This is a genomic window from Streptomyces sp. JL2001, assembly GCF_050917515.1.
GTDB lineage: Bacteria > Actinomycetota > Actinomycetes > Streptomycetales > Streptomycetaceae > Streptomyces.
Genome location: NZ_CP169421.1, coordinates 7,608,326 through 7,664,164 on the forward strand (window position 1 = coordinate 7,608,326; position 55,839 = coordinate 7,664,164).

55 protein-coding genes and 1 pseudogene (2 of these 56 only partly in view) are annotated in these 55,839 nt (G+C 70.2%); 33 read left to right on the plus strand and 23 right to left on the minus strand.

Annotated features, from left to right (window positions below):
• On the minus strand, positions 1-761 hold the 5' portion of the coding sequence (locus ACE1OA_RS34160) for an ROK family protein (RefSeq protein ID WP_432753943.1). 550 nt of this gene lie to the left of the window's left edge; the window shows 761 of its 1,311 coding nt (coding positions 1-761); it begins with the start codon at positions 759-761; the stop codon falls past the left edge of the window.
• A gap of 183 nt (positions 762-944) precedes the next feature.
• Between ACE1OA_RS34160 and ACE1OA_RS34165 the strand changes: the two genes are divergently transcribed.
• From ACE1OA_RS34165 to ACE1OA_RS34180, 4 genes are all read left to right on the plus strand, one after another.
• On the plus strand, positions 945-2,258 hold the full coding sequence (locus ACE1OA_RS34165) for an extracellular solute-binding protein (protein WP_356607794.1): 1,314 nt from the start codon (positions 945-947) through the stop codon (positions 2,256-2,258).
• An 11-nt stretch (positions 2,259-2,269) separates the two neighbouring features.
• Positions 2,270-3,262: a carbohydrate ABC transporter permease gene (locus ACE1OA_RS34170; protein WP_432753944.1), complete on the plus strand. Its 993-nt coding sequence runs from the start codon at positions 2,270-2,272 to the stop codon at positions 3,260-3,262.
• Between the two features lie 73 nt (positions 3,263-3,335).
• On the plus strand, positions 3,336-4,175 hold the full coding sequence (locus ACE1OA_RS34175; RefSeq protein WP_356777953.1) for a carbohydrate ABC transporter permease: 840 nt from the start codon (positions 3,336-3,338) through the stop codon (positions 4,173-4,175).
• A gap of 35 nt (positions 4,176-4,210) precedes the next feature.
• A complete protein-coding gene (locus tag ACE1OA_RS34180; protein ID WP_432753945.1) occupies positions 4,211-5,602 on the plus strand; it encodes a GH1 family beta-glucosidase in 1,392 nt (463 codons plus the stop codon).
• Positions 5,603-5,788: 186 nt separating this feature from the next.
• Here ACE1OA_RS34180 and ACE1OA_RS34185 read toward each other — a convergent pair whose 3' ends face one another.
• On the minus strand, positions 5,789-6,298 hold the full coding sequence (locus ACE1OA_RS34185) for a LysE family translocator (RefSeq protein ID WP_432754127.1): 510 nt from the start codon (positions 6,296-6,298) through the stop codon (positions 5,789-5,791).
• Between ACE1OA_RS34185 and ACE1OA_RS34190 the strand changes: the two genes are divergently transcribed.
• A complete protein-coding gene (locus ACE1OA_RS34190; protein WP_386540689.1) occupies positions 6,227-6,646 on the plus strand; it encodes an Lrp/AsnC family transcriptional regulator in 420 nt (139 codons plus the stop codon). The genes ACE1OA_RS34185 and ACE1OA_RS34190 overlap by 72 nt on opposite strands.
• 156 nt (positions 6,647-6,802) lie before the next feature.
• On the opposite strand, the gene ACE1OA_RS34195 is transcribed toward ACE1OA_RS34190, so the two are convergent.
• The gene (locus ACE1OA_RS34195; protein ID WP_386540654.1) at positions 6,803-7,615 is read right to left on the minus strand and encodes a hypothetical protein; all 813 of its coding nucleotides are present in this window, start codon (positions 7,613-7,615) and stop codon (positions 6,803-6,805) included.
• A gap of 516 nt (positions 7,616-8,131) precedes the next feature.
• Positions 8,132-8,836 (minus strand): hypothetical protein, encoded by a 705-nt coding sequence (locus tag ACE1OA_RS34200; protein WP_432753946.1) that lies wholly within the window; start codon positions 8,834-8,836, stop codon positions 8,132-8,134.
• A 252-nt stretch (positions 8,837-9,088) separates the two neighbouring features.
• Between ACE1OA_RS34200 and ACE1OA_RS34205 the strand changes: the two genes are divergently transcribed.
• Entirely contained in the window at positions 9,089-9,406 is a 318-nt protein-coding gene (locus ACE1OA_RS34205; protein WP_432753947.1) for a WhiB family transcriptional regulator, read from the plus strand.
• 292 nt (positions 9,407-9,698) lie between these two features.
• On the opposite strand, the gene ACE1OA_RS34210 is transcribed toward ACE1OA_RS34205, so the two are convergent.
• Entirely contained in the window at positions 9,699-11,825 is a 2,127-nt protein-coding gene (locus ACE1OA_RS34210; protein ID WP_432753948.1) for an FG-GAP repeat domain-containing protein, read from the minus strand.
• A 228-nt stretch (positions 11,826-12,053) separates the two neighbouring features.
• On the opposite strand from ACE1OA_RS34210, the gene ACE1OA_RS34215 reads away from it, so the two are divergent.
• Positions 12,054-12,623 (plus strand): DUF6434 domain-containing protein, encoded by a 570-nt coding sequence (locus ACE1OA_RS34215; protein WP_432753949.1) that lies wholly within the window; start codon positions 12,054-12,056, stop codon positions 12,621-12,623.
• Positions 12,624-12,707: 84 nt separating this feature from the next.
• Here the strand turns inward: ACE1OA_RS34215 and ACE1OA_RS34220 are convergent, their stop codons facing one another.
• Positions 12,708-12,986 carry a hypothetical protein gene (locus ACE1OA_RS34220; protein ID WP_356605921.1) on the minus strand — a complete coding sequence of 93 codons (279 nt, stop codon included), beginning with the start codon at positions 12,984-12,986 and terminating at the stop codon, positions 12,708-12,710.
• 194 nt (positions 12,987-13,180) lie between these two features.
• On the minus strand, positions 13,181-14,056 hold the full coding sequence (locus tag ACE1OA_RS34225) for a LysR family transcriptional regulator (protein ID WP_432753950.1): 876 nt from the start codon (positions 14,054-14,056) through the stop codon (positions 13,181-13,183).
• Between the two features lie 143 nt (positions 14,057-14,199).
• Here ACE1OA_RS34225 and ACE1OA_RS34230 point away from each other — a divergent pair, with 143 nt between their 5' ends.
• The 5 genes from ACE1OA_RS34230 to ACE1OA_RS34250 all read left to right on the plus strand — a co-directional run bounded on the left by ACE1OA_RS34230 (position 14,200) and on the right by ACE1OA_RS34250 (position 18,420).
• The gene (locus tag ACE1OA_RS34230) at positions 14,200-14,562 is read left to right on the plus strand and encodes a DoxX family protein (protein WP_356605925.1); all 363 of its coding nucleotides are present in this window, start codon (positions 14,200-14,202) and stop codon (positions 14,560-14,562) included.
• A 246-nt stretch (positions 14,563-14,808) separates the two neighbouring features.
• On the plus strand, positions 14,809-15,996 hold the full coding sequence (locus tag ACE1OA_RS34235; RefSeq protein WP_432753951.1) for a right-handed parallel beta-helix repeat-containing protein: 1,188 nt from the start codon (positions 14,809-14,811) through the stop codon (positions 15,994-15,996).
• A 346-nt stretch (positions 15,997-16,342) separates the two neighbouring features.
• Positions 16,343-16,870, plus strand: a complete 528-nt coding sequence (locus ACE1OA_RS34240) for a SigE family RNA polymerase sigma factor (protein WP_384873394.1) — start codon at positions 16,343-16,345, stop codon at positions 16,868-16,870.
• Complete coding sequence (locus tag ACE1OA_RS34245; protein WP_432753952.1) at positions 16,867-17,727, plus strand: hypothetical protein; 861 nt, start codon at positions 16,867-16,869, stop codon at positions 17,725-17,727. The genes ACE1OA_RS34240 and ACE1OA_RS34245 overlap by 4 nt, the downstream gene beginning before the upstream one ends.
• Positions 17,728-17,838: 111 nt before the next feature.
• Positions 17,839-18,420, plus strand: coding sequence for a dihydrofolate reductase family protein (locus tag ACE1OA_RS34250; RefSeq protein ID WP_356605932.1), 582 nt, complete (start codon positions 17,839-17,841; stop codon positions 18,418-18,420).
• Positions 18,421-18,596: 176 nt separating this feature from the next.
• Here the strand turns inward: ACE1OA_RS34250 and ACE1OA_RS34255 are convergent, their stop codons facing one another.
• Both ACE1OA_RS34255 and ACE1OA_RS34260 read right to left on the minus strand, forming a co-directional pair.
• Positions 18,597-19,994, minus strand: a complete 1,398-nt coding sequence (locus ACE1OA_RS34255) for a DUF5685 family protein (protein ID WP_432753953.1) — start codon at positions 19,992-19,994, stop codon at positions 18,597-18,599.
• A gap of 297 nt (positions 19,995-20,291) precedes the next feature.
• On the minus strand, positions 20,292-21,791 hold the full coding sequence (locus tag ACE1OA_RS34260; RefSeq protein WP_386540635.1) for a DHA2 family efflux MFS transporter permease subunit: 1,500 nt from the start codon (positions 21,789-21,791) through the stop codon (positions 20,292-20,294).
• A 420-nt stretch (positions 21,792-22,211) separates the two neighbouring features.
• Between ACE1OA_RS34260 and ACE1OA_RS34265 the strand changes: the two genes are divergently transcribed.
• Positions 22,212-22,649, plus strand: a complete 438-nt coding sequence (locus ACE1OA_RS34265) for a pyridoxamine 5'-phosphate oxidase family protein (RefSeq protein ID WP_432753954.1) — start codon at positions 22,212-22,214, stop codon at positions 22,647-22,649.
• 180 nt (positions 22,650-22,829) lie between these two features.
• Here ACE1OA_RS34265 and ACE1OA_RS34270 read toward each other — a convergent pair whose 3' ends face one another.
• On the minus strand, positions 22,830-23,366 hold the full coding sequence (locus ACE1OA_RS34270) for an allene oxide cyclase barrel-like domain-containing protein (RefSeq protein ID WP_432753955.1): 537 nt from the start codon (positions 23,364-23,366) through the stop codon (positions 22,830-22,832).
• A 421-nt stretch (positions 23,367-23,787) separates the two neighbouring features.
• On the opposite strand from ACE1OA_RS34270, the gene ACE1OA_RS34275 reads away from it, so the two are divergent.
• The 10 genes from ACE1OA_RS34275 to ACE1OA_RS34320 all read left to right on the plus strand — a co-directional run bounded on the left by ACE1OA_RS34275 (position 23,788) and on the right by ACE1OA_RS34320 (position 33,241).
• Positions 23,788-24,306, plus strand: coding sequence for a hypothetical protein (locus tag ACE1OA_RS34275; RefSeq protein ID WP_432753956.1), 519 nt, complete (start codon positions 23,788-23,790; stop codon positions 24,304-24,306).
• A gap of 252 nt (positions 24,307-24,558) precedes the next feature.
• The gene (locus ACE1OA_RS34280; RefSeq protein WP_432753957.1) at positions 24,559-25,305 is read left to right on the plus strand and encodes an SAM-dependent methyltransferase; all 747 of its coding nucleotides are present in this window, start codon (positions 24,559-24,561) and stop codon (positions 25,303-25,305) included.
• 362 nt (positions 25,306-25,667) lie between these two features.
• Positions 25,668-25,994 carry a PadR family transcriptional regulator gene (locus tag ACE1OA_RS34285; RefSeq protein WP_356777903.1) on the plus strand — a complete coding sequence of 109 codons (327 nt, stop codon included), beginning with the start codon at positions 25,668-25,670 and terminating at the stop codon, positions 25,992-25,994.
• Positions 25,991-26,347, plus strand: coding sequence for a DUF1048 domain-containing protein (locus tag ACE1OA_RS34290; RefSeq protein ID WP_432753958.1), 357 nt, complete (start codon positions 25,991-25,993; stop codon positions 26,345-26,347). Before ACE1OA_RS34285 ends, ACE1OA_RS34290 begins: the two co-directional genes overlap by 4 nt.
• Before the next feature lies 1 nt (position 26,348).
• Entirely contained in the window at positions 26,349-26,696 is a 348-nt protein-coding gene (locus ACE1OA_RS34295; RefSeq protein ID WP_432753959.1) for a DUF1048 domain-containing protein, read from the plus strand.
• 9 nt (positions 26,697-26,705) lie between these two features.
• Positions 26,706-27,308: a TetR/AcrR family transcriptional regulator gene (locus tag ACE1OA_RS34300; RefSeq protein ID WP_432753960.1), complete on the plus strand. Its 603-nt coding sequence runs from the start codon at positions 26,706-26,708 to the stop codon at positions 27,306-27,308.
• Positions 27,309-27,424: 116 nt separating this feature from the next.
• Complete coding sequence (locus ACE1OA_RS34305) at positions 27,425-28,348, plus strand: TauD/TfdA dioxygenase family protein (RefSeq protein ID WP_432753961.1); 924 nt, start codon at positions 27,425-27,427, stop codon at positions 28,346-28,348.
• A gap of 51 nt (positions 28,349-28,399) precedes the next feature.
• Positions 28,400-29,755, plus strand: coding sequence for an MFS transporter (locus ACE1OA_RS34310; protein ID WP_432753962.1), 1,356 nt, complete (start codon positions 28,400-28,402; stop codon positions 29,753-29,755).
• A gap of 117 nt (positions 29,756-29,872) precedes the next feature.
• Positions 29,873-31,582: an aldehyde dehydrogenase family protein gene (locus tag ACE1OA_RS34315; protein ID WP_432753963.1), complete on the plus strand. Its 1,710-nt coding sequence runs from the start codon at positions 29,873-29,875 to the stop codon at positions 31,580-31,582.
• A gap of 81 nt (positions 31,583-31,663) precedes the next feature.
• On the plus strand, positions 31,664-33,241 hold the full coding sequence (locus ACE1OA_RS34320) for a long-chain-fatty-acid--CoA ligase (protein WP_432753964.1): 1,578 nt from the start codon (positions 31,664-31,666) through the stop codon (positions 33,239-33,241).
• A gap of 208 nt (positions 33,242-33,449) precedes the next feature.
• Here the strand turns inward: ACE1OA_RS34320 and ACE1OA_RS34325 are convergent, their stop codons facing one another.
• Entirely contained in the window at positions 33,450-35,582 is a 2,133-nt protein-coding gene (locus tag ACE1OA_RS34325; RefSeq protein ID WP_432753965.1) for a SpoIIE family protein phosphatase, read from the minus strand.
• Between the two features lie 540 nt (positions 35,583-36,122).
• Between ACE1OA_RS34325 and ACE1OA_RS34330 the strand changes: the two genes are divergently transcribed.
• Positions 36,123-36,575, plus strand: a complete 453-nt coding sequence (locus ACE1OA_RS34330; protein WP_356605964.1) for a phospholipase — start codon at positions 36,123-36,125, stop codon at positions 36,573-36,575.
• Between the two features lie 232 nt (positions 36,576-36,807).
• Positions 36,808-38,154 (plus strand): NADP-specific glutamate dehydrogenase, encoded by a 1,347-nt coding sequence (gene gdhA / locus ACE1OA_RS34335; protein ID WP_384873443.1) that lies wholly within the window; start codon positions 36,808-36,810, stop codon positions 38,152-38,154.
• 333 nt (positions 38,155-38,487) lie between these two features.
• On the opposite strand, the gene ACE1OA_RS34340 is transcribed toward gdhA, so the two are convergent.
• Positions 38,488-38,832: a helix-turn-helix transcriptional regulator gene (locus ACE1OA_RS34340; RefSeq protein ID WP_432753966.1), complete on the minus strand. Its 345-nt coding sequence runs from the start codon at positions 38,830-38,832 to the stop codon at positions 38,488-38,490.
• A 122-nt stretch (positions 38,833-38,954) separates the two neighbouring features.
• Between ACE1OA_RS34340 and ACE1OA_RS34345 the strand changes: the two genes are divergently transcribed.
• Entirely contained in the window at positions 38,955-39,317 is a 363-nt protein-coding gene (locus ACE1OA_RS34345) for an STAS domain-containing protein (protein WP_356605970.1), read from the plus strand.
• A gap of 214 nt (positions 39,318-39,531) precedes the next feature.
• Positions 39,532-40,266, plus strand: a complete 735-nt coding sequence (locus tag ACE1OA_RS34350) for an SMI1/KNR4 family protein (protein WP_432753967.1) — start codon at positions 39,532-39,534, stop codon at positions 40,264-40,266.
• A 4-nt stretch (positions 40,267-40,270) separates the two neighbouring features.
• Here ACE1OA_RS34350 and ACE1OA_RS34355 read toward each other — a convergent pair.
• The 4 genes and pseudogenes from ACE1OA_RS34355 to ACE1OA_RS34370 form a co-directional block, all read right to left on the minus strand.
• Positions 40,271-40,614 (minus strand): annotated as a pseudogene (locus ACE1OA_RS34355) (helix-turn-helix domain-containing protein); the annotation flags it as partial.
• 113 nt (positions 40,615-40,727) lie between these two features.
• Entirely contained in the window at positions 40,728-41,132 is a 405-nt protein-coding gene (locus ACE1OA_RS34360; protein WP_356605971.1) for a hypothetical protein, read from the minus strand.
• 661 nt (positions 41,133-41,793) lie between these two features.
• On the minus strand, positions 41,794-42,192 hold the full coding sequence (locus tag ACE1OA_RS34365; protein ID WP_432753968.1) for a hypothetical protein: 399 nt from the start codon (positions 42,190-42,192) through the stop codon (positions 41,794-41,796).
• 217 nt (positions 42,193-42,409) lie between these two features.
• On the minus strand, positions 42,410-42,844 hold the full coding sequence (locus ACE1OA_RS34370) for an organic hydroperoxide resistance protein (RefSeq protein ID WP_432753969.1): 435 nt from the start codon (positions 42,842-42,844) through the stop codon (positions 42,410-42,412).
• 108 nt (positions 42,845-42,952) lie between these two features.
• Here ACE1OA_RS34370 and ACE1OA_RS34375 point away from each other — a divergent pair, with 108 nt between their 5' ends.
• Genes ACE1OA_RS34375 through ACE1OA_RS34385 form a run of 3 tightly spaced genes read left to right on the plus strand, consistent with a single transcriptional unit; the run spans position 42,953 to position 45,295 of the window.
• Positions 42,953-43,897: an LLM class flavin-dependent oxidoreductase gene (locus ACE1OA_RS34375; RefSeq protein ID WP_384873460.1), complete on the plus strand. Its 945-nt coding sequence runs from the start codon at positions 42,953-42,955 to the stop codon at positions 43,895-43,897.
• Positions 43,894-44,616, plus strand: coding sequence for an esterase/lipase family protein (locus ACE1OA_RS34380; protein ID WP_384873462.1), 723 nt, complete (start codon positions 43,894-43,896; stop codon positions 44,614-44,616). Before ACE1OA_RS34375 ends, ACE1OA_RS34380 begins: the two co-directional genes overlap by 4 nt.
• Positions 44,617-44,620: 4 nt before the next feature.
• Positions 44,621-45,295: a winged helix-turn-helix transcriptional regulator gene (locus ACE1OA_RS34385; protein ID WP_384873465.1), complete on the plus strand. Its 675-nt coding sequence runs from the start codon at positions 44,621-44,623 to the stop codon at positions 45,293-45,295.
• Between the two features lie 431 nt (positions 45,296-45,726).
• Here ACE1OA_RS34385 and ACE1OA_RS34390 read toward each other — a convergent pair whose 3' ends face one another.
• Entirely contained in the window at positions 45,727-46,731 is a 1,005-nt protein-coding gene (locus ACE1OA_RS34390) for a hypothetical protein (protein ID WP_432753970.1), read from the minus strand.
• 558 nt (positions 46,732-47,289) lie between these two features.
• Here ACE1OA_RS34390 and ACE1OA_RS34395 point away from each other — a divergent pair.
• Positions 47,290-47,832, plus strand: coding sequence for a DsbA family protein (locus ACE1OA_RS34395; protein ID WP_432753971.1), 543 nt, complete (start codon positions 47,290-47,292; stop codon positions 47,830-47,832).
• A gap of 128 nt (positions 47,833-47,960) precedes the next feature.
• Here the strand turns inward: ACE1OA_RS34395 and ACE1OA_RS34400 are convergent, their stop codons facing one another.
• The 6 genes from ACE1OA_RS34400 to ACE1OA_RS34425 form a co-directional block, all read right to left on the minus strand.
• Positions 47,961-48,410, minus strand: a complete 450-nt coding sequence (locus ACE1OA_RS34400; protein ID WP_386540601.1) for a hypothetical protein — start codon at positions 48,408-48,410, stop codon at positions 47,961-47,963.
• A 607-nt stretch (positions 48,411-49,017) separates the two neighbouring features.
• Positions 49,018-50,181, minus strand: coding sequence for a hypothetical protein (locus tag ACE1OA_RS34405; protein ID WP_432753972.1), 1,164 nt, complete (start codon positions 50,179-50,181; stop codon positions 49,018-49,020).
• A gap of 735 nt (positions 50,182-50,916) precedes the next feature.
• Positions 50,917-51,444 (minus strand): transglycosylase SLT domain-containing protein, encoded by a 528-nt coding sequence (locus ACE1OA_RS34410; protein ID WP_384873483.1) that lies wholly within the window; start codon positions 51,442-51,444, stop codon positions 50,917-50,919.
• A 540-nt stretch (positions 51,445-51,984) separates the two neighbouring features.
• Positions 51,985-53,574: a phytoene desaturase family protein gene (locus ACE1OA_RS34415; protein WP_432753973.1), complete on the minus strand. Its 1,590-nt coding sequence runs from the start codon at positions 53,572-53,574 to the stop codon at positions 51,985-51,987.
• Complete coding sequence (locus ACE1OA_RS34420; RefSeq protein ID WP_356605997.1) at positions 53,567-54,019, minus strand: SRPBCC family protein; 453 nt, start codon at positions 54,017-54,019, stop codon at positions 53,567-53,569. Before ACE1OA_RS34420 ends, ACE1OA_RS34415 begins: the two co-directional genes overlap by 8 nt.
• A gap of 117 nt (positions 54,020-54,136) precedes the next feature.
• Entirely contained in the window at positions 54,137-54,439 is a 303-nt protein-coding gene (locus tag ACE1OA_RS34425) for a hypothetical protein (protein WP_432753974.1), read from the minus strand.
• 373 nt (positions 54,440-54,812) lie between these two features.
• On the opposite strand from ACE1OA_RS34425, the gene ACE1OA_RS34430 reads away from it, so the two are divergent.
• Together ACE1OA_RS34430 and ACE1OA_RS34435 are read left to right on the plus strand one after the other, a co-directional pair.
• Positions 54,813-55,373: a hypothetical protein gene (locus ACE1OA_RS34430; protein WP_432753975.1), complete on the plus strand. Its 561-nt coding sequence runs from the start codon at positions 54,813-54,815 to the stop codon at positions 55,371-55,373.
• Positions 55,374-55,466: 93 nt separating this feature from the next.
• A protein-coding gene (locus ACE1OA_RS34435; RefSeq protein ID WP_432753976.1) for a hypothetical protein crosses the window boundary here: on the plus strand, positions 55,467-55,839 show its 5' portion. Its footprint extends 218 nt past the window's final position; the window shows 373 of its 591 coding nt (coding positions 1-373); its start codon is at positions 55,467-55,469; its stop codon lies beyond the right edge, outside the window.

Genomic DNA, 55,839 nt, shown 5'->3' on the forward strand with positions numbered 1-55,839 from the left:
TGTCCCCACTCGACGGCCCGGGCGGATCGCAGGTCGTCGCTGACGACGCACGCGCCGACTCCGGAGCCGAAGAGCACCACGACGGCGCTGCTCGCGCCGCGTCCGGCGCCGAACCACATCTCGGCCTGGCCGAGGGTCTTGGCGCCGTTGTCGATGAAGTACGGCACCGACTGCGGCAGCGGCACGGACGCGCGCAGCAACCGTTCCAGCGGCACGGCGTCCCAGCAGATCGTCTGTCCGTGCACCACCGCGCCGTCCTCCGGTGTCCGGGCGACGATGCCGGGGACTCCCACGCCCACGCCGAGCAGCTGCTCGGGCTCGACCCCCGCCTGCCGGACGACCTCCTCGATGCCGTCACGTACGTGCGCGACCACGACGGCGACGTCGTAACGGCTCTCTCTCAGCGGCCCGTTCACGGTGAGCGGCTTCTCCGTGCGCGCGAGCTCGGTGAGGGCCAGATCGAAGAGCTCGACCCGGACCCGCGTCTCACCGATGTCGACGCCGATCATGCAGGCGCTGTCCTGGCGGATGCGCAGGAGCGTGCGGGGCCGGCCGCCGGCGGAGTCCACGCTGCCGGCCTCCTCCACCAGGCCGTCCGCGACCAGTTCCGCAACCACGTTGCTGACAGACCCCGAGCTGAGGCCCGTGACCGGCCCGAGCGAGAAGCGACTCAGAGGCCCGTCGAAATACAACCGTTGCAAAACCGCCGTGCGGTTCTCCCTCCGCAGGTCACGCACGGTACGACCGCTGCGCACTCTCACCGGACACCCTCTTCCCTCGGCCCTACGCGCAACATACAGCTGCGGCACCCCTTGACGCGACCTTCTCCCGAGGTTTAACTCACATCCTAAATTAAGCCGAGAGCCCGGTGGTTGCCTCATGCGGGACGCAGCTTCCCCACCCCTCTCGGCTTCCGCCATCCCCTGATAAGGACTCGTGGACCCATGCGCAGAATCAGAGCCGCGGCTGTCGGTGCCGTCACCCTCTCCCTCGTCCTCACGGCGGCTGCCTGCGGCGGTTCCACGGGTGGATCGGGGTCCGACAAGCAGCCCAAGACCCTCACCTACTGGGCCTCCAACCAGGGCGCCAGCATCGAGGTCGACAAGAAGGTCCTGCAGCCCGAGCTCGACCGGTTCGAGAAGCAGACGGGCATCAAGGTGAAGCTGGAGGTCGTGCCCTGGGCGGACCTGCTCAACCGGATCCTCACCGCGGCCACCTCCGGCCAGGGCCCCGACGTCCTCAACATCGGCAACACCTGGAGCGCCTCCCTGCAGTCCACCGGCGCGCTGCTGCCGTGGGACGCGAAGAACTTCGAGGCCATCGGCGGCAAGGACCGCTTCGTCGAGTCGGCCCTCGGCTCCACCGGCGTCCAGGCGCAGGACCCGGCCGCCGTCCCGCTCTACTCCATGGCGTACGCGCTCTACTACAACAAGAAGATGTTCAAGGACGCCGGCATCGAGAAGCCGCCGGCCACCTGGGACGAACTGATCGCCACCGGCCAGAAGCTGACGAAGGACGGCAAGGCCGCCATCGGCGTCGAGGGCGCCAACCTCTCGAACAACATCCACCAGGTCTTCGTCCTCGGCAAGCAGCACGGAGCCGACTTCTTCACCGCCGACGGCAAGGCCGACTTCACCTCCGACAGCGCGGTGGCCGCCGTCAAGCAGTACGTCGACCTCATGGCCACCCACAAGATCGTCGCCCCCGGCAACGCCGAGTACGCCCAGAACCAGTCCCTCAGCGACTTCGCCAAGGACAAGACCGCGATGGTCCTGTGGCAGACCGCGTCCGCCACGTTCAAGGCGCAGGGCATGAACGACGACGAGTGGGGAGTGGCCCCCGCTCCGGTCCCGTCGGGCGAGCCCGGCGCGGGCAAGCAGACCAACTCCATGGTCGCCGGCATCAACCTGGCCGTCTTCAAGAACACCAAGAACCTCGACGGCGCGATGAAGTTCGTGAAGTTCATGACCAGCGACGAAGAGCAGAAGACCCTCAACAAGGCCTACGGCTCCATACCCCCGGTCAAGACCGCCCAGCAGGACCCCGCGTTCAGCGACCCGGCCCTGGCAGTCCTCCGGGACACCCTCGCCACCAGCGCCTCCGCCCTGCCGCAGGTCCCGGAGGAGTCGCAGTTCGAGACGGTCGTCGGCACCGCGGTCAAGGAACTGTTCGCCGACGCCGCCGCCGGCCGCGCGGTCACCACGGAGTCCGTGAAGGCCAAGCTCGAAAAGGCCCAGCAGCAGATGCCCAAGAAGTAGGCCACCCCACCATGACCGAAACCGCCGTCGCTCACCCGACCGAGCCGGCGGTGCGCAAGGCCGCACCCGGAGAGGCGCGCCCCCCGCGCCGCTCCGGGCGTCGCCGCGTCGCACTGCCCTACCTGCTGCTCCTGCCCGCCCTGATCCTCGAACTCCTCGTCCACCTCGTGCCGATGCTCATGGGCATCACCATGAGCTTCCGGGAACTGACCCAGTTCTACATCCGGAACTGGAGCGAGGCTCCCTGGTCGGGTCTCGACAACTACACCGTCGCGATCGACTTCGACGCCCCCGTCGGCCAGGCGCTCCTCACGTCCTTCCTGACCACGTGCCTGTTCACCGTGCTGTCCGTGGGGTTGTGCTGGCTCCTCGGCACGGCCGCCGCGGTCTTCCTCCAGGAGAACTTCCGGGGCCGCGGCTTCCTGCGGACCCTTTTCCTGGTCCCGTACGCGCTGCCCGTCTACGCCGCCGTCATCACCTGGGCCTTCATGTTCCAGCGGGACAACGGCCTCATCAACCACGTCCTCCACGACCAGCTCGGCATCGGCGACACTCCCGCCTTCTGGCTCATCGGGGACAACAGCTTCTGGGCCCTGCTGATCGTCTCGGTGTGGAAGGGCTGGCCCTTCGCCTTCCTCACCGTCATGGCCGGCCTGCAGAACATCCCCCGGGACATGTACGAGGCGGCCGCGCTCGACGGGGCAGGCGTGTGGAAGCAGATCCGGCACATCACCCTGCCGTCGCTGCGCTCCATCAACCAGGTTCTCGTGCTCGTCCTGTTCCTGTGGACGTTCAACGACTTCAACACGCCGTTCGTGCTCTTCGGCAAGGCGGCGCCCGAGGCCGCCGACCTGGTCTCGGTCCACATCTACCAGTCGTCCTTCCAGACGTGGAACTTCGGCACCGGCTCGGCCATGTCCGTGCTGCTGCTGCTCTTCCTCCTCGTCGTCACGGGCGTCTACCTCCTGCTCACCAGCCGCGGAAGGAAGGCCACCGATGCCTGAGCACGCACGCGGGCACCGGACCGCCCGGTCCCCGATGACCGCACCCCGGTCCCCGAAGGCCGCGCGCTCCCCGATGGCGGCGCCCCGCTCGTTCCTCTGGACGCGGCGGATCTTCCTCACCCTGCTCACCGCGTTCGTGGTGCTGCCGGTGTACGTGATGATCTCCAGTTCCCTGAAACCCCTCGAGGACGTGTCGGGGAAGTTCGAGTGGATCCCCTCCGGGCTCACGCTCCGCCCGTACGTCGACATCTGGGAGACCGTCCCGCTCGCCGACTACTTCGTGAACTCGATCGTCGTCGCGGGCGCGGCCACGGTGTTCTCGGTGATGGTCGCGATCTTCGCCGCGTACGCCGTCAGCCGCTACTCCTTCCGCGGCAAGCGGGTCTTCACGGTGACGGTCCTCTCCACCCAGATGTTCCCCGGCATCCTCTTCCTGCTGCCGCTCTTCCTCATCTACGTCAACATCGGCAACGCCACCGGCATCGCCCTCTTCGGCTCCCGCGAGGGCCTGATCCTCACCTATCTGACCTTCTCGCTGCCGTTCTCCATCTGGATGCTGACCGGTTACTTCGACTCCATCCCGCGCGAGTTGGACGAGGCCGCCAAGGTCGACGGCTGCGGGCCGATCAGCGCGCTGTTCCGCGTCATCGTCCCGGCCGCGTCGCCCGGCATCATCGCCGTCGCCGTCTACGCCTTCATGACCGCCTGGGGCGAGGTCCTCTTCGCCTCCGTCATGACCGACGAGACCACCCGCACCCTCGCCGTCGGCCTCCAGGGGTACGCCACCCAGAACGACGTCTACTGGAACCAGGTGATGGCCGCCTCCCTGGTGGTGAGCGTCCCCGTCGTCGTCGGCTTCCTGCTCCTCCAGCGCTACCTCGTCGCCGGCCTCACCGCGGGTGCGGTCAAGTGACGTCCCTCCGCACACCGATCACGAAGAGGTTCCCTGTGTCCGAATCCACCGACTCCGCCACCCCGCTCGACCTGGAGGCCTTCCCTCCGGACTTCACCTGGGGCACGGCGACCTCCGCCTACCAGATCGAGGGCGCCGTGGCCGAGGACGGCCGGGCCCCGTCCATCTGGGACACCTTCTCGCGCGTCCCCGGCGCCATCGACAACGGCGACCACGGCGACACCGCCTGCGACCACTACCACCACTGGCCCGAGGACATCGCCCTGATGAAGGGCTTCGGCACCGACGCCTACCGGCTGTCCATCGCCTGGCCGCGCGTCCTCCCCGGCGGCGACGGCCCCGTCAACGCCGCGGGGCTCGACTTCTACGACCGTCTGATCGACGCCCTCCTCGACGCCGGGATCCACCCCTCCGTCACCCTGTACCACTGGGACCTCCCGCAGGCCCTCCAGGACCGGGTCCGGGACAGCCACGGCGGCTGGACCGAGCGCGCCACCGCCGAACACCTCGCCGCGTACGCCTCCGTCGTCGCCGAACGCCTCGGCGACCGGGTCACCCAGTGGGCCACCCTCAACGAGCCGCTCTGCTCGGGCTGGATCGGCCATCTCGAAGGCCGGATGGCCCCCGGCCTGAGCGACCTCACGGCCGCCGTCCGCGCCTCGTACCACCTCCTCCTCGGCCACGGCCTCGCCACCCAGGCCATCCGTGCCGCCGCCCCCGGGGCCCAGGTCGGCCTGGTCACCAACCACTCCACCGTCGAGGCGGCCTCCACCCGGCCCGAGGACGTCGCCGCCGCCGCCCGCGCGGACGGCCACACCAACCGCTGGTGGCTCGACCCGGTCCACGGCCGCGGGTTCCCCGCCGACATGCGCGAGCTGTACGGGGTGGAACTCCCCGAGAAGCCGGGCGACCTGGAGACCATCGCCGCACCGCTCGACTGGCACGGCCTCAACTACTACTTCCCGGTCACCGTCGCCGACGACCCGTCGGGCCCGGTCCCGTACGCCCGCGAGGTACGCCTCCCCGACGTGCCCCGCACCGGCATGGACTGGCAGATCGACGCGGGCGGCCTGGAGTCCTTCCTGCTGCGGCTCACCGAGGACTACGGCGTGCGGAAGCTCTACGTCACCGAGAACGGCTCGGCCTTCCCCGACACCGTCGGCCCCGACGGCGCCGTCCACGACCCGGAGCGCACCCACTACCTGGAGCAGCACCTCGCGGCCTGCGCCCGCGCCGTGCGCAAGGGCGCCCCGCTCGCCGGCTACTACGCCTGGTCCCTGCTCGACAACTTCGAGTGGGCCTACGGCTACGACAAGCGCTTCGGCCTCGTCCACGTCGACTACGCGACGCAGCAGCGGACCGTGAAGACGAGCGGACGCCGGTACGCGGACATCATCCGCGCCCACCGGGAGACGACCGCCGGCTGACCGGAACGCGTCATGAGTTCCCGGAACCCGCCCCGGCAACCTCCCGGGGCGGGTTCCGGGACCGGCGGGCACGGCACTGTCCCGGAGTCCGTGAGGAAGGCCCTTCGCGACAAGCGAGGCAGACGGCGACGTTGCCGAGCCGGCCACCGAGGTTCATCGCGGCAGGCGCGAGTTCGTCGGGAGTCCTCAGCCGGCCAGGCGTTCCACCAGCAGGAGGGCGCCGATGGCGATCATCATGACACCGCTGATACGGGTGACGACCCGGGCGGCCGAAGGCCGGGTGCCCAGCACCGTGCGGGCCAGCACCCCGACGGCCAGGTAGACGACGGCGCACGCGGTCAGGTGCATCGTTCTGAGCAGACCGGTCTGCGCGGCGACCGGCCAGCCCGTGGCCGAGTCGATGAACTGCGGGAACAACGAGAAGTAGAGCAGCAGTGCCTTCGGGTTCAGTCCGCTGATCCCGATTCCCTTGAGCATCGCCTGCAAGCGGGAGGTGTCCGCGCTCTCTCCGGTCGCCGCCGGAACGGTCGGCTGCCGGAGGACGCCCCAGCCGAGCCACAGCAGGTAGCCGGCCCCCGCCACGGTCAGTGCGGTGAGCGCGGCCGGGGAACTCGTCTTACCGAGCTGCAGGTCGACGGCCGCCTGACGATCACCGAGCTGGCTGCTCGCGTGCAGCTCAGCGTCTCGCCCTGCCACCGCCGGCTGCGCGACCTCGAACGCGAGGGTGCTATCCGCGGCTACCGCGCCGTCGTCGACCCGGCTGCCGTCGGCCTGACGTTCGAGGCCCTCGTCTTCGCCACTCTGCGCTGGGAGAGCCCCGAGACCGTCACCGCCTTCGAAGAGGCCGTGGCCGCTGTCCCGCACGTGCTGCAGGCTCAGCGCCCGTTCGGCGAGCCCGACTACCTCCTCCGGGGCGAGACTGCCGACCTGGCCGCGTTCCAGCAGCTCTATGACCAGCAACTCGCCCGGCTCCCGGGCGTCCAGCGCCTGACATCCACCCTTGTCATGAAGAACGTCGTCCAGGACCGACCGCTGCCCGAATAGCCGCCTCCCGACGACAACGGGGGAGATGGCGTCTCGGGACGCCGGGAGCCCGGCAAGATCGACAAGATGCTCCCTGGTGACCTGAGTCGGAGATCCGCCGGGGGAGCCTCGGGACCAGGGCGGGTCCAAGCGACCCTCGACCCGAGGCCCTGTGGATCAGCCCTTCAGCCGGCACTCTGCCAGCCCGTCGAGGCCCGTCGGAGGTGCGCCGCCCTCCCGGCTGATCGCGATCTCGATGCGATCGATCACCGCCTTCCGCTTGTTGCCGAGCGGACCGAGGATGGCGTTGTCGACGAAGTTCGGGCCGCCCTCGCCCTGGGAACGGGCCAGCCGGTCGTTGGCGGCACCGATCTCCCGTGCGAGCGCCGCGAGTTCACGGTCGACCTGGCCTCTCGCCCCGACCGGGATGTCGCTCGGCAACCTGCTCGCCACGTCCGGGCAGTCGACGGTGGAAGCAGCTCCCGCCCCGGGCTCACCCTGGGACTCCTCCTGGCCTCCGCTCTCGGTGTCGCTCTCGGTGTCGCCCCGCCCGGCACCGCGCCCGAGCCCGCAGGGCGCGAACCTCTCCAGCCCCTCGGGCTTCTCGGCGACCCGACCGATGGCCGTCTCGATACGGTCCAGGGCAGCCGTTCGCTTGTCCTCCAGCGGCCCGAGGATCGCGTTCCGCACGAAGTTCGGGCCGCCCTCGCCCTGGGACCGCGCCAAGCGGGAGTTGGCTTCCGTGAGCTGTTCGTCCAGCAGCTCCAGATTCCTGGTGACCTCGTCCTGCGCCGCGGCCGGTATCTCCGGCAGCCCTTCGACGGACGGGCAGACGATGCTCTGCGCACCGGCGGCACGGGTCTGGTCGCCGCTCTGCCCGGCGAAGGCGCCGGCCGCGGCGAGGGTGCCGGCGATCACGCCGGCGCCGACCACGCCCACTCCGGCGATTCGGTACGCGCGGTACTTTCCCCTGGCTCGTTTGCGTGTCATGACGTCCTCTGTCTCCTGCGGCGGCCGTCGGACCCCTCCTCGGAGATGCCGCCGACCCCCGCCGCGGGTGCCGGCGCCCCCGGTACCCCTGCCAGCAGGTCTCCCAGGCATACGGAGCGGGAACGATGAACGTTCAATCTCGCTGCCCCGCTGTTTCGGCAACGGATACCCGCGCCTCCCTGCCGGGCGCCCACGCGCGGGGCGTGGTCCCGTCCGAGCGGGCCGAGGAGCGGAAGGCCCGGCTCGGGCGGCTGACCGGCCGGGGGCGCCGCCCGGCTCATCGGGCTTCTGGTGCCGACCCCCTGCGGCCTCCCTCTCTCAAACTCCGGCCAGGGCCGGCTAGGGCGTGTTGCGAAAGTACCGACGTCCGCCCGAAGGGCGGGCCTCGCGGCGTCTGGTGCGTGCGATCGCAAGGCGGAGGGTCGCCCTCGTACTGGGCGTACTCGGACGATCCCGACAACGCGGCGAGCGTGCGTGCCAGGCGTCGCGAGGCAGGCGGGACTTTCGCAACACGCCCTAGACCGGCTGGGCGTCCTTCGCTTCGGTGGCGGGAGCCGTCGAGGCCGCGGGCCAGGTGTAGAGGACCACGCCCTGGCGGTTGTCCTTCTCGAGCCTGTCCTGTGCGACGAGCTTCGTCAGAGCGTTGCGGACCACCTGCTCCGACGTCACACGCCGGGGGTGCGCCGTCTCCAGTTCGGCACGGATCTCGGCGACCTTCTTGGGTTCGCCGGGCTGCTGGGAGAGGAGCCCGGCGAGCAGTTCGCCGAGGGTGGGGCCCTGCGACTTGATGGTCTTCTTGGCCACCGCCTCGGCAGGTTCCGGCTTCTTCGCGGGCGCGGTCTTCCGTGCTCCGGTCTTCTTCGCCGGAGCGGGCTTTGCCGCCGCCTTGCTCGCGGTGCGCTTCGACGCGGTGGTCTTCTTCGCCGGGGGCGCACTGCTCGCGGTCCTCTCCGTCCGTGGCTGCGGCACGGCCGCTTCCTCTCGCGGGTCAGGGGCCGGGACGGCGACGCCCGCCGGCTGGTCGGCGGCCGGTGATGACACCTGGACACCCTCCGATGAAGGCAGGGACTCCAGGGTGCTGGCCAGCCATTTCTCTTCCTGGCGCAGCTGGTTCAGGCGCGCGGTGAGGGTTGCCTGCTCGGTTTGGTTGGCCGCCAGGTCGGCGGCAAGCTGCTCGGCGTACTTGGTCCGGATCGGGGGATTGACCGGCTCGTCGGCCACGACAGCCACGCTCCTTCAAGGGGATGGGTGTTGTCCGCCGGATGCTACTCGCCGCACCTGTGCAGGTGAGGCAGCCCCGGGATACACCACCCTCACGAGTACCGCCCCGTGGCAGGGTTCGAGCCACCCCGTGCGCCCGGCGGGAGAACCCTGCTGGTCCTGTGAGAGGTTGACGGACCGTCCAGGCAGCCATCGAACGGCATAGGCTCGCGGCCTGGAGGGGGCACGGACCCGACGGGGAGGACAGACGCTGTGGAGAAGAACGACCACTGGTCCGAGGAGGCGAACTGCCGGACAGCGGACCCGGAAGACTTGTTCGGCCCGAGTGCGGACCAGAAGCGGGCCAAGAGCGTGTGCAACGGCTGCGTCGCGCGGATCGACTGCCTGGCGGAAGCGCTGGACAACCGGATCGAGTTCGGCGTCTGGGGCGGCATGACCGAACGCGAGCGCCGAGCGCTCCTTCGCCGCAGGCCCCGTGTCATCTCCTGGCGCCATGTCCTCAAGAAGGCCGACCCCGTACTGCCCGCTGCCCACCAGGATGAAGCGCGGGTTGCCCACGTGCGCGCGTGACCGGCCTCACCAGAGAGCTGAGCAGGGCGCGGGCCCGCCCGCCAAGTCCCCGCGTCGGGAACCTCGGGAGGGACGGGATGGCGGTCCCACGCTCCGTTCGCACGTGCGCGGGACCGCCCCCTCGCTTGCCTGGTGTCCCCGTCACGCCGAACCTTGATCGCGAGCGGGCCCAGGCGTCCGGCGGCGTCCGGCCATCTCTTGCCTGACGGTCACCCGTTCAGTCCCGGAGATGCCGGTCGATCAGGGTGCGGCCTCGGTCGGTGGCATGGGCGAGGAAGACCGCGTCTCTCTTTCAGGCGGTTCCCCAGCCGAGATTCACGGAGGTGCTCGGGCCGAGCCCTCCGCCGGACGTGCCGGGGTAGAGGTGGGCGCTGCCGTCGCTCCACACCGCGAGCACATCAGGTCGGTTGTCACCGGTGAGGTCGCCGGCCCCGGTCATCGCGCTGACCGCGCCCCAGCCGGTGGAGAGCTGGACACGCGGCCCGAGCCCGCTGTGCACACCGGGGTAGAGCCACAACACGCCCTGGCCGTCCACCGCGAGGACATCCGGCCGGGAGTCCCCGTCGAGGTCGCCCGCCCCGGAGTGGAGCCGCATCGAGTTCCAGCTCGTACCGATCTTGATACTGGTACCGAGGCCCCCGCCGGATGCACCGGGGTAGAGGTAGGCGTCCCCGGTGTTCCACACGGCCATGAGGTCCGGCAGGCCGTCGCCGGTGAGATCGCCGACGCCGGACATCGACGAGACGACACCCCAACCGCCGGAGAGCTGGACTCGGGTGTTGAGCTCGCTCTGCATGCCGGGGTAGCGCCACAGATCCCCATTGCCGTCGACGGCGAGGAAGTCCGGCCACGCGTCACCGTCCAGCCGTCCGACGCCCGTCAGCAGACGTACCGGGTCCCAGCTCACGCCGACGGACTTCCGGGCTCCGACACCACTCGGTGCCCCGGGGTAGAGGACCAGATTGCCGTTGCCCGCGCCGCTGCCCGTCCCGGCGTTGGGCCGGACGGCGAGCAGGTCGGGCCTACCGTCACCCGTCAGGTCACCCCAGGCGCCCGACAGGGACCGCACGGGCACGGTCGGCTTCGGCCACCCGATGTGGAAGACCGTGCGGTCGCCGGGCTTCTCGTTCAGCGTCCACATCTCGTCCGTAGCGGGCCAGTACATGACGTTCTCGCCGTAGACGCCCGTCCGGGTCCACAGTCGCACCGGTTCACCGGGCCACGCGTGGTAGAGGCAGGTCGGGATCTCCGTCTTCCCCTCGATGTACTCGGGGCAGGGCGCCGAGACGACGACCCGACCGCGGTTCATCGCGACTCCCTGAGCGCCACTGACCGTTGAGGTGTAGGCCGCCTCGGGCCGGGCAACGCCGTCCGTTCCCGTGGCCAGAAGGCCGGTCTTCGGGTCCAGCGTCCAGCGCACGATCGCGCCGGAGGTGTTGAACGACTGCTGCTGACCGGCGGGCACCCCGGCGACCTCGGTGGTCACCAGCGCCGGCCGTGCGCCGCTGTCGTCGAGCGAGATGCCCGCGAAGCACGGCGGCGGGTTGTGCGTCGCCCGGGTGCCGCAGCTCTTCGGGTCGTCCTGAGGCGACTTCTCGGGGTTGTCGAACGTGTGCTGGTAGCGGTTCACCTGCGGCAGCGCGTACTTGTGCCAGGCCGCCCCGTACACACCGTTCGCCGCGCCGACACTCCCGACGCTCTCGTCCATGAGCCAGACACGGTTCAGGTCGAAGACGGCGAGCCCGGCGCCGGTGGAGACGTACAAGTAGTTGCGATACCAGGTCACGGAGTCAGCGTGGCCCCGCAACTGCTCGAAGCCCGTGGCGGTGGGGGTCACGAGCAGGGCGTGACGGTAGCTGACCCTTGAGGGGTCGGTCACGTCGGTGAACGTGACCCGCATCAACTGGTTGGGCTGGCTCGGATACGACGGATGCGTCAGCCAGTTGGACCAACTGGCCACCACGACGCGGCGTCCGTTCACGATCTGCTGGTTGGCCGCGGACTCGCCCGATCCGGCGATGCCCTGCGGCACCCACTGCGTCCCCGTGTCGTCGCCGTAGGTGTCGTTCCAGCAGAACCCCTGAGCTCCGGACGCATGGGTCGAGTGGCAGAGCGGGCGACCCGTCGCGTTCAGGTCGCCCAGCACATGCGTGACGGTCCGCCTCGGGATGCCGCGCGCCTCGGCCTGGTCGGCGTACGTCGCCAGTCTCGTCCGGTGGATGTCCTGCACCGCGGTCGTCTCCGTAGAGGCCAGGGTCCAGTGGGCCTCGGGCGCCTTCGTGGTGACGGTCGCGGCGACCACCGAGCCGTTCGGCACATCGGCGGCCTGGGCCGGCTGCGCGAGCAGCCCCACACACAGCAGACCCGAGGCCACCGCCCCTGCCCACCGCCCACGCCGCCCCGACTTCATCGGTCTCATCCGGTTCCCCTCCCACGTCACAGAAACAACAGGCCACCCTATGGGCGGTACCTGAGGCTTTCCGCGACGGGTAGGTGCCGGCGCGGGGCTGTCACTCAAGCGGTTAGAGCCCGCGGACAGATCCCTCATGCTGCCGGCCGGGACTCGGGGCACGTGACCGTTGATACCGCCACCGCGCGACGACGCCTCGACCAGGTCCTGGCCGAGACAGGGACCTATCATGGGGACATGAGTTCGAATATGGACGCCGAGACGCGACCGGAGCTGAGTGCGGCGTTGAGCGGGAGCGAGTTGGCCCGCTGGTACTGGACGCTGGCCGAGCTGACCGTGCTCGCCCGGGAGCTCGGGGTACCGCGGGGCGGTGGGAAGACGGCGCTGACCGACCGACTACGGGCCGCATTGGACGGCGTCGCCCCGCCGGCCGCGCCCTCCCGGACGCGGGGCGCCGGCCACCAGCTCGCCGCGCCGGTGAACGGCTCCACCGTGATTCCCGAGGGCCAGCGGTGCAGCCAGGTGCTGCGCGAGTACTTCCGCCGCGAGATCGGCCCGGGCTTCCACTTCGACGCCTCCATGCGAACGTTCGTTGCCGAAGGCGCAGGGCGCACCCTGGCCGACGCCGTCGCCCACTGGCACGCCACGCGCCGGACCGCGGCCCAGCGTCAGGAGATCGGCTCACAGTTCGAGCTCAACCGCTTCCTGCGTGACTGGCATGCCGAGCATCCAGCCGGCAGCCGTGTCGAAGCGCTCGCCGCCTGGCGCGCTCACCGCGACCGACCGCGCCCTCCGGCCGCGAGGTGACCCGCCTGTAGCCAGGCTTGGGTGCCGAGTGCCTGGGATCCGGATCTCAGCCGCGCCCGTGAGCCTGCTTCGGCCTGAAAGCGTTCAGGGCGCATCGTCGATCAGCCCGAAGGCTTCCGGGAACTCCACGAGGAACTCGCGGCGAGCCGGGTCGGCCTCGACGGCTGCCATCTCCCCGACCAGCACGATCAGCTCCCGTCGCTGATCATCAGGCAGCGTGCTGACCACGTGTGCGACGCCCTCCAGTACGTTGACCGCGTCATCCGGATCCATCTGCTCGTCTTCGCTGCCGTCGATGAACCGCAGGACATCGACCAAAGCCTCGGCCAAGGCATGAGTCAGGGACGGGTACGAAGACGTCACGACGGCCTCCTGGCAGATCAACGGCAGAGTCCGGCCATCCCACCACACCACGGGCATCACTATCCGCGAGCCTCCGCGAAAGGGGACCGGAGCCCGAGAACGGGTGGCAGTTGTCTTCGCTGCTTCGAGAGTGAGTCCCGAGAACCACTGTCCTCGAATTGCCTCGAGCTGCGGCAGCGCGGCTTGCCAGGTCCTCAGTGGCGATACGCGGCTGTCGCGATCTCGATGAACGATCGGATCAACGGGTTGGTGTCACCCTCGTTCCAGGCCGCCACCACTCGGCTTGGTGCCATGTCGATCAGCGGTACCACGACCAGCTCGGCGCCCAGGTCGTGCCCGAGCGGTGCCAGGCCGACCGTGCCGTTCCACAACACGGCCTGCAGGCATTCCTGGACGACGCGCACCACTGGTCCCTCGCGCGGCACGCCGCCGTTCCAGTACGACTGCCAGATCGGGTCGGTCCCCGGCGGGAACTGGAACCAGCGGCGGTCGGCCAGGTCGGCCAGCTGCAGCCGGCCGCGGCCGGCCAGCGGATCGTCGGCGCGCAGGACCACGCCCACCGGATCGGTACGCAGCTCACGCACCGTCAGGGCGGACTCGTCGAACGGCGCCCGGGTCAGGGCAACGTCGACCAGTCCGACGCGCAGCCCGCAGGTCGGGTCGGTCAGGTCGGTGTCGCGGATGCGGACGTCGACGCCCGGGTGGCTTCGACGGTAAGCGGCGGCCAGCCGGGTCGCTCCCGGGTCGGTGCTGTCGCCCAGGATGCCGATGGTGAGGGTCGCGACGCCGGCCGCCGCGGTCACGCGTACGCGAACGCGGTCGGCATGGTCGAGCAGGGCCCGCGCCTCATCCAGCAGCACTGCGCCCACAGCGGTGAGCGTGACGCCCGCAGGCGAACGGGCGAACAGCAGGGCGCCGACCTCGGTCTCCAACTGCTTGATCGCCCGGCTCAGCGGCGGCTGGCTCATGTGCAGTCGAGTGGCGGCCCGGCCGAAGTGGAGTTCCTCGGCGACCGCCACGAAGTAGCGCAGGGTACGTAGCTCCACGCTGCGACGATACCCAAACGGCATCGGCTTTGCGGAATGGGTCTTGGACAGTCGCAGGTCTCTGGCGGTGCACTCGGTACATGACCGACCTGGCGCCGGCCTTCTCCAGGGCCGCCCGCCCCAGGAATCGACGGGTCACCTGCAACCGGTGACCGCGGAGGGGAATCGTGAACATCGCGTACTGGATCGTCGCCGGACTGCTCGCCCTCTTCTACCTCTACGCAGGCGCGATGAAGGTCTTCCGAAGCCGAGATCAACTCCGTCCGATGATGGCCTGGGTCGATCGCATACCCCTGCCCGCCGTGAGGGCGCTGGGAACGGTCGAGATACTCGGCGCGATCGGGCTGATCCTCCCGCCCCTGACCGGCGTCGCACCCTGGCTGGCGCTGGTCGCGGCCATCGGATTCGTGCTCCTGCAGATCGGTGCGATCGCCGTCCACCTGACCGGCGAAGACCGCCGGATCACACTCAACGTCGGCCTCATCGCCACTGCGGCCGTGACTGGCTGGCTGGCCATCACCTGGCTGTGATCGAGCACCGTTCCCGACCGGTGGATGCCACGGTGAGCGGCCTCCGCCCAGCCGGCTGGCCGGAGGCCGCTCGCGAACACCGCCCCTTGCGAACACTCTTCCTCCCGCAAAGGCGCGACGCGCGAGAGCGACAGAAAAGATGTCCTGCCGGAGCGGCAACCTTCCGGCCCTCAGTGGCAACTGCACGGGTAGGCGACTTCCTCCACGGGAGCCGCCCTTCCCCACACGTGCAGAGGAACCCTCACAATGAGTACCAGTGCAGGACGTCACCGCAGGACTCGTACGCTCTCGGTCGCGGCAGTTCTGGCCCTGACGGCCGGGGCCGGCGGGCTGTACCTGGCCGTTGCGCCCGGCGGCGGCGAGGCCACCGCGGCCGGGAGTGCGCGGCCCGTGGTCGTCTCCACGACCGCCGGCTTGGAGCAGGCGTTCGCCGAGGCCGGGCCCGGGACCGTGATCCAGCTGCGCGGAGGCACGTACCTGCCCACGCGCACGCTCAAGAGCCAGGCCGACGGGACCCCGACGCGGCGGATCACCGTCACCGCCTACGGCACGGAGAAGGCGACGGTCGACGGCTCCAAGCTCGCCGCGGGGGAGTGGCTGACCGCGATAGGCGGCGACTACTGGACACTGTCGAACCTGACGTTCCGGAACTCGCCCTCGCACGGGGTGGTGCTGACCTCCTCCGTCGGTGGGGTCTTCAGGAACCTGCGGACCCACGGCAACGGCGACTCCGGATTCACCCTGCGCGGTGACGGTACGAACGACAACCTCATCCAGAACCTGGACTCGTACGACAACTACGACGCCAGGACCCACGGCCAGAACGCGGACGGCCTGGCCATCAAGTTCGGGTCGGGCACGAACAACAAGGTCGTCGGCGCCCGGCTCTGGAACAACGCCGACGACGGCCTCGACCTGTGGCAGTGGGCCAGTCCCGTACGGATCGAGAGCAGCTGGGCGTTCGGCAACGGGGAGAACCGCTGGAACGACGCCGCCTTCGAGGGCAACGGCAACGGCTTCAAGCTCGGCGGGGGCGGCGCGAGCGCCGCGCACGTCGTCACCGGCAACGCCGCCTGGAACAACCGGCTCCACGGGTTCACCGAGAACAGCAACCCGGGGGCGCTGATCCTGCACCGCAACACGGCGTACGCCAATCACGCGGACGGCTTCTTCTTCCTCTCCTCGCCCTCGCGCCTGTCCCGGAACCTCGCCGCGCAGAATGCCCGGGGCACGGCCAAGCTGGGGTCCCGCGCCGTGACCGCCGCGAACAGCTGGGACGCCAAGGGCGCGGGCGGCGCCTTCCCGGACGGGCGCTCCTTGCTGCGCAGCACGGACGCGACGACGGCCTACGGCCCGCGCAAGGCCGACGGTTCGCTGCCGGAGACCACCTTCCTCACCACCGGGACCGAGGCCGTCGGCGCGGCGATGAAGTGAGACCGGGCACAGTCCGTCCGGTTCGCGGCGGGCAGACGCGAGAATCACGGGACGACGTGCCGGGCCGCACGGCGGCGCGGACGGCTCCGACACCGAAGCGCGTCCGCGTACGCGCGGCCCACCCAGGCGCTGACGGGATGAAGACTCCCGGGCCGGAGCGATTCCGGCCCGGGCAGCCCGCGGACACGATCCCCGCAGCGCCTGGGCCCGCGGGAGCGGTACCCCGGCCCACGCCCCGGTGCACCGCATACGCGCCCGGTGAAAAGAAAGGTGGTCATGCCCCCGCCGGCAAGACCAGCACCCGGCCACGGGCGTGGCCACAGCACAGCGAGAGGCAACCCCGCACATGGTCGTCGACGACGCGTCCGACGAGTTCCACGCCTTCTTCGAAAGGCACTACGCCGAACTCGCGCGCCTCGCCCACCTCCTGACCGGCGAAGTGGACGCCGCTGACGATCTCGCCGCCGACGCGCTGGTCGCGCTCTGGCACCGGTGGGACCGGCTGCGGTCGGCCGACCACCCGGTCGCCTACGCCCGCGGTGTCGTCGCCAACCTGGCACGCGGCCGCATCCGCAGCGCGGTCCGCGAGCGCCGTCGCGTCGCCCTGTTCTGGTCCACGCGCCCCGAGCGGGTGCACGACCCGGACGTGGCGGTGGTGATGGACGTGCGGCAGGCCCTGGCTCGGCTGCCCTTCCGCAAACGTGCGTGCGTCGTCCTGCGGCACGCCTTCGACCTGTCCGAGAAGGACACCGCCCTGGCCCTGGGCATATCGGTCGGCACCGTCAAGAGCCAGACGTCCAAGGGCATGACGGAGCTGGAACGACTGCTGGCGGCACGAGACGCGGGCGCACTCCTGGAAAGGGTTCAGCGATGACCGACGTGGGCGAACACCTGCGGAAGGCGGCCGAGTCGCACCAGCCCGACCGCGCCCGGATACTGGCCCGGGTGGAGCGCGGTACGGCCGGCCTCGCGCCCGCGCGGCCGGGTCGGCGCCGCCGCACGGTGGCCGCGCCCTGGCACCGGGTCACGCTCGCGACGATCGCCGCGACCTGTGCCCTGCTGGTCGCCGGCTACGTCGCGGCCGAGGCCCTCCAGGACGCGGTGCCGCGGCACGATACGAGTGCGGGCCCGCTGCCGGCCGAACCCGGTCCCGGGAGGTCCGGGCCGGCCACCCCACCCCCGGAGCCGGACCGGAGCGGTTCCGGCGAGCCGGGCCGCACACCCGTACCCACGGCCACCCCGCCCGCCCGCACTCCGGATCCCGACCCGAGCCGTACCGGCTCACCCGCCACGAGCGGCGCCCCGACACCGTCCCGGCCCTCCGGCGGAGTCGGGACGGAGGACGGTCCGTTGTGGGCCGACGGCTCCGTCGACCCGGGCAGCAAGGCCCACTGGTCGCAGAGCAACGTCACCCTCAAGACCCGACAGCCGCTGACCGCGCTCACCGTCGAACTGCGGGTGGCGCAAACGGGCGGCGTCGAGAGCAGCGGCTTGTGGCAGACGCTGCCCGAGGCGGACTTCACCCGCTCCGTGCACGAACAGAACGGCACGCTGGTCTACCGCTGGGAACTCAGGGGAGGCCGGACGGTACCCGCGGGAACCCATGTGTTCGCCGGCCAGTACGACCACGCGACCAGCGGCCGCAACGCGGTGGCCGACCGGTACGAGGCCACTGCCGACGCGGCCCGGGAGACCTTCAGGGTGGGTGGCGACTTCGCCCGCACCACGTGACGGCGGCCGTGCCTTGTCGGACCGGTCGGACCGTCCGGCCGATTGATCACTTACAGGAGAGACCGCTCATCACGCGCTAATTTGGGGCATCCCAACGCAGAGGAGAGCCCCGTGGGCAAGGTGGTCATGTACAGCTCGGTGTCGGTGGACGGCTTCGTCGCGGACGAGAATGACCAGCCCGGACCGCTGTTCGACTGGTTGACCAGCGGTGACGTCCCGTTGGACGAGAGCGGCGAGGTGAAGGTGTCGCAGCCGTCCTACGACTACATCCGGCCGTACTGGGACCAGATCGGGGCGACAATCGTCGGCCGCCACGTCTTCGACATGACGGACGGCTGGGACGGGAAGCCTCCGGGCGGGATCGACCACGTGGTCGTGGTGACGCACCGGCCGGAGCCCGAGGGCTGGGACCCCGAGGCGCCGTTCCACTTCGTCGACGGCGTCGAGGCAGCCGTGGCCAAGGCGCAGGAGCTTGCGGGTGACCGCATGGTCGAGGTCGCCGCCGGCGACGTCGGTGGCCAGGTGCTTGCCGCGGGCCTGGTCGACGAGGTGCGCATGGACGTCGTACCCGTGGTGTTCGGGTCCGGCAAGCGCTACTTCGGGTCGGTCCAGGCGCAGCACCTGTTGGAGGGTCCTGACGTGGTGATCCAGGGCGACCGGGTGCTTCACCTGCGCTATCGGGTGCGGCGTTGACCGATCGAGAGGGTACGCGAAGAAGTCCGCGGGGCCCGCGTTCCAGCCACAGGCCCCCGGTCAGGCGGCTTCAGCATGAACCCGTCCATGGCGGCCGCGAAGGTCGTTCCCGGGGCGCGCGTGATGAGAAGCTTCGCACCGGTTCCCCTCGGCGGCCCGCATGGTCCGTCCGGCGTTCAGTCGCAGCAGTCGCAGCAGCACTTGCACGGGTTGCAGCAGCCTCCGCCACAGCCGTCACCCGAGCCCCCGCCGGAACCACCAGAGCCACCGGACCCGTGACCTCCGCCCGAACCGCCCGAGGAGCCTGACGAGTTGCCGCCGCCATGCCCGCCGAACCAGCCGTCACCCCCGGAACCGTCCCTGCCGGAACCGTCCCTGCCGGAAGCATCCCGGCTCGAGCCACCGCTGTTGCTGTTGCCGTCGCCGAACTGCCAGGGCTCTCCCTCACCCGGATCCGCGTCGTCGTCGCAGCGGCAGCAGTTGTAGCACAGCCTGCAATCGCCACACAGCCGGCGCTGCTCGCGACACCGCCGGCACTCTCCCTCCGGCGGCCGACCCGATGCCGTCGGCGCGCCCTCCGGGGCCGCACCTGCCAGCACGCCGACGCCGCAAGCCGTGCCGGTGCCGGTCTCCGCGGGCTCTTGAATCGCCGTACGGCGACCCAGCCAAGGCAGCATGCGCAGGCTCGGCGTCTGGCGGTGGCGCTGATGGTGGCGATGCCGGGGGTCGAAGACGCGATCGACGGCGCGCTCCAACTCGCTGCCCAGGAGCGCCCGTACCAGTCGACCGTCGACGAACACGGCGTCGGACAGGGAGAGCCGGATTCCGTGGACGGCGTCGTCGCAGAGCCTGCGCACCTCCGCGCGGTCCGCGCCGGTCACGGCGATCGGGTTCCACGCGCCCGACGCCTCGTCCGCGTCCAGGTCCTCCACCGCGTCCAGCAGGTGCGCCAGTCGACCGAACAGGCGACCGGCCTCCGCCAGCGGTTCCGCATTGTCCGGGCTGTCAGTGAGTACGGCGGTGTAGGCGAAGGCGGCGGCGGTTGCCGTTTCCGTGGGCTCCGTGACCGTCAGCAGCGAGCCACCTCGGCCGGTCGACCGCTCGATCTGCGGCTGGCGCTCGACCGCCCCCAGCAGCACCGAGGTGTCGAAGCCCAGTCGCTCGCCGCCTGCGGCACCCGCACGGTCCCAGCCGTCGGCGATCCGGCGTGCTGCCATCGCCATCGGGCGGCGTCCCAACAGGCCGTCGCGGTCGGCCACGTGGTCACGTATCTTCGCGGCGGCGAGCACCAGCGACACCGTCGCCGCCAGCCGCGCGCCCTCGCCCTGCGCCACGTCCGCGGACCGCATCCCGCGCAGCGGGCACGGACCGGCCCCGCGCCGCCAGTCGCCGGTTCGCTCCGACTGCGCCTCGGTCAGTACCGAGACGATCAGACCGTCGTAGTTGGTGGCCGCCCGCGCGAACTGCCCGTACTCTCCGCGCAACGCCAGGCACAGCCCGCACAGGTGCGCCATCCACTCGGTACGCAAGCCCTCGCCCAGCCGATGACGGCACGGCCTGATGATTCCGAACACCGAATCTCTCCCCCGTATAACAGCTACCCGGACGCATCCGGTCGGACGACTCACCCACGGAAGACCGCGCGACCGGCACGACCTCGCGTGACGTCACCCCGCATGCGCCATCCTCGCGCGGTCGTCATCCTAGACGGGGGCCTTCCGAGAAGCGTCCACGGAGGTTGGACCGGGCCTCGGGCCGGTGGCAGGGCCGGGGATGACGAGCACCGGTACAGCTCAAGCCTCGTCATGGCTGTCCGGCGAGTGAAGTAGGCCCGACCACATCGGGCCGCCTTCGCCGAAGACTCCGGGCCGCTATGCGGGCTCAGCGGCGGTCTTGGTCGCCGTCGTGCCGTCTTCGTCCTGGGCCTCTGGCGCGGCCGGCTGTTGCGGAACGGGCGGAGTACGGACCAGCAGCGCGACCAGCACCGCCAGCCCCCCGAGCATGGCGCCGATGCCGAATCCCCACCGGATACCCGTGGCCAGGGCGTCCGTGGGGTCGGCGCCTTCGGCTGCCGCCGTGGCGGCGCGTCCCGACATGACGCTGATGACGAGGGCGGTGCCGGCGGCGGCCGCGACCTGTTGGAGCGAGCCCAGGATGGCGGACCCGTGGGGGTAGAGGTGCGGCGGAAGTACGGACAGGCCGGAGGTGAAGACGGGGGTGAAGACGAACGCCATCCCGGCGCTCAGTGCCACGTGAAGGGCGAGCACCAGCCATGGCGAGGTCTGTTGGCCCGTGAAGGCGAACAGCGTGAGGCAGAGCGCTGTGAGTGCGGCTCCGGGGACGACCAGCCGCGGTGCGCCGAGCCGGTCGTAGAGCTTCCCGACCTGTGGTCCGAGCAGGCCCATGGTCAGGCCGCCGGGGATGAGGAGCAGCCCGGTCTGCAGCGAGGTCAGGCCGCACACCTCCTGCAGGTAGATCGGCAGCAGGATGAACGCGCCCATCAGTGCCATGAAGGACAGGCACATCAGGCCGAGCGCCACGGAGAAGTGACGGAACGTCAGGGCTCGGAGGTCCAGCAGCGGTGCGGACGAGCGCTGCAGCGCCAGCTGCCGCCAAGTGAACAGGCCGACCAGCACGGCACCGACCAGGGTCGTGGCCTCCGGGGGCACGACCGCCGTGGCTTCGTCCCCGGCGCCGAGGCCGCTCAGACCGTAGACCAGGGCGCCGAAGCCCGCTGCCGCCAGAGGGACGGACAACCAGTCGATCGGGCCCGCCTGCGGCTCGCCGATGTTGACCAGTTGGCGCCGACCGACGAACGCCATGGCTCCGGCGATGGGCAGTACGGCCAGGAACAGCAGGCGCCATGTTCCCAACTGCAGCAGGACACCGGAGGCCGCGGGGCCGAGGGCGGGTGCGACGGAGATGACGAGGGTGATGTTGCCCATGACACGGCCGCGGTCGTGCGGGGGCACCAGGGTCATCAGCGTCGTCATGAGCAGCGGCATCATGACGGCGGTGCCACTGGCCTGGATGACGCGGGCGATCAACAGCACGGGGAAGGTGGGCGCGGCCGCTGCCAGCGCCGTGCCGGCGAGGAACAGCGCCATGGCCAGGCCGAAGGCGGTCCGGGTCGTCACGCGCTGGAGGAACCACCCCGTCACCGGGATGACGACGGCCATGGTGAGCATGAAGGCCGTGGACAGCCACCCCGCGGCCGCCGCCGTGACCTCGAACTCGCGCATCAGTCGCGGGATCGCGTTGACCATGATCGTCTCGTTGAGGAGAACGACGAAGGTGGACAGCACGAGAATCCGCAACACGGCGGTGACACGGTCGGGCGGGAGGGTGGGTGTGGCGTGTGGTGCGAGCATGGCGCCTTCCGTCATGTGAGTGTTCTCCGCACGTAGCAGGTCACACCGACAGACCGCAGCGCCGGAAAGAACTCATCGGTGTTCCCTGATCCTGTCGGCGCCGCCGCCGCGGACTCAAGCGATTTTTCGGACCTGGTACGACCCCGGGCATGGCTTCCGGAGGAGGCTGGTACCGAGATCTACGCCGTCGGCAGCAGGGGGCGGAGGAGCCCGAACATAATCGTCTGCAACAAAACTATCTGCTACAGTCTTTTCTGTTGGGTCAGCGGACGGGGAGGGGGCGCGTGGGTGCGCCATCCGACTTCGTCCCCTGGTGTCCTTCGCCCGCTGCCCGAGTGACAGACGCCTACGAGTCCGCCCCTGCGGGGTCGCTCCCGTCCCGTCGCCGCCCCTCTCGCTTCGAACCGAAGGTTGATACCCATGAGCCGGCACTCCGCCACGGAGACCACTACTGGTCAGACTCAGAACGATGGCCCGGCCCCCCGGGCGCTCAGCGACGAGGAACTCTCCCGGCTGTTGAGCCAGGGGCAGTTCGGCGTGCTCGCGAGTGTGCGGAGCACCGGCCACCCGCACCTGTCGACCGTCCTCTATGACTGGAACGCCGAGGAACGTGTGCTGCGCGTCTCCTCCACCGCCAATCGTCTCAAGGTCCGGCAGCTGCGCCTTGACCCGCACGCATCACTGCACGTCAGTGGCCCGGACGTGTGGTCGTTCGCCGTTGCGGAGGGAGAGGTGGAGATAGTGGACCCGGCCGACGGGGCGGCCCCCGGTGGGCAAGAACAGCAGCCTGACCGGCGCGTGACCATCGCGCTCCGGGTATCCCGCCTGTACGGGACCGCCCTGGACATCCCCACCTAGGGGCGTGGCGGGGGAGGGGCCCCGGGGTTCGTGTGAGCGCGTGGGGAATTGGACAGGTCGGACGGCCACGCAATCGGCTGAGGTGAGCCTCGGCGACCGCGGCGGCGACTGATCGACCTGCCGAGTGCAGCGTCACCGTAGAGGAGCCCCCGCCAGACTTCACCGGGCGGGGGCAGGCAGTCAGCCCTTGAGGTTGATCGTGAAGCGCCTCGTTCCCGTGGCGATCGTGTCGGCGTGGACCGTGCCTCGAGCCCGGGCGTATTCGCCGGTGCCGCCGGTGATCCCGTTGTCGAACGACGGGGGAGGGCCCGGGATGAGGTGGCCGAAGACCATCCCCTGGACGGAGAGCTGGCCGCCCGGGAGGGTGTAGGTCACGGTGCACACCTCCGCTCCGCCATCGGTGACCCGGGTGGTGGTGCAGGTGCCGGCGGTCTCGCCGACCTGCTTGCCGGCCTTGTCGAAGAGGAGGGAGCGGACGACGGTCCGATCACCCTGGGCGGCGGCACCGCCGGGGTTGACGGGGAAGCGCGACTGTTCCGCGAGCCGGCCGATGAGTGTGATGACCCGGTCCTTGGCCTTGGCTTGGGCGGAAACGGTGCCCGCCGCGGAGGCGGCGGCAACGGGGGTGCAGGCGAGAAGGGTGACCAGCGCAGTGGCCGTGCCGAGACAGGCTGCTCTGATGGGGCGCATCGTGTGGCTCCTGAGGTTGATGCTCATGGATGGTCCGGTGTCGCATCCATAACCTCAGCTCTGCCGCACCCGGCGCGACCACCGGAAGATCCGACCGATCGGACGAGCCCGGGACGAGAGACGGGCTGATCCCCCACGGCACCCACCGCGGCGTCCCAGGCTGCAGCCGGCGGCCCGGGACGTCCGCGTTCCCCGCCCCGCGCCCTGGGGCGGCTGTCGCGCCCCCTCCGAGCCCTCTGCCTCGTCGCGCGGGAGACCCGACAGACCGGCAGTGGCGGTTCGCCCGGCGCGCCTATCCAGCAGGCGCGGTGGGGGAGGGGTTGATCGCATGGCGAATGGCGTACAGGTAGGCCATCTGCAGGGGCTCTCTCCCTCGCAAGTGCTCCGAGGCCGTCAGGCCTTCTGTGCCCTCTTCCCCTGCGGATCAAGGGTGTTGGAGGATCCACGCATGAACTCAGATGCTCCCGAGCCGACCACCGACACCGCGGGAACGTACCTTCAAGCGCTCCATGAACGGCTGACGGCCGACGGCTGTACGGTGACCCTGCCTCCCTGGAACGGCCGCCGGGTGGTGACCGGGTGCCGCGCCGACCGCAAGGTCCGCTGGTTCGGGACGAAGACCGAGCTGTTCGTCTTCGCGGCCGCAGTCCCCGAGATCGACGTGGCCACGCTGGGGGAGTTCACCACGTGGGCGATGAGCTACGCCAAGGGCCTGCGCGGTGGCATACCTGGTGCCCGCAACGCCGCACTGGTGCTCCCCGCCCTGGTGAGCGAGCGTGTCCGACCCGAGGCTGCGCAATGGGCCTCCCAGGACGCTCGGATCCTCGGGACGACGCTGATCAGCCGCCCCCTCACGATCGAGACCGCCCCGGACCACGTGCGGACCACGATGTACCGCGGTCGGGTCGCCCTGGGAGGCATGTTTACGGGCCATGTATTGGAGAAGGCGTCGCTGTACTTCCCTTGATTCCATTGCCACGCGGCGCAGTTGGCGGCGTGGCCCTCGCCGGTCGCCCGGCGGCCCCGCATCGTATGAGGCGCGTGCCGGCAGGTCGTGAAATGCGATGGACACGGTGATCTCGGCCGCCCTAGCCTCGACCGGTCCCAGCCTTCACATCCGAAGAGGTGCATTTGATGACGGTCCAGGTACTCGCGGCCAACTCACGTCGGCCGCATTGCCCAGCCGTTCTGACCTCCACGGACCGAAGGAACCCTTGTAGTGGATCTGCCACGTAGCTTCACCATCCGCGAGAGCAGCCATCGCATCTGCAACCCGTTCACCAGCGAGAAACTGGCCATCCTGGGTCAGGCCATCAGCCCGTCGCCGGGCACCCGCATGCTCGACCTCGCCTGCGGCAAGGGCGAGATGCTCTGCACCTGGGCCCGGGACCACGGTGTGGCCGGCACCGGGGTGGACATCAGCACCGTCTTCCTCGACGCCGCCCGTGGGCGAGCCGTGGAGCTGGGCGTTGCCGACCGAGTCGGCTTCGTGCACGCGGACGCCTCGGGGCATGTCGCCGACGATCCCGTCGGCATCGCCGCCTGCGTCGGCGCCACCTGGATCGGCTCCGGCGTGGCGGGTACCGTCGAACTCCTGCGGCGCAGCCTCGCCTCCGGCGGCATGATGCTGATCGGCGAACCGTACTGGCGCCGCGAGCCTGAGGACCAAGGCGCCGTCGAGGGCTGCCACATGGCCCGCAAGGACGACCTGCTCCCGCTGCCGGAACTGCTCGAACAGTTCAGGGCCCTGGGCTGTGATGTCGTCGAGATGGTCCTTGCCGACCAGGACAGCTGGGACCGGTACGTCGCGGCACAGTGGCTCAACATGCGACGCTGGCTCGACGCCAACCCCGACGACGAGCTCGCCGACGACATGCGTGCGGAACTCGCCGCGGCACCTGTCCAACATGCCAGGTACCAGCGCGAATACCTCGGGTGGGGCGTGTTCGTCCTGATGGACCGCTGACACACCACTCCTGCTGAGCCCCGGCACCACCTGCCGGGGCTCACTCGCGTGGCACCCACCCCGAACCCCCTCGAACTACGGGGGCATGTCCACGCCCCACGTGCGGGACGTGCAGAGCCAGGTCGCCGGCCGCCCGGCCCTTCAGCGGCGGCGTTCGCCGTGCGGTATGCCACGGCCTTCTCCCGCTACGACGTGGAGGAGTCGCACATGCTCCTCCACGTCGACGCCCGTCTCTTCCCCTCTCTTCGGTCTGCCGGACCGCCTGGGCGAGGTGTAGTCCCCCTGCCTTCGCCCACTACTCAGTGGTACCGTGTAGTGGTACTCGGTGCTACGTAGTACCGCTGGGTCGAGGAGGACTCGCGATGGACGACCTGACGGAGATGCTGAAGGGGACGCTCGAGGGGTGCGTACTCGAGATCATCTGCAGAGAGGAGACCTACGGATACGCCATCACCCGTCAACTGAACGAGCTCGGCTTCACCGACGTCGTCGAGGGGACGGTGTACACCATCCTGCTGCGACTGGAGAGGAACCACCTCGTCCAGGTGACGAAACGGCCGTCCGGGGTCGGCCCGCCGCGCAAGTTCTACGCGCTCAACGAGGCCGGACGCGAGGAACTCGCGAAGTTCTGGACGAAATGGCAGTACGTCTCATCACGCATCGACAGACTCAAGGAGGGCGGGAGATGAACTTCTGGGAGACCATCACGGGCAGCGATCTCACCAGGGACTGGAAGGCGTTCGAAGCCCGGGCCGAGGCCCTGCCGGATGACTACCGGGCGGCTTGGGCGCAGATCAAGGACCACCTCTTCCCCCATGGCGACTTCACCGGCCGCAACCTGATGCCGATCCTCGACGCCGCCCTCGGGCTGCTCGAAGAGACTGCGGCGGACGGGCAGAGCGTCCGCGAGGTGCTCGGCGACGACATCAGGGGCTTTTGCACGGCGCTGGTCGGAGGACATGGGGCTCGAACCTATCGCGACCGGTGGCGCGAGCAGTTGAACAGGAACGTCGCAAGGAAACTGAGCCGGCTGGGAGGCTGACGTGGGCATCCAGGACATCATCGAGGGCAAGAAGCAGTGGCGGGCGCACACGGCTCGGGTCAAGGCGCTCCCGCCGGATTACCGGATCGTCTACAAGGAGATGCAGAAGTACCTGTTCAAGGTCGGACCGATCGACCTGCCCGACGGACCCCTGCTCCCCGGGATCGTCGACTTCTTCGAGGAAGGTGTCGTCGCAGGGAAGGGGGTCCTGGAACTCATCGGCAGCGACGTCGCCGCGTTCTGCGACGACCTGGTCAAGGACTCACGCACCTACGCGGACGTCTACCAGGAGTCCATCAGCTCGGTCGACGAACTCACCTCGTCCCGGCAGGTCCGGCGGAGAACGTAGGCTCTGAGCATGGTGGAGATGAGGCCGGACGGGGCGGTACGAGGACCAGGGCGACCGCGCGAGGAGCGGGTCACCGCAGCCGTCCTGACCGCGGTGGTGGACATGGTCACCGAGCAGGGGATCGGCGCGGTCACGATGGACGCCGTCGCGTCCCGCGCCGGGGTGAGCAAGCCGGCCATGTACCGGCGGTGGCCCACCAAGCAGGATCTGATCATCGCCGCTGCCGAGAGCCGTCTCGGTGTCCTGTCGGTGCCTGATCTGGGCGACTTCCGCGCCGAGCTCCGCTTCGTCCTCACCGCTCGCCTGGAGGCGTATCGACTGCCGGGGTCGGACCGGCTGATCGCGGGCCTGATCGGGGCGACGGCCGAGACGGGTGCGGCCCGGGGCAAGTACGCGGAGTACACCGAGCGGATCACGGGCGAGACGAGGCGCATCCTGGAACGGGGGATGGTCCGCGGTGACGTGGACCCGGACACCGATGTCCGGGCCGCGGCCACGCTGGTGGCCGCACCGCTGCTTTTCCGGCTGGTCGGTGAGCAGGAGATGCCCGACGCCCGCTTCGTGGAGACGCTGGTCGAGCTCGTGGCCCGAGCTGTGGGCCCCACCGGCTGACGCCTGGCATCCGGGGCTTTCCCGCACCCCGTTTTTTCGTGCCGCCAAGCCCTTGCCTACCCGCACCCCGATAACGATACTTCCGGTAACGATTTTCCGGCCGTTACGGAGGACCCATGGACAGCGCTGCCACCACCCCCGCCCCCGCGCTCGACAAGCCGCTCATGCACTACGGCAAGCGCACGCTCGACCGCATCGCGCCGGACGCGCCCCAGCCCGACTACCGGCTCCTGGACATCTGCCCGCTCACCCCGCACATCGGCGCCGAGATCGAGGGCGTCGACCTCTCCCTCCCGATCGGCGAGGACGTCGCGGAGGAGATCCGGCAGGCCCTTCTGGAGTGGAAGGTGCTCTTCTTCCGCGACCAGCACGGCTTCGACCCGCAGTCCCAGCTCGCGTTCTCCGCACTGTGGGGCGAGCCGGAGGCCAACCCGTTCTTCCCCAGGGGCGACACGGTCGGAGTCTCCCGGCTGGCCAAGGACGCCATGGCCATGGGCACGGAGAACATCTGGCACAGCGACCACTCGTTCATGGCCGCGCCGGCCCTCGGCTCCGTGCTGCGCGCCGTCGAGGTCCCGTCCGCCGGCGGCGACACCATGTGGGCGGACATGGCGGCCGCCTACGACAACCTCACCGAGTCCATGAAGGCCCGGATCGAGGGGCTCACCGCGGTGCACGACTGGGTGCCCAGCTGGGGTTCGCTGATGACCGAGGCCCAGCTCGCCGCGCATCGCGAGAACCTGCCGGCCGTCGAGCACCCCGTGGTCGTGCGCCACCCGCGCACCGGCCGCAAGCTGCTCTACGTCAACGAGCCCTTCACGACCCGGATCGTCGGCCTGTCGGACGCGGAGAGCCGCGAACTGCTGGGCGAGCTCGTCCTCCAGGCCCGGATCCCCGAGTACCAGGTGCGCTTCCGCTGGCAGCCGGGGTCCGTCGCGATCTGGGACAACATCGCCACCCAGCACTACGCGATCAACGACTACTTCCCGCAGCGCCGTGTCATGGAGCGCATCGCCATCGCCGGCGTCCCGCTCTCCTGATCGAGCCCCGGGCCCCTTCTCCCCTCCCCATCCAGTCTCCGCGGAGTCCTTGTGACCGACACCGATGTCGCACCCGCCGTGCCCGCCGGCCCCCCGAGGGTGCCGAGCAGAACGAGACGCCGCGCGTGGATCGTCACGGCGCTGCTCGTCGTCTTCATGATGATCAATTTCGCCGACAAGTCCTTGCTCGGTCTGGCCGCGGAGGAGATCCGACAGGACCTCGGCCTGTCCGCATCGGCCTTCGGACTCGCCAGCAGCGCGTTCTTCCTGCTGTTCTCGATCTCCGGTGCCGCCGTGGGGCTGCTCGCCGACCGCATTCGGCCGAAGTGGCTGCTGCTGATCATGGCCGTCCTGTGGTCCGTGTCCCAGGCGCCACTGGCCATCGGCGGAGGACTGGCGGTGCTCATCGCCTCACGTGTCCTCCTCGGCGCCGCCGAGGGGCCCGCCTATCCGGTCGCCCAGCAGACGACCCTGTCCTGGTTCCCCAACCACCGGCGCAACCTGCCCGGGGCGCTGATCGTCCTGGGGGTCACGCTGGGGGTCCTGGTCGCCGCTCCCGTGCTGACGTGGTTGATCGACCAGCACGGCTGGCGCTCGGCCGTCGCCGCGGTGGCGCTGGTCGGCGTGGTGTGGGCGCTGCTGTGGATTCCCTTCGGCGGAGAGGGGCCGTACGCGACCACGTCGGACAGCGACCCCCCGGCCGAGGCGTCCTCCGACGACGGGCCGGGAACGGACAAGGCGACGGCGGCCGTGACCCTGGGCCAGGCACAGCCCAGGATGCCGTACCGCCGGATCCTCGCGACCCGCACGTGGATCGGTGTCACGATCGGCTACTTCAGCACCTACTGGGTGATCGCCTTCGCCCTGGTGTGGCTCCCCTCCTACCTCCGTGACGGGCTGGGCTACTCGTCGGCCGTGTCCACACAGCTGCTGATGCTGTTCTGGGGTCTGAGCGGAATCCTGGTGCTCGGGCAGGCGGGCCTGACCGGATGGATGCTGCGCCGCGGTATCGCGAGCCGGTGGGCCCGCGGTTGGGTCGGGGGCGTCCTGCTGCTCGTCTCCGGTGTCTCCTGTCTGGCCCTGCCTGTGGCCCCGGCCGGTGCGGTGACGGTCGTGCTGCTGCTCGGCGCGTTCGGCCTCGCCGGAGCGATGGGCAGCATCGCCGCCACCACCATCATGGAGCTGGCTCCTGCCGACCGTCGCGGCGGTGCCCTGGGCTTCATGAACGCCGTGGTGACCACCGCCGGTCTGATCGCCCCGACGTTGATCGGCAGCCTCGTGGACACCCATGGAGCGGGGGGCTACCAGTACGCGGTCCTGATCACCGGTGCCTGGCTCCTGGTGGGCGGAACGGCCGCCGTCACGCTGATCAACCCCGACCGCGACGCCCGCCTGCTCTCCGCCTGACGACAGGTACGGGCCTGCCGTCTGACGACAGGTACAGGGCCTGCTCCTCGCGCCACGCACGGGGCAGGCCCCACCCTTCCCGCCCTTCCCGCTCCCGACCTTCCGCAGGGGACGACGTTGAACACCAGCACCCTCGACACCTCCTTTCTCGACCGCACCGTGGCCGACGTACGCGGCAACGCCGAGTCCTGGTCCGCCACCCCGCTCACCGAACGCATCGCCCTCCTGGAGCGGTTGCAGCCGCGCGTCGTCGCACGTGCGGCCGAGATGGCCGCCGCGGGCAGCCAGGCGAAGGAGGTCGAACCGGACTCCCCCTGGGCGGCCGAGGACTGGACGGGCGGCCCCTGGGCCCTGGTCCAGAACGCCGCGGCGCTTCTGCATGTCCTTCGGCGGATCGCCGCGGGCAGGGACCCGCTGGACGGGAGGACCGTCCACGAGGAGGACGGCCGCACCCGCGTGGACGTCTTCCCCGCCACCGGCTGGGACACCCTGCTGCTCAACGGTTTCCGCGCCGAGGTGTGGATGCGCCCCGGCGTCACCGCGGAGCAGACGCGGGCGGGCGCCGCGGGAGAGTACCGGGGCAGGCAGGGAGACCCGGCCCTGGCCCTGGTGCTCGGCGCCGGCAATGTCGCCGCCATCACCGCGCTGGACATCCTGCACAAGCTCTACGCCGAGGGCCAGGTCGTCATCGCCAAGATGAACCCGGTCAACGCCTACCTGCGCCCCCACTTCGAGTACGTCTTCGCCGAGTTCGTCGAACGGGGCTGGGTGCGCTTCGTCGACGGCGGCCCGGCCGAAGGCGCCTATCTCACCCGTCACGAAGGCGTCGACACCATCCACGTCACCGGCAGCGACCGCACCCACGACGCCATCGTCTGGGGCACCGACGAGGACGCGGAGCAACGCCGCCGCGACGACCTCCCGCTGATCACCAAGCCCTTCAGCAGCGAACTCGGCGGCGTCAGCCCGTGCATCGTGGCGCCGGGCCCGTGGAGCGACGCCGACTTCCGCTTCCAGGCCGAGCACATCGTCACCAGCAAGATGAACAACTCCGGCCACAACTGCATCGCCAGCCAGATCCTTGTCCTGCCACGCGACTGGGACGGCACCGACCGGCTGCTCGACGAGGTCCGGCGGGTGCTGCGCGAACTGCCCCCGCGCACCGACTACTACCCCGGCGCCGCGGGCCGCCTCGCCGCGGTACGCGAGGCCCACCCGCAGGCGGAGACGCACGGCGACGACTGCCGGCTGCTCGTCCCCGACATCACCGACCACCACGACGACGTCCTCGTCACCGACGAGGTCTTCGGCAGCGCCCTGGGCGTCGTACGCCTGCCCGGCGCCGGCCCGGCCGAATTCCTGCGCCACGCGGTCGACTTCGCCAACGACACCCTGCCCGGCACCCTCGGCGCCACCCTGATCGTCCACCCGAAGACCGAGAAGGCCCACCGGGAGGCGGTGCGCACCGCCATCGCCGACCTGCGCTACGGCACCCTGGGCGTCAACTGCTGGTCGGGCGTCGGCTTCCTCCTCGGCTTCACCCCGTGGGGCGCCTTCCCCGGTCACACCCGGCAGGACATCGGCAGCGGCATCGGCTTCGTGCACAACGCGTTCATGCTCGAGGACATCGAGAAGACCGTGCTGCGCGCCCCCTTCACCCCCGCCCCCCGGGGCCTGGTCACGGGTGACCCGTCGCTGTCACCCCGCCCCCCGTACTTCGTGACCAACCGCACCGCGCTGACCACGGTGCAACGCCTCACCCGCTTCACGGCGGCGCCGAGCCTGACGAAACTGCCCGCACTCTTCGCCTCCGCGCTGCGGGGCTGACCCCCCGGCCGCCCGCGGTCCCGCCGGCCCCGTATCCGCCACGCCTTCGGCGCCCGCCGAAGCATCCCCAACGGAGACCTCATGCTCAATCTCGCCGCCCTGCTGGAGAACAGCGCCCGCATCGTGCCCGACCGCACGGCAGTCGTCCTGGGCACCCAGCGGCTCACCTACGCCGAGCTGGACACGGCCGCCCGCCAGGTGGCCAACCTGCTGCGCTCGCGCGGCATCCAGCCCGGTGACAAGGTCGCACTGTCGTGCCCGAACCTGCCCTGGTTCCCGATCGTCTACTACGGCATCCTCAAGGCCGGCGCGGTGGTCGTCCCGCTCAACGTGCTGCTCAAGGGACGCGAGATCGCGTACCACCTGGCCGACTCCGAGGCGAAGGCGTACTTCTGCTTCGAGGGCACCGCGGACCTCCCGATGGGGCAGGAGGGCTGGTCCGGCTTCGGTGAGACCGCCGGGTGCGAGAACTTCTTCCTGATGACCGCCGCCCCCACCGAGGTCTCCCCGATCGCGGGTGCCGAGACCCTGACCGCGGCGCTGGCCTCACGGAGCGCGGACTTCGAGACGGTGGCCACCGAGTCCGGCGACACCGCGCTCATCCTGTACACCTCCGGTACCACCGGCCGGCCAAAGGGCGCCGAGCTCACCCACTCCAACGTGATGCTGAACGTCCTGACCTGCCACAAGCTGTTCGGCGAGGTCGAGCACGACGTCCATCTGATCACCCTGCCGCTCTTCCACTCCTTCGGCCAGGTCGTGCAGATGAACGCCGGCATCGCCTCCCGGGCGACGCTCGTGCTGCTGCCACGCTTCGACGCCCGCTCGGCCCTCGCCCTGATGCAGCGTCATGCCGTCACCTTCTTCGCGGGTGTTCCCACGATGTACTGGGCCCTGCTCGAAGAGGAGGCGCACGATGTCGACCTGCCGCTGATCGCCAAGAACCTGCGGATGGCCGGGTCGGGAGCGTCGGCACTGCCGGTCGAGATCCACCGCCGGTTCCGTGAGCGTTTCGGGGTCACCATCATGGAGGGCTACGGCCTCTCGGAGACCAGCCCGGCGGCCACCTTCGTGCCGCCCGGCGAGGAGGTGCGTCCGGGCTCCATCGGACGCCCCGTCTGGGGTGTCGAGGTGGACCTGGTCGACAAGGACTGGACACCGGTCCAGGGCGCCGACGCGATCGGCGAGATCGTCATACGCGGCCACAACATCATGAAGGGTTACTACAACCGGCCCGAGGCGACCGCCGAGGTGATGCGCAACGGCTGGTTCCGCACCGGTGACCTGGCCCGCCGCGACGCCGACGGCTGGTTCTACATCGTCGACCGCGCCAAGGACATGATCATCCGCGGTGGGTTCAACGTGTACCCGCGCGAGATCGAGGAAGTGCTGCTCACCCACCCCGCCGTGAGCATGGCGGCCGTCATCGGTGTGCCGCACGACCGCCACGGCGAGGAGATCAAGGCGTGCGTGGTCCGCGCCCCGGGGTCGACGCTCACCGAGCAGGAGCTGATCGACTGGTGCAGAGACCAGATGGCGGGCTACAAGTACCCCCGCCTCGTGGAGTTCCGCAACGCCCTGCCCATGAACGCCACGGGCAAGATCCTCAAGCGCGAGCTGAGGGACGCGGAGGACCACGCGGTCGACGCGCCTCGATAGGCACGTGCATGCGTCCCCCGCGGACTCCTGCGCCGCGCGGTAGGTGTCCCAGGCCCGGCTCGATCGACGGTGAGTGTCCGTACTCGGGCCGCGGATGTCGGTCGGGCCGTCTGGCCCATCCGTCTCGCGGAGGACGGAGAGGGCAGTTCCGGCATCGTGGGGATCAGGGGCAGCGGGCAGGGCGAGCCGATGGAGCCCGCTCGGCCGGTCACGGCAGTTCCTGCTCGGTCCAGATGGTCTTGCCTCGGCGGCCGGGACGGGTGCCCCAGCGCTGGGCCATCTGTGCGATCAGGTAGAGGCCGCGGCCGCCCTCGTCGGTGTCCTCGGCGTGCCGCAGTTGCGGTGAGGTGCTGCTGGTGTCGGAGACCTCGCAGATGAGGGACCGGTCGCGGATCAGGCGCAGGGCGATCGGTCCGCGGGAGTAGCGGATGGCGTTGGTGACCAACTCGCTGACGATGAGTGAGGTGGTGTACTCGAGGTCGTCCAGGCCCCAGGTGTCGAGTTGGCCGGCGGCGAGGCTGCGTGCCTGCGACACGACCTCGGGTGCCGGGGGCAGTGTCCAGGAGGCGAGCCGGCCGGGGTCAAGGGCACGGGTTCTGGCGAGGAGGAGGACCGCGTCCTCCTGGCGGCTCTCCGGGGCCAAGAGGTCGAGCAGGGCGTCGCAGATGTGTTCCAGGGAGCTGCCGTCAGAAGCCAGGGCGGCGCGGATGAGGTCCAGTCGTTCCCCGCTTCGGTGGGGGGAACCGGTGGGGTCCAGGGCCGCGTTGTTGAGGACGACGAGGGTGCCTTCGGGCAGTTCCCGCTGGACGGTTCGGTAGGCGGGGCGGCCCTGTCCGAGGGGCGGTCCTTGGGGGATGTCGGCGAGTTGCACGGTGCCGTCGGGGAAGGCGAGGACCGGAGGCGGATGGCCCGCCCGGGCCATGCTGCACTGCCGGGTCGCCGGGTCGTAGACGACGTAGAGGCAGGTGGCGCCTACGGTTCGCCCGTCGGCGCCGTCATGCCGGGGCTGCTGGCTTCTGAGCCGGGTGACCAGTTCGTGCAGGCGCTCAAGGAGCTCGTCGGGCTGCAGGTCCAGGGCTGCAAGGGCTCCGATGGCGGCCCGGATTTCGCCCATGGCCGCCGCGGCACGAATTCCGCGGCCGGGGATGTCGCCGGCGGCCAGGGCGATGCGGGCGCCGGACAGGGGGATCACGTCGAACCAGTCGCCGCTGGGGCCGGAGGGGCGGTACCTGTGTGCGGTCTCCACCGCGGTGTGCGCAGGTACCTCGGGCGGCCGCAGACTGAGCTGGAGGAGCTGACCGGCGGAGTGTTCGCGGCCGTACAGCCGGGCGTTGTCCAGGCAGACCGCGGTACGTGCGGCCAGCTGGACGGCGAGCGCCAGGTCGTCGTCCTCGTACGCCTCCGGGCACTGCGCCCGGTAGAAGCAGACCAGGCCCAGCACCACGCCCCGCGCGGACAGGGGAACCACCATCATCGAGTGCACCCCGGCCCTGCGCAGCGCGCGGGCCCGGACAGGGTCCTGGGCGAGCCACCCGGTGTCCGCGTCCAGCCGTTCCATCAGCCGGGGCCGAAGGTCGGCCACGCTGCGGCGGTACGGCGTGTCCGCGGGGAACACGTTCGCTTCCCCCACGGGGGGTGTACTCGGCTCTTCGGTGTCATCGAGCGCACGCCAGGCCGCCCGTCGCAGGGGGAGGCTCTCGACGTGCCGCCCGGGTGCCGGCGCCTCGCCGCGCAGGACCAGGTCGAGAAGGTCCACCGTCACGATGTCGGCCAGCTCCGGGACCGCGAGGTCCGCCAGGTCCTGCGCCGTGCGGAAGAGATCCAGGGTGTGGCCGATACGGGCCGCGGCCCGGTCCAGCAGGGCGAGTCGCTCCTGGGCCCGGTAACGTTCTGTGACGTCGACGATCGCGCCCGCCACCCCCAGGGGACGCCCGTGCGGGTCCTCCAGCCGGTACCACGACACCGATGCCCTGACCCGGGTATACGGCTCGTGCCGGGAACGCACCGTCACCAGCACATCGCGCATCGGCTTGCCGGTGTCCAGCACCCCGCGGACCACGTTCTCGATGGCGTCCGCCTCCGCGACGTCAAGACCCCGGAGCACGTCGATGAGCCTGCGTCCGAGGAATTCCTCGAGTGGGAACGCGCGAATATGCCGGGCCGCGGAGTTGTACCGGACCAACCGCAGCTCGGTATCAAGGACATGCAGACCGACCTGGGCTTCGGAGAACAGGGCCGCGAGGACCGCATCGTCGACGTCTCGGTCGGTCCGACCCGACGCACTCGACGTACCCGATGCACTCGACTTGTCCTGCGGAGTGTTCACGGTGTCCGATCCCACCCGCTCGCGGACGGAACCCGGACCGGGATCGTGGCCAGGCCGACCGAGATGGCTGCGGACCAGACAGTGCGGCGCATGATGAACCTCCCTGCGGAGCCTCGAACGTCAGCCTACCGGGGGCGGCCGAACGCGGCACGTGGGCCGAGGAGCCGCCGACGCGTCGTGGACGTTGCTGCCGGACCGCCGGCGGCGCGCTGCTCGTCCTGGCCGCGCCGGCTGTCCGCGGGGGATCTCATGTCGCCGTTGCTGTGGCCACCAAGGCCACGCGCGAACTCGCCGAGACGGGCCGAAGCGGCAGCCCGATGCGCCCGAGGCGGTGGGGGACCCCCGGGCTGGACGGCCCTTCGGCCTCGACCTCCGTCCACGACCGATCCTGGGGTCTGTCCGCTCCGCCCCGGTCCGTTTGCCTGCGGGCCGGTCCCGCAGCTGACTCTCGCGAAAGCCGACACGCCAAGGTCTATACAAACGCTGTTGCCCCGTCAATCATCTTGTCATGTACCTGCGGCTCGTCGGTGGGCCGCAGTCTCATGGAGGTGTGGGATGCACCAAAGACTTTCCATCGGCTTGTCCGCCTCGGCCCTTGCCCTGGTCACCACCGTCGCCACCGCCACTGTCGCCACGGCCGCCCCTGCCGACAAGCCCCAGGTGCTCTCCAGTTGGACGCAGACGAGCGCGTCGAGCTACAACCAATGGGCCGCCGCCCGAGCCAACCAGGGTGCCTGGTCCGCCTACGCCTTCGACTGGTCGACCGACTACTGCTCCACCTCGCCGGACAACCCCCTCGGCTTCCCCTTCTCGATGTCGTGCGCCCGACACGACTTCGCCTACCGCAACTACAAGGCCGCCGGCACCTTCAGCGCCAACAAGTCCCGTCTGGACAGCGCCCTGTACGAGGACCTCAAGCGCGTGTGCCTCAACTACAGCGGCGCCACGAAGACGACGTGCAACAGCACGGCCTGGACCTACTACCAGGCGGTCAAAGCCTTCGGCTGATCGACGGTGCCGCGCCGCCACGCCACGGCCCGCACCCTCCCACGCGCACCCCTACCTCTCAGCCGCACGGCTTTCCTCCCCGACCTCGTCCCCACGCATGCGCGCGCCGTGCGGTCTGGACGGCGGATCGGATGTCTGATCGGCTCAGCCCGAAGAAGTCCGGATCGGCGACGCCCGGAGCGCACACCGTCGGGTCGAACGGATCCTGAGCCGAGGAAAGTGGGACACAGCGGTGAACGTGAGCGAACACATCGATGCCGTGTATGCGGAGGTCTGCCGGCGGAACCCGGGGGAGGCCGAGTTCCACCAGGCGGCTGCCGAGGTGCTGGAGTCCCTCGCCCCCGCCCTCGACCGGCACCCCGAGTACGTCGAAACCGGGATCGTGGAACGGCTGGTCGAGCCGGAACGGCAGCTGATCTTCCGGGTGCCGTGGGTCGACGACCGAGGCGCCGTCCGCGTCAACCGCGGATTCCGCGTGGAGTTCAGCAGCACCCTCGGACCGTACAAGGGAGGGCTGCGGTTCCACCCGAGCGTCAATCTCGGGATCGTGAAGTTCCTGGGGTTCGAACAGATCTTCAAGAACGCGCTCACCGGAATGGCGATCGGCGGCGGCAAGGGCGGCGCGGACTTCGACCCCAAGGGCCGTTCGGACGGCGAGGTCATGCGATTCTGTCAGTCCTTCATGACCGAGCTCTACCGTCACCTGGGAGAGCACACCGACGTACCGGCAGGTGACATCGGGGTGGGCGGTCGTGAGATCGGCTACCTCTTCGGGCAGTACAAGCGGATCACCAACCGGTACGAGTCCGGCGTTCTCACCGGAAAGCCGGTGGGGTGGGGCGGCTCCCACGCCCGTACCGAGGCCACGGGCTACGGGGCGGTCTACTTCGCCCAGGAGATGCTTGCCACGCGCGGCGACGGCTTCGACGGGCGACGCGTGGTGGTCTCGGGATCCGGGAACGTGGCGCTGTACGCGGTGGAGAAGGTTCATGCCCTGGGCGGCCGCGTGGTGGCCTGCAGCGACTCGTCCGGGTACCTCGTCGACGAGGACGGCATCGACCTGGACCTGCTGAAGGACGTCAAGGAGGTGCAGCGGGCCCGGATCTCCGCCTACGTGGACGCGAAGCCGTCCGCGCGGTTCTCGGCCCGTGGCACGGTGTTCGACATTCCGTGTGACGTCGCACTGCCGTGCGCGACTCAGAACGAGTTGGGTCGTGAGGACGCTGTGGCGCTGGTCAAGAACGGGGTACGCGCGGTGGCGGAGGGCGCGAACATGCCCTGCACGCCCGAGGCGGTGGCGGTGTTCCGTGAGGCGGGGGTCCTCTTCGGCCCCGGAAAGGCCGCCAACGCGGGTGGCGTGGCCACGTCGGCGCTCGAGATGCAGCAGAACGCCGCTCGTGACAGCTGGTCCTTCGAGCAGACCGAGTCCCGGCTGGCCGAGGTCATGCGCGACATCCACGGTCAATGCCGTACCACCGCCGAGGCGTACGGCGGCAACCCGGACGACTACGTGCTCGGCGCCAACGCGGCCGGGTTCCTGAGGGTCGCCGAGGCCATGACGGCACAGGGCGTCATCTGAGGCCACGTCATTCGGCTTGCCCCGGGAGCTCCGCCTCGGGGCAAGCCGATGTGACCCCGGACGCGGTCACAGCTGCCTCGGGACCGATCCCGTCGTGGCAGCCGTCGACGACCTCACAGCCGGTACGCGGTCTCGACCGAGCGGCCCCGGAGCGCGCGCTCGCCCGTCTGCCTGGCCCGATCGCCAACGTCGTCGCGTGGGGCCCCTGCTCGCCCTCGACGGTGTTCCTGGCCGCCGCCTCAGGCGCCCACCGCCCGCTACGGGACAACGGTCCGTGCGCCCCGGGACGTGCGCGTTCCGGTCCGCGTTCGCGCACCACCGTGGCCGAGCGGGCTACCGTGCGTTCGTCAGCGCCTGTGGGGTGGCATCGTCGGTCGACCCTTCGGTGAAGAGAGCGATCAGACCTGCGACGTCGTGGTCAGCCTCAGCAGGGTGTCGGAACGGCGTGTTCAGCGCGAGGGCGTAGTGATTGCGTCGGCCGTCCTCCGCCCGCGTGCGCGTGAGGTAGCCGGCTTCTTCGAGATCGGCCACGATCGCCTGCACGGTGCGCTCGGTGACGCCGCAGGTCAGGGCCACATCACGCAGGCGGACGCTGGGATCGCGGGAGATCGCCAGCAGCACCCGGGCGTGGTTGGTCAGAAAGGTCCACTTCGGCACGTCGCCTGCTCCCTCACCCATACATGCATCATGCCTCCTGTCATCTCGCGTAGCCAATTGCGCGAACTAGATTTCGTGTAATCGGCTACCTATGATGGAAGCAGAGGGTTTCTGCGGCTCCGCAACTTCAGGGGGTAGGTTCCATGGCTTCTGTTGCGCACCCCGTGCCACAGGCCGGCACGCGGTCGACGGACTCGACAGTCACGGTGGTCGCAGTTCCTGGCTCGGCGCACACTCGGGTCCGCATCGCTGGAGAGGTCGATCTCGACAGCGCAGGCCACCTCAGGGCGACCCTCATGCGCGCCATGGCCACGTCACCCGACCGAGCTGGCCTCGCTCTCGACATGTCTGCCGTCACCTTCTGCGACTCCATCGGCCTCAACACTCTTCTGCGTCTGCGCCTGCAGGCTCTCGACGAAGGCCGCACCCTGACCATCACCGACGCCAGTCCCCAGGTCGCCCGCCTCCTCGAGGTGACAGGGTCTGCCGGCCTGTTCACGCCATGACGCCAGGGCCGCTGTCCATGTTCGGGTGCGCGTCGCGCAGGGCGCTCATGTGGGCCCTGGCGCGACGGCATCGAGTGGTGCGATGTGGCCACCTGAGGGCGGCACACGGAATCTGACGTTGCCTGCCTGCAGCCCGGTACCGGCGGGGTGGAGGTGCGCCGGCCCGCTTTGTCATCAGTGAGCGTTTTCAGCTTCGCCACCCCAGGGTGACGCCGTGGGGCCGATCCTGCGCTTCGGGGCGGAAGATGATCGCGGGGAGGGATGGAACACACGCTCGAAGTACCATCCCTGCAAGGTTCTCCGGCCGGTACTTCTCAACCTCGCCAGTGGCGTGGTCGGACGGAGACATCCCTGTAGAGAGGCCAAAGGGCAGAGGACGATGAGTGTGGCGGAGAGTTGGTCGCGTGTGATGAGTCTTCTTCGGGAGCACGCGCCGGCCGATCACGCGGATCTGCCCGGGCCCGCTACGGAACAGATGCTCGCGGCAGCCGAGGAACGGATGGGGATCTCCCTGCATGGGGACCTGCGGACGTGGCTGTTGCAGAACAATCTGGATCTGCCGGAGGAAGACGTCGACGACGACGTGATGTGCTGCGGATTCGACGGGTTCCCCGACGAGGGAAGCTTCTTTCTGGGTATCCGGGCGATGGAGAGGCTTTACGCGAACCGCGCCACGTCCTGTGGATTCGACCCTCCGGACCAGCCGGACTACCCGTTCTGGCGCAACGAGTGGATCCCGTTCCTGTCGGACCAGGACGGCTGGATGGGAAAGTTCCTCGATGTGCGGGACGGGCGCGTCGGCAGCTGGTTCGTGGGTGGCCCCACGGTTACGGGCGAGTACGAGTCGATGGCCCGGTATTTCGACTCCGTGGCGGAGACGCTGACGAGGATCGCCGATGGAAGCTCCCCGGTCTGTCGGTTCACCGAAGGTCGACTTGTCTGGTCGTGAGCCGGTCGACCCGGCTGTCACCGACCGGTCGCACTCGGCGAGCGTCCCGTCGAGCAGGACGTGATCAGGATCCGTCTCGCGCAGGACCCCCGCAGCAGACCGGGTGCCCGGTGGGGCGGGTGGCCGACGGCGGCCGTGACGTAGGCGTGGGCGGTCCCGATGGATATCCCGGAGCCGACGGCGGTCTCCGCGAGCGTGTCGTGCCGACGCAGGTAGGTCAGGCCGACGAGGGCGCGCTGGTGGGGCCGGGAGCTTGCATCGGCGGTCACCTTCACGGGTGACGATGAGCATCGATACCCACTCGACCAGAGCATGGGGCAGGTCGAGTGCGGCAGGACGGGGAACCAGCGAGGCTCCTGTGCTGTTGAGTTGCGACGGCGAGCATCTCTCTCCACGCACGGGAGCCTCGTGAGTTGCGGAGCGCCGGCCCGCCACCCGATCAGTGGCCGCTCTGAAAGAGCTCAGTCGGTACGGCCGGGCGACTGCGCGCGCAGCAGCGCAGAGAGGGCAGCGGCGCATTCGAGGGGGTCGACCGGTGAGGTGAGGGTGTGGTCGGCAAGGCTCCAGCCGGCGAGCCAGGCGTCCTGCGGGCGGGCGATGAGCAGGAGGACGGGCGGGCACTGGAAGACCTCGTTCTTGATCTGTCGGCACACTCCCATGCCGCCTGCGGGCGTGGCCTCGCCGTCCAGTACGCAGGCGTCTACGTGGTTGCTGTCGAGGGTCTGGAGCACGGCGGGCAGCGTCGCGCATTCGTGCCACGTGATCGGCGGGAGGTCGGCCGCGGGTCTGCTGCCGAGCGCGCGGCGCACCTCCGCGCGGGTGTTCGCGTTACTGCTGTAGATGAGGACCGAGACGCGCGATCGCATCGTTCTCCTCAGTGGAAGCCGGTCATGGAAGCCGGTCAGTGGAAGAGGGGCGACGGGAGGCGCGAGGAGCGCTTCCCGGGTTTGGGCGCGAGCCTCGGTGGCCCGGCGAGGCCCAATTCTTTCAAACCATTACGTATTCAATCATTATATTTGGGGTATATCGGAATGTTCGGCGCTAGACGGTCGTCCTGTGCCGGGCGGAGTGCGCGACCGCATCACTCGGGCGGTGAGAATTCCGATGACTCAATGCAAGATCCCCGATTACCGGACCGGCCACCGAGGCCGTCACTGGACGCATGCTTTGCGCTGCGCGGAGAAGTCAGGAGCCGTGATCGTCACCGACGACACAGAAGAACCTGTCACCTATGCCCACCAGCAATCCGGCCCGGGCCGCTTCCGGCCCTGGCAGACAGAAGCCGGTGCTCGATACGACAGTCACGATGTCCACCCTGAGTGGTGACGCGACGGCCTGCGGCGGACCGGCTGCCCCAGGCGGCCGTGCGACGAGCGTGCACACTCGGTCGTGCCGACCATCGCGTGCCTGATCGTCCCGTCCGGTGCCTCCCCGGCGGTCCCAGTTGCGTGGGTTGATGTCCCTGCCTGCCTGCCTGCCTGCCTGCCTGCCGCCCCGGCCTCGGCTCGCTGCCGGCCGGTCCGGGTTTCAGGTCACCATCTGGTAGATCGCCAGCGCCAGGGGGAGGAGGATCGGGGCCAGGAGGACCGCGCAGGTGAGGCGGAGTCGGAGTCTGCTCCAGTTCTCGGCGCGGCGGCCGTCGGGGGTGTCGGTGCGCCAGACCGTCGGGATGTCGATGCGGCCTTCGGTGATGGCGGTTGCGGCCCTCCGCACGTCTTCGGGGTGGTAGTGGTAGTAGGTGGGTGCGGCCCCGTACGTGCCTCGGCTTTCGCCGCCGTACTGGCGGACGCGGACGTCGGCACGGCGGGCGGCGCTCGGGAGCCAGTCCTTACGGACCGGCCACAGCTCGGCGACTTTGTGGCCGGACAGCCAGGGCTCCTCCTTGCGCGCAGGCTCGGGTGCTCCGGCATCGGGTGTTCGCGGCATGTCTCCCCCTCGATGCAGCAAGCCTCCAGTACACACCCGCTGCCCGTATGCCGACAGAGCCCATGCGGCGCTGCCATGGCCATCGATCGGTGCGGCCCTTCGGGTCGTCAGGCGGCGCCCGACGCCGGGCGGGAGACGGGTGCGTACGGTTCTGGCCTCGCGGCAGGCGGCGCCCCTGGAGGAGACCCACGTTCGTAGCGGCGCACGCCGGCAGCGGTCACGGCCGGATTCTGGTGCCGCCGACGCGCAGGGTGACGTCGATGTTGTCGCGGGTGGCGTTGGAGTAGGGGCAGATCCGGTGTGCGGTCCTGACCAGTTCCACCGCCTGTTCGGCGGGGAGCGAGGGCAGCGAGATGTTCAGCTCGACGGAGAGCGCGAAGCCCCCGGCGCCGTTCGGGAGCAGGGAGACCGACGCTTCGATCTCCGCGTCCTCGGCCGTGGCTCCGGCGCGCTCTCCGACCAGTGCGAGGGTGGTGCCGAAGCAGGCGGCGTATCCGATCGCGAAGAGCTGCTCGGGGTTGGCTCCCGTGCCGTCGCCGCCCAGTTCCTTCGGCTGTCGTAGATCCAGCGCGAGCTGTCCGTCGGCGGTGCGCCCGTGACCGTTCCTGCCTCCGGTGACGTGGGCCTGTGCCGTGTAGAGCGCCTTGGTCATGATGGAACTCTCCTCTCGGTTACCTGAATTGGAAGTCTGCACTTCAAAATCAAGAAGTCAAGAGCTAGGGTTGGCGACCAGGAAGTTCCACGGCCGCCGGGAGGGGCGATGACACGGCTGGAGATCGGCTACCTGTTGCCGACGCGTGATCAGACCGTCCGGGCAGAGCACGAGTTGGGGCGCCTGGTCGCCCAGGCCCGGCGGGCCGAGCAACTCGGCCTCGATTCCTTGTGGGCCGGCGACAGCCCCGTCACACGGCCGCGAGCGGACCCGCTGCTGCTCCTGGCCGCCGCGGCGCGGGCCACCGAACGGATCACGCTCGGCACGGCGGTGCTGCTGCCGGCCCTGCGTCACCCGATCCTGCTCGCGCACCAACTGGCCACCCTCGACCGGCTCTCCCGAGGGCGACTCGTCGCCGGCTTGGGCGGGGGCTTCCCGAACGAGGCCACGCGTGCCCAGTTCACGGCCCTCGGCATCCCGTACGCCCGCCGCCTCGACCGCCTGGAGGAGTCGATCCACGTCATGCGGCGACTGTGGTCGGGGGCACCGGTGTCCCATCAGGGCGAGCACTTCGCCTTCACCGACGTACGGATCGCGCCGCCGCCGACCCGCCCGGGAGGGCCGTCGGTCTGGCTGGCCGGTGGCGGCCGAACGGCGCTGCGACGCGTGGCCCGTCTCGCCGACGGATGGCTTCCCTACCCGCCCGCAGCGACGACGTACGCGGCGGAACTCCGCACCATCGGGCAGTCCGCACCCGCCCGCCCGGTCACTCCCGCCCTGTACATGACGCTCTGTCTGGACCGGGACCCGGAACGGGCCCGCCATCGCCTGCGGAGCAGCGTCGAGCGCTACTACGACGCCCCGCCCGAACGCGTCGCCGCGGTGCAGTGCCTCTTCGCCGGCACCGCCCGCCAGGCCGCCGACCACCTCACCGGCTATGTCCAGGCCGGCGCCCGGCACCTGGTGATCCGCCTGGCCACCGACGACCACGAGGCGGGCTTGGAGGAGTTCGCCGACCAGCTGCTGCCCCTGCTGCGCGAGGAGACCCGATGACCACCACATACGTACTCGTCCACGGCGCCTGGCACGGCCCCTGGGCCTGGGACCGCGTCGTCCCCCTGCTGCACGCCGCCGGCGCCCGCACCACCACCCCGGACCTCGGCACGCCTGGCGACCGCGGGCTGCACGACCACGCCCGGACGGTCGCCGCGGCCCTCGACGCGGTCCGGGACGACGACGAAGTCGTCCTGGTCGGCCACAGTTACGCAGGCCTGGTCGTCCGAGAAGCAGCGGACACGGCGCGTCGGACCGTCGACCACATCGTCCTCGTGGACGGCTGGGCAGGACCCGACGGCGCCGGTCTGCTAGCCCTGGCCCCCGAGGTCTTCGCCGGCGCGATGCGCGCGGTCGCCGCGGCTTCGCCCGACGGACTCCTGATCCCGGCCCCGCCCCCGGCCGCCTTCGGCATCGTCGACCCCGACGACGCGGCCTGGCTGGCCGGACGCCTGGTTCCCCAGCCGTTGCGTACCTTCACCGAGACCACCCGGCTGACCGGGCGCGTCGACGCGATACCCGGCACGGCCGTCCACTGCCGCCCGTCGACCTTTGCGTTCGACCGCTTCGGCGCGGCCCTCGGCTACCGGGCCCGCGCGCTCGACGGCCCGCACGACGTCATGCTGACCGATCCCGAGCCGCTCGCCCGGCTCTTGCTGGACGTCCGCCGACCCAGAAACCCGGCGATTCAGAAACAAGAAGCGCGAAGTCTAGAATGAGGACGTGGAGCAGCGAACGTACAACCAGTACTGCGCGACCGCGCGCACCCTCGACCTCGTCGGCGATCGCTGGACCCTGCTGCTGATCCGCGAACTGCTCACCGGGCCCAAACGCTACGGCGACCTCCAGACCAGCCTGCGCGGCCTCGGCACCGGATTGCTCGCAGCCCGGCTCAAGCACCTCGAACGCGAAGGTCTCGTCCACAAGATCACGCTCCCGCCGCCCGCCCGGACCCCCGCCTACGCCCTCACCGAGGCGGGACAGGAACTCGGTCCCGCCGTGCTGTCCCTGGCCCGTTGGGGAATGAAGTGGGCCATGGGCGAACGGCGGGAGACCGAAACCTTCCACCCCGGCTGGGCGGTCCTCGGGCTCCGTGCCTGCTTCGAGGCGAAGGCCGCAGCCGGACTCCGCGCCGTGTACGAGTTCCGGGTCGGCGACGAGGTCTTCCACGCCCGGATCGACGACGGGACGATCGAGGCGTTGCACGGCCCCGCCCAGCACCCGGACGCGACGATCGCCATGAGCGAAGACGTATTCATCGGTGTGACCGGCCAGAAGCAGACCCTCGCCGAGGCGATCGCGACGGGGGCCGCCACGGCGAGCGGCGACACCGAGGCCCTGCGCCGACTGAACGGACTCTTCCGGCTCCCTTCTCCCCGCTCCCGTTCGGTGGACTGACCTCGTCACCGCGTGCGCGACAGACGCCCTGACGGGCGTGCTCACCGGAGTCCTCGCCCAGGTGCCGAGGTGATCAGCCCCTCTGCCGCTGGGCCGGGAACGACCGGCGTACGACCGGGGCTTGGGCCGGAAGGCCAAGGCCGCCCCCGCGCTTACCCACGGCCATGCGCCGCACTCGGTACGGACAGCGGCGGCCGGTCCGGACCGGCTCGATCGGAGGGGGCCCGGATGCGGTGGTGGCTTTCTTGCTCGCGCTGGCAGGGGTGGTGAACCTGACCGCGGCCTCCACCGGGGTGTCCGTCTGGTCACTGGCCCAATGACCTCGTCGTCGATCCGTACGCAGTATCCGATCCGGCCGTCGACAGGCCAGATGGGCTCACCGTCCATGCCGGGAACACCCGGCACATGGCGTTGCTCGTCGAGGGGTTTCCTTATCCGCCTTCGTAGATGGCCCGCAGCCACGGTTCCCTGACGGCGGGCGTCCGCGCGAGCGTGTACCGGAACGCCTCCTTGGACGGCTGGAACGGGTACCACGAGTGGGGCGGCAGCGGGTCGTCCCGCTCCACACCTGCCGGCAGCCCGCCGACCACCGGCAGCCGAGTGCGGTGCGGTGGGAAGGCGAGCTCGGCCCAGAGCGCGGCATCCATGGGTACCGGCATCGCCCCGGTGCGCGGCTGCCACATGTCTCCGGTCTGGGGATGAACCGGCACCAGCACCAGGTCGGCTGTCGACTCGCCGAACCCCGGCCCCGCCAGGTCAAGCCGCTTCGCGCCTTCCCCGGCGGGTAGCAGAGCGCCGAGTGCCCGGCCCAGGAGCTCAGCGACCGGTCCAGGCGTCACCTCGACCGGGTCGCCCTCTGCGGCCACCACCACGTGGGCGAGAGCCACGCCTGCCGGAATGTCGCGGTATTCGCTCAGCCGGTGCCACAGCGCGCCGGTGGCCAGGAGCTCCGCCCAGTCCATGACCGGCCGCTCCGGCGGGCCGGGCAGGCGCACCACCGACTGCGGGATGAGCCGGACGACCTGCCAGCACCCGCAGTCGTCCACCCGGGTTCCCACCGGTAGATCGCATTCCAGGCAGGCAAGGTTCGGCCCGTCCCTCCCGTCGATCCCCAAGCAGTAACCCCCGGCCCGCTCCACGATCAGTCTGGTGCTGCGCATGTCGCCGGGCGCAAGGAGGACGGTGTTCGACGGTCCGTCGGACAGCGCGCCGAACGGCGCGAAGCGCCCCCGCGCCGCCGCCTCACGTTCCCCGACCTCGTCCCACTGCTGCCACGGCGGCCCGTACGGTGCAGGGTCGACGGCGTAGGACCCGGCCTCCAGCAGCGGCGGGTGCAGTGTCTCCCAGTGAGTGTCGGCCAGGTGGATCGGCAACGCCACCTCCGACACCGCCGCCGTCAGTACCGCACCGCAACCCGCGCACCCGAAGACCGCCAAGCTGTAACCCCTCCCGACGTCAAGCTCCCGCATCCCACCAAGCAGGCTGACCAGGGAGCAACCGGTTTTCAGCCGGGAACCTGACGGCCGACCGCAACGACCACGACCCGCTCATCGAGTACGGCGGGCAGGAGGTCGGGTAGTTCGTACTCTGCCTCGGCGCGGGTGCATCCGGCCAGGATGCTGAGTGGGGCTGTCGAGCCCGGCAACGAGCGCGGCGACGGCCGCTTCGACGATGCAGTGGGCACGGGCCTCGCCGACATTCCAGAGAGCGGCAAGGTCCTGCAGGTCGTCGGCTGCGGCTGCCATCGTCTGCGGGGAGGAGTCCGTTCCGCCTCGCCCCTGTCTGTGAGGGGTGGCTGCTGCTGGCGCCGATGGCCCGCGTAGAGTCGGATCCCTTCACCATCAGGGGGGTTGTTCATGCTGGTCAGGCGAAGATTCGCGGGTCTTGTGGTCGCAGGTGCCCTTGGGATGTCTGCCGCTGGCTGTCGGGAGAGATCGGGTTTCGGCAGCGTGGCGGACATACCGCAATCGCTTGCGGCGGACGGGACGACCATCATGGTCGGGGACCCTGCCGCCAAGGTCACGGTCCAGGTGTATGAGGACCCTCGCTGCCCGTACTGCGAGGAGTTCGAGAGCACCGGTGGAGGCCCTGAGCTACGGACACTGGCGCAGAGGGGATCGGTCCAGGTCCACTACACCTTCGCCTCCTTCCTCGACGACAGACTCGGCGGCGACGGCTCGAAGAAGGCGGTCAACGCCCTGCGGGCCGCCCTGGAGGAGGGCAAGTTCATCGAGTACCACCGCACCCTCTACGCGCACCAGCCCGAAGAGGCGGTCGACGGTTACACCGACGAGTTCCTCCTGACCATGGCCGCCATGGTTCCGGAGCTGAACAGCGCCCGCTTCGAGAGGGCCGTCAGGACCATGAAGTACCAGGCCTACGTCGACGCCTCCGAACAGGCCATGGAGGACTCCTCGGCCACCGGCACACCCGCGATGGAAGTCAACGGCAGGCCTCTTCCCGCGCTCCAGGCCGACTCGATCCTGTACGAGAAGCACCACCTCACCTCCTACATCCGCAAGATTGCCTCCTCGTAGACGCCTCAGCGGCCAGCAGCTGGTGGTCTGCGGTGCCAGGCGGTGATCCGTGAAACGGGCCCGTCGAACCGGCACTCCCGTGCGCGGAGCCCGGGGAGCCGAGCTGCCCCTGCGTGAGGGTGCAGCGGTCAGTCGAGCGGACCCGTTCCGGGGCCGTTCTGCTTCATGCACGCGTCGTCGTAGGCCATCAAGCTGATGTCGCCGTCGTCTCCCAGAGCCCGGTACTGCGTCACCACCGTCCAGCCGCGCTGCTTGAGGATGACCCGGACTTCGAAGACCGCCCCGTCCTTGCCCTTGCGCTCGGCCCGTTCCCCGGACGGCTGCCAGTCGCGGTCACGGAGCTCGCCCACCACCTTGTCGAAGCGGGCCGTATCGACCGGACTGGTCTTGGTGCCGTATCCCTTGTAACCGACGCCGCACGCTCGCGGAGAGCCGGCCGGAGCGTTTTCGTTCGAGCCGGCGTACTCCGGTGCGGACGAACGGTCATCGGCCCCACAGGTGGGGACGACCCAGGTATGCAGCAGCCCGACTGCCACGCCCGGTCCCACCGTGTCCACCCCCGTTGTGCCGTTGATCACCTGCCGCCGGGTCCGAATCGGATACCGTCCCGGCTTCTTGCCCGTCGGCAGCAACGGCCCCAGCCGGGCCCACTGCGCAGCGGCCTACGACTGGGCTCCGAGGTGGCTCAACCTCTACTGGTCCTCGCTGGCGCTCCTCGACCCGCTCGCAGCTGTGCTTCTGATCAGCGGCAAGCGTCGGGGAACAGACCTCGTCTGCGCCATCATGACGACCGATCTCGCCGCCAACTGGTACGCGACCTACAGCATCCAGCACAGCAACCTCACCGCTCAGCCCGGTCGCCTTCACTGTATTTGTCCTGGGAACGGCACCTTTCGTCCGACGACACCTCCGCTGAGCCGACGTGTAAGACTCAGGCCCAGACACTCATCGTCCGCCCCTCCCGGTGCGCTTCTGCGTGGCCCGAAGTCTCGCACGCAACGATCACTGGAAGAGCGTGAGCCCTCGATGACTGACCGGACCCGCCGTCCTTGCGGACGACGGGCCGCTGAGCTGCCGTGAAAGTCGGCATGTGACGCCGGTTGTTCGGCTCGCGCGCAGGTGGTGGCCAGGCGGTAGGGGCCGGTGCCGGTGCCGGTCTCGACGCCTTCGCCGGTCGGTCGTGGGTCAGTTCCAGCGGACCAGTGTTTCCAGGTGGTCGTCGGAGCCGTCCATCGGCGGCTCCAGGTCGGCGACCTTGACCGGCTGGGCGCCAGGCGTGCTCAGGTCGCCGCGGTAGAGCGTCAGCGCCCCGTTTTCGCCGCTGGAGAGGAAGGCGAAGTGCTTGCCGTCCGGCGAAGGCACCGGCGTCATGTTGGAGCGGTCGTTGGCCGGAACCAGGTCCTGGCTCTTCACGACCTTGGAGTAGTCGGCAGCGAGGGTGATCTGCTCCGTACCGCACACCAGATTGGTCTCGTCACGCCAGAACGCCGGGGCGCAGGTCTCCCTGCCGTCGAGGCCCGTGGTCTCGAGCTCGGTCAGCTTGTAGCCGCCGCCGGAAGCTCCGTCCGCGGCCACGCGGCTCAGCATGAGGACCGGGCCTTCTGCCAGGCTGCTCGACAGGTCGGCGACGATGCCACCCGAGGGAGTGACCGCCTTCGGCTGCGAGTTCGCCGCGATTGCTGTCGCAAGGGTGGCGGCGTCCTGGGTGACGACGCCGGCGGCCTGGGAGGGAGTGAGGTGCTTCTCGGTCGTGTAGCCGGCCTTCGCGTCCCGGGTTCCGAGGCCGTCCTCACCGCCGTCGGCCGGCTTCTCGTCGTACCAGAGGAGTCCGGAAGTCGGGTGGAAGGCGGCTCCCTTGTTCTCCGCGCGGACGGTGAAGGCATCCGGGTCCGGAGGGGAGACTTCCTGACCGGTGCCGAGGTCGTAGGCGGCTGCTCGCTCGGACGCGCCCGCATGCGTGGTGCCGGCGATCAGGCTGAAGTCCTTGTTGAAGGCGTAGGTGGACAGGCTTCGGAAGTCTCCGCTGTCGCACACCGTGTTCGGCTCGACGCCCTTGGGCAGGACGGTGCTGCGTTCTGCGACCAGGGCGCCGCTCTTCGCCGAATACGAGCGCAGGGTGAGCCCGTACACCGGGTCCTCGTCGTTCCCACTGGGTATCTCGTGGCAGTAGGCCACGGTCAGGCTGTCCGCCTGCCCGAGCGACGCGGCCTTGACGTCCGTGGGCTTCCCGCCGCCCCCGCCGTCGCCGACCTCGGCCGCGGTTCCGCTTCCGCCGTCCGCTGCACCACCGCACGCGGTGAGCAGCAGGGCCGTTCCTGCCGCCAGACCGACCTTCGTCAGACGATTCATCCGGGATCCCCGTTCCACTTTGCTGCAAAAGTCTGATCATTTAAGCAGGCTGAGGGCATCACCCGCGCAGGGGGGTCATCGCGCGGCGCAGCACGAACAGCCCTTAATGCCAACGGGGTTGACGAACCATGTGCTGAACACCCGCTGCGTCGTCGGGTCTGACCCCACCGCGCCGGCGATCACGGGTGCGGTGGCGAGGAGGGCGACGGCGACGGTCGCGGCAGATTCCCCTCCATGATGGGGTGTTGACGTGGAGGACGGTCGTCGAGGTGGCGCGCGCCGAGGCTCGCCGGGACGGCGACGAACACCGGCGGGAATCAGGAGGGGGACGGAGTGGTCAGGCGAGGCCGGAGCGCTGTTCTTGGCCCCAGCCATCTTGACCCGGAAGTCCGCGAACTGGCCTGCGCGTTCGGAGAGCCTCACGCCGGCCCGGTGGCCGCCCGCGCCATCACGCCGGCCGACGACACCGGGGCCCGAGCCGGCCTGGCCGAGTCGCATGCGGCGGCCCCTTCCGCGGGTGGCGCTCGCGGGGCCGGTGAGCCGTTCCGCGCGCGACCTCAAGCTGAAGCCGGCCATGCGGGTCCGGTTTCGCCCTGAACGACGATCGAACCCGGCCGGCGGGCATGGCGCCGTCGCCCGGCTGCAGAGCGGTTCTACGGGATGCCCGTTTTTGCGTGCCACCGTGTGCTCGCCCGACCCGAGCCCTTGAGCGGTCGTCGAGCCGGGAAGGGCGGATCAGTAGGCGGAGTCGACGTTGTCGATCGAGCCGTACTTGTCGGCCGCGTAGTTGGCCGCCGCCGTGATGTTGGCGACCGGGTCGGTCAGGTCATGCGGCGTGCCGGCGACGTGGTAGGCGTCGAAGGTCGGCTGGATGACCTGGAGCAGGCCCTTCGAAGGCGTGCCGTTCTGCGCATTCACGTCCCAGTTGTTCTGGGCGTTCGGGTTACCGGAGGACTCACGCATGATGTTCCGGTGAAGGCCCTCGTAGGTGCCGGGGATGTTCTTGGACTTCATGATGTCCAGGGCTTCCTTGATCCAGCCGTCGAGGTTGTCGGCGTACTGCTTCTTCGCCTTCTTCGCCGCCGGAGCGTGCGCCGCCGACACCTGGGACGCCGAGACATTCGCCGACACCGGGGCTGCGTGAGCGGGCGACGGGGCCAGCGTGAGCGCCGCCGCTGCGGCACCCGCGGTGGCTATGCCTGCGACGGACAGCTTGCGGAATCGGGTGATGCGGCTGGTGGTGTTCTGCGTGGGGGCGGTCATACGCGAGTAGCTCTCCATCTGCGGCGACGACGTGGGGATGGCGACCGAATGGCCGCACAGCGGAAGCGGAGAAGCTCTCCGCGAGGTGGCCGGCCGAGCGAACATGCTCTGCCGTTTCGGCCCGCACCGGGGTCCCCGGAACGACAGCCATGGTTAGGGGCACACCGAGGTGAGAGCAAGGATGTGACGTACTACCCCACCGCATAGCAAATGTCTGGAATGACCTGTCGCCCTTCACCTGGGCGCGGGATTGCGGGGGCCTGCGTCTACTACTTCCCTTAGGACGTGACGTGGCTCCTATGCGGGGGATCACAGCCCCGGCGCCGGTCTGAGTGACCTCATGCCCTACGGGTCACGGTGACTCACGCTCCGTGCGCGACCAGTCGGCATCACGCAGGGTCCCCTCCGGGGCCCGTACGCCGCGGGGAGAGGTGGTCGACCATGATCACCGCGACGGGCGGCGACGGAGTGCGGACACTGCCACGCACCAAGCGGTGCCCAACGTCGAGATACCGGCCGCCCTCGGAGATCCGACGGCGTTCAGATCCGCTGGGCGCGATGGAGGAGGCGATGGAGCCCGTGGCGCCTCAACGCGGCGCGGGCGGCGTTCGCTCCGGGCGCGCCGTGGACGCCTCCGCCGGGGTGGGCCGCCGCGGAGGCGAGGTACAGGCCTTTGACGGGGGTCTCCGGTCGGCCGGTTCCCGGCACGGGACGGAAGAAGGCCTGCTGGTGCAGCGCCGCGGTCCCGTTGTTGATGGCCCCGTTGTGGAGGTTCTGGTCCATGGCCTGAAGGGTCGGCGGCGCCAGGATTCGGCGGGCGCGGACCAGTGCGCGGAATCCGGGTGCGACGCGTTCCACCTGAGCCTCGACGCGGTCGGCGAAGGCCTCCTGTTCGCCGGCGTCCCACCGGCCGGTGATGTGGTCGGGGCCCGCGTCGGAGCCGATGCGCTGCGGCAGGTGGGTATAGGCCCACGCCGACTCCGTCCCGGCCGGCGACCTGGCGGCGTCCGCCGTGGTCATCTGGCCGAACAGGACGAAGGGGGCGTCGGGCACGGCGCCGGTGGCGATCTGCGAGGCGAACCGTGTCAAGGCGTCGACCCCCTCGGCCAGGTGCACCGTCCCTGCTCCGACCGCCTGCGGCGCAGTCCAGGGGACGGGGCGACTCAGCGCCCAGTCGACCTTGAACGTCGCGAAGTCCCACTGGAACCGCTCCAGGTCGCGCAACAGACGGGACGGCAGGTGCTCTTGGGCCACGAGATCTCGGTAGAGGGCCGGAGCGGACACGGCCGCGAGCACCGCTCTGCGTGCGCCGATCGCCTCCCCTCCCGCTGTGCGGACCCCCACGGCCGCACCGTTCCGCACGTCGACGGACACGACGCGTTCCCCGCATCGCACCACGCCTCCGCGGCGCTGCAGCCGCCGGACGAGTGCTGCGGTGAGGGCGCCGGCCCCGCCGACCGGTACCGGGAAGCCGTGGGATTGCCCGAGCATGGACATCAGCCAACCGAACCCCCCGCTGCCCGCCGCTTCGGGTGCCAGGTCGGCGTGGAGGGCGTTGCCTGCCAGCAGGAGGCGGCCGCCCTCGCCTTCGAACCGCTCCTCGCCCAGGCGGCGTACGGGCAGTGACAGATCCCTCGCCAGCCGCAGCCCTCCGGAGGCCCGCAGGGTGCGGGCGAGGCGCAGTCCCGCGCGGACCGGCGGAAAGGGCGTGAACAGGGTCCGTACCAGGTCCGGGCCCACCCGGCGCCACTCGTCGTACATGTCCTGCCAGGCGTTCGCGTCGTTCGCCGCGAACGCGGCCAGCCCGGCTGAGGTGTCGTGCACGCGGCGTTCCAGCACCGCGCACCGTCCGTCCGTCAAAGGGTGGGCGAGGACGCGCGGGGCGTGGCTCCAGCGCAGGCCGTCGGCCGCGAGGTCGAGGTGGGCGAGGACGGGTGAGGCCGCGGCCAGCGGATAGAAGGCGCTGAAGAGGTCCGAGACGTACTCGGGGTGGACGCCGCGGTCGCTGCGCACGGCGCCCCCCGGTTCACTCTGGGCCTCCAGGACCTCCACGCTCCAGCCGGCGTCCGCCAGGAGGTTGGCGGCCACCAGTCCATTGGGTCCCGATCCGATCACCACCGCGTCAGGCATGGTGATCCGCCGCATCGTGCCGCTCCACCGCTCTGGCCAGGCGCGGCAGCATGCTCCGATGCCGGATCTGCAGCAGGGCCTCACTCACCGGGTTGTGGAATGTCCCCCCGAAGCCGCGCAGGGGGTGCTCGTCGCAGACGACGAGCGTCTCCTTGCCCCACGGGCGCAGCTGCAGGAAGATCCTCGCCGTGCCGAGGGCGCCGGCCATCGCCTCCAGCTCCAGCTCCGTGCCCGGTTCGCAGTGCCGGACCGTCGTGACACCGTCCGCGGACCAGGGGCCGAGTCGCAGGGTGAACTGCAGGCGGGCGCCCACCTGCGGCCAGTGGGTGTCCAGGGGGATGGAGTCGGAAGGCCCCACCACCCAGTCCCGGTAGCGGCTCGGATCGGCGAGTACCGCCCAGACGGCCTTCGGAGAGCATCTGATGAGCTGATGACGGACGGCCATGGGAGGCGCTTCTCCTTCCGGCGACGATCGGGAACAGACGGGAGCGGGTCCGCGGTGCGCAGGCCCTCGGGCCGAGAGCCACCGACCTCGGGAGCCGGTGGCCGGGGCATGTGCCCGCTATCCGCGGCGCTTCCGCTCGGGCGGTTCCTGGGGGTCGACACCGGTGTACGCCTCGGCGTCCTTCCCGCCACTGGGGCGCTGCGATCGTCCGCGGCGGCCCAGGTCGTGGTGGCCCTTCTGGCCGCCGGACTTCTCGGACTGATCCTCGCCTCTGCGGCCGTGGCTCTCGACCGGCGTACCCTCGTCCGCCTTCTGGCTGCCGGACGAGCGCTTCGAGCGGGAGGGGGTGTCGGGCGTGTTCTCCTCGGTGTGGAAGGAACGCTCGGCGCTCGGATTCTCCTCCTGCCGTGTGCTGTCCACATCGGGCGACCAACCGTGCTGCTCCTTGCCCGGGTGCCTGCTGGTCCCGTCGCCCTGCGGGGGGTGTGAGCTGGGTTGACGTGACATGAGCGCATCCCTTCGTCGGTGGCCTCGATGGGCGACTGCCCAGCCGCCCGGCCCCGAACCGGTGCAACGCGTCCCGTCCGGTCTGGCCATGTGCCATGGGCGCACCGGTGCCCGCCGCCGGCTTCGGCGTTCCGCCGGGAGACCGCCCGATCCGGTCCACCGTCGCCGGGCAGCGGCGCGGTGTCGACGGGTTTGCACGGCACTCGACGACCGCCGTTTCGGCGGAATCCCATCGGGCAGGGGCGGGGGGCAGTTCGGCACGAGGCAGCCCGAGGGGGCCGGTGCAATGTCAACAGGAACGCTTTTGGCCATCACCATTTCCGTCGTCGTGCTGATCGTTGTGATCGCAGCGGTCGTCACGGTGACCATGCGACGGCGGCGCCGGCTCCGCCGGCGCTTCGGCCCCGAGTACGACCGGACCGTCGCGGACGCCGGCAGCAGGCGAGAGGCGGAACACGACCTCGATGCCCGCGAGAGCCGTCATGACTCCCTCGACATCCGCCCGCTTCCGGCTGCCGCGAGGAATCAGTACCAGCAGTCGTGGAGCGAGGTGCAGGAGGAGTTCGTGGACCGTCCCGACGAGGCGGTCGGCAAGGCCGACCGGCTCGTGACGGCACTCATGCGCGAGCGGGGCTACCCCACCGAAGGCTACGAACAGCAGATGCGGGATCTCTCCGTCGAGCACGGCCGCACCCTGGAGCACTACCGGACGGCCCACGACACCCTCGCCCTCAGCTCCTCGGAGCCCGTCACCACAGAACAGCTGCGCGGGGCGATGGTGCACTACCGCGCCCTGTTCGAGGAACTGCTCGAAGACAGCGACCACCGGGACCCCGACCGTTCGTGAAGCGGCCGCGGACCCGACAGACCGGCCCCGCTCCCTCGGGGCTCGGACGGCAGACGGCCCGGGGGCACCCCGGGCACCGTGGAGGGCAAGGACATGCGAGACCACGAGACATCGTCATCTGCCGAGCGCGGACTGACGACAGAGGACATCGCCGGGCGTCGCGAGACCGCGGAGGGCGACGGAGGGCGCTCCGCACCGCCGATGTACCCCGGGGAGAGCGCCGACATCAGCGACGACACCCGCACCGCCGGGCCCGTGAAGGAAGCGCCGCCGCGGGGCGACATGCCGGACGAGACCCGGGACGAGGCACCTCGGTACCACGAGGACGCCAGGACGACGGACGAGGCCGCGGCGCCCGAGAGGCCGAGGAACGGGCAGGCCGGCGAACCCGCGACGGACAGTGCCGACGCGGACGCCTCGGCGCTGCTCGGCGAAAGCGACGGACAGAACTTCCGGGACCAGTGGC

Bases quoted from the DNA above. Each gene is read 5' to 3' on its own strand.
- ACE1OA_RS34165 (WP_356607794.1), top strand. From the start codon at position 945: ATGCGCAGAATCAGAGCCGCGGCTGTCGGTGCCGTCACCCTCTCCCTC.
- ACE1OA_RS34170 (WP_432753944.1), top strand. From the start codon at position 2,270: ATGACCGAAACCGCCGTCGCTCACCCGACCGAGCCGGCGGTGCGCAAG.
- ACE1OA_RS34175 (WP_356777953.1), top strand. From the start codon at position 3,336: ATGGCGGCGCCCCGCTCGTTCCTCTGGACGCGGCGGATCTTCCTCACC.
- ACE1OA_RS34195 (WP_386540654.1), bottom strand. From the start codon at position 7,615: ATGACACGCAAACGAGCCAGGGGAAAGTACCGCGCGTACCGAATCGCC.
- ACE1OA_RS34210 (WP_432753948.1), bottom strand. From the start codon at position 11,825: ATGAGACCGATGAAGTCGGGGCGGCGTGGGCGGTGGGCAGGGGCGGTG.
- ACE1OA_RS34215 (WP_432753949.1), top strand. From the start codon at position 12,054: ATGAGTTCGAATATGGACGCCGAGACGCGACCGGAGCTGAGTGCGGCG.
- ACE1OA_RS34225 (WP_432753950.1), bottom strand. From the start codon at position 14,056: ATGCCGTTTGGGTATCGTCGCAGCGTGGAGCTACGTACCCTGCGCTAC.
- ACE1OA_RS34235 (WP_432753951.1), top strand. From the start codon at position 14,809: ATGAGTACCAGTGCAGGACGTCACCGCAGGACTCGTACGCTCTCGGTC.
- ACE1OA_RS34240 (WP_384873394.1), top strand. From the start codon at position 16,343: ATGGTCGTCGACGACGCGTCCGACGAGTTCCACGCCTTCTTCGAAAGG.
- ACE1OA_RS34245 (WP_432753952.1), top strand. From the start codon at position 16,867: ATGACCGACGTGGGCGAACACCTGCGGAAGGCGGCCGAGTCGCACCAG.
- ACE1OA_RS34260 (WP_386540635.1), bottom strand. From the start codon at position 21,791: ATGCTCGCACCACACGCCACACCCACCCTCCCGCCCGACCGTGTCACC.
- ACE1OA_RS34265 (WP_432753954.1), top strand. From the start codon at position 22,212: ATGAGCCGGCACTCCGCCACGGAGACCACTACTGGTCAGACTCAGAAC.
- ACE1OA_RS34270 (WP_432753955.1), bottom strand. From the start codon at position 23,366: ATGAGCATCAACCTCAGGAGCCACACGATGCGCCCCATCAGAGCAGCC.
- ACE1OA_RS34275 (WP_432753956.1), top strand. From the start codon at position 23,788: ATGAACTCAGATGCTCCCGAGCCGACCACCGACACCGCGGGAACGTAC.
- ACE1OA_RS34285 (WP_356777903.1), top strand. From the start codon at position 25,668: ATGGACGACCTGACGGAGATGCTGAAGGGGACGCTCGAGGGGTGCGTA.
- ACE1OA_RS34290 (WP_432753958.1), top strand. From the start codon at position 25,991: ATGAACTTCTGGGAGACCATCACGGGCAGCGATCTCACCAGGGACTGG.
- ACE1OA_RS34300 (WP_432753960.1), top strand. From the start codon at position 26,706: ATGGTGGAGATGAGGCCGGACGGGGCGGTACGAGGACCAGGGCGACCG.
- ACE1OA_RS34305 (WP_432753961.1), top strand. From the start codon at position 27,425: ATGGACAGCGCTGCCACCACCCCCGCCCCCGCGCTCGACAAGCCGCTC.
- ACE1OA_RS34320 (WP_432753964.1), top strand. From the start codon at position 31,664: ATGCTCAATCTCGCCGCCCTGCTGGAGAACAGCGCCCGCATCGTGCCC.
- ACE1OA_RS34330 (WP_356605964.1), top strand. From the start codon at position 36,123: ATGCACCAAAGACTTTCCATCGGCTTGTCCGCCTCGGCCCTTGCCCTG.
- ACE1OA_RS34340 (WP_432753966.1), bottom strand. From the start codon at position 38,832: ATGGGTGAGGGAGCAGGCGACGTGCCGAAGTGGACCTTTCTGACCAAC.
- ACE1OA_RS34345 (WP_356605970.1), top strand. From the start codon at position 38,955: ATGGCTTCTGTTGCGCACCCCGTGCCACAGGCCGGCACGCGGTCGACG.
- ACE1OA_RS34360 (WP_356605971.1), bottom strand. From the start codon at position 41,132: ATGCGATCGCGCGTCTCGGTCCTCATCTACAGCAGTAACGCGAACACC.
- ACE1OA_RS34365 (WP_432753968.1), bottom strand. From the start codon at position 42,192: ATGCCGCGAACACCCGATGCCGGAGCACCCGAGCCTGCGCGCAAGGAG.
- ACE1OA_RS34370 (WP_432753969.1), bottom strand. From the start codon at position 42,844: ATGACCAAGGCGCTCTACACGGCACAGGCCCACGTCACCGGAGGCAGG.
- ACE1OA_RS34375 (WP_384873460.1), top strand. From the start codon at position 42,953: ATGACACGGCTGGAGATCGGCTACCTGTTGCCGACGCGTGATCAGACC.
- ACE1OA_RS34380 (WP_384873462.1), top strand. From the start codon at position 43,894: ATGACCACCACATACGTACTCGTCCACGGCGCCTGGCACGGCCCCTGG.
- ACE1OA_RS34395 (WP_432753971.1), top strand. From the start codon at position 47,290: ATGGTCGGGGACCCTGCCGCCAAGGTCACGGTCCAGGTGTATGAGGAC.
- ACE1OA_RS34405 (WP_432753972.1), bottom strand. From the start codon at position 50,181: ATGAATCGTCTGACGAAGGTCGGTCTGGCGGCAGGAACGGCCCTGCTG.
- ACE1OA_RS34410 (WP_384873483.1), bottom strand. From the start codon at position 51,444: ATGACCGCCCCCACGCAGAACACCACCAGCCGCATCACCCGATTCCGC.
- ACE1OA_RS34415 (WP_432753973.1), bottom strand. From the start codon at position 53,574: ATGCCTGACGCGGTGGTGATCGGATCGGGACCCAATGGACTGGTGGCC.
- ACE1OA_RS34420 (WP_356605997.1), bottom strand. From the start codon at position 54,019: ATGGCCGTCCGTCATCAGCTCATCAGATGCTCTCCGAAGGCCGTCTGG.
- ACE1OA_RS34430 (WP_432753975.1), top strand. From the start codon at position 54,813: ATGTCAACAGGAACGCTTTTGGCCATCACCATTTCCGTCGTCGTGCTG.